Consider the following 57,671-nt stretch of genomic DNA (forward strand, 5'->3'; position numbering starts at 1 on the left):
GACAGATAATAGTCATATAAGCTGGCCGCCGAGTGGTCATGTATCTCCACCCCGGAGTCCTTTTTTACCGTCAGGTGATGACGATACATCGCCGCCATTTAGTAACACTCCTACCCCGGTAGATGAAAGTGAGTCATACGGACCGCCGCCTGTTCCTCCTTCCCCGGTGGATAGCAGTTATTTATTTCCGCCAACGGGCAGCCCGTTATTTTCCACGTTCGGGAGTCCGCTATTACGAGGAGGCTGGGCGCCAATCACGCCGTTTAATATTGGTTCCTCCTCCGCAAATCATAGGCATCTAAGCCGGCCGGCGGGTAGTCACGTACCCTCGCCATTGGATGCTTTATTCCCGGCGGGGAGCGGCCCTGTATCGCCTCCATTTAGTAGCGCTTCCACACTGGTAGATGACAGTGAGCCAAACGGACCGCGCCCTGTTCCTTCCTTGCCGCTGCATTATCCATCGCAGCCGGTGGGCGGTGGTTCATTTCCGCCGGCGCCTGTCTCTCTATACCCGCTGGGGAACAGCCATTACCTTCCCCCATTGCCTATCTCTTCCTTCCCGATAGCGGGCAGTCCTTTTTTACCACCAGCGCCCACCAGTACAACCACAACCACAACAACGACCAGTACCTCATCCACCATAGTAGGCGATCCCTCAATACCTGCTACACCAGTAACAGCAGCTCCTGATGCTGCGGATGCGCAAGCGGGTATCCAGGGACCAGGCCTGCCGGCAAAGAGGGCAAGGCTGCTATTCGCCGCTATACAGAGCAGGTACAACCCAACGGAGCTAATAGAAAAGAAAGCGTTATTAGAATTCGGGGCAACCGTTGACGGAATCAACGACAAGACGGTGAAAGACGCTATATTGGCATTGCGTAAAGCAGGACTGCTGTTTCCTCCTTTTCCAGGTCCCACATTAGGCGCCGTGCAAAACTTCAGCCTGAATAGCCAGCACATCGAAGTGAGAAGGGGTAAGCGGGGTAAAGCCCCGGCCAATAAGTCGTTGACCGACTATATCGACCGGCTTGCCGGGGAGTTGGGTATCAGCGGTGGTAACAAACATGACACGGTGCAGAACACCCTGATCCATCTGATCAATTCTGATCCGGCCGATAAAGACCTGATCCAGCACCGTGCGGAACTTATCCGTCTTTTCCAGGATAAATCTGCCGCCCAATATTATACGGATTCATTCGTACGGGCAGGCAGTGAGCATGAGCAACTGATTACCAGGTTAACGGCAGAAACTGTGCTGCGTGATCTGCAACATCCGGAAACGCTCCCCCGGGATCGGTCAGGTAGAACAGTCACCCATCTGGATTTGCAGCGGGCCACCAATGTGCCCACCCAATGGGTGGTACTAAAGTCTACCACCTCGCACGATGACCAGGGAGGTAGGGTTAGCCAAAACCATCATCCTACCAGTAAAAAACTGATCTCGTATGCAGACACCCAGGACAGTCAGAAATTGCACAGCTCCCAGGGCAGTGGCGATGGCAGCTCGCCCCATTACCACGAAGAGCTGGGAAGAAGGATACAACGGCGGCAAAGCCTGCTGGCATTGAACACCGATTTGGCAACAGTTAATCATGAGCGCCTGGCAGGCAGAGATGATATTTTGAGCATACCCGCCTCCAAACGTGTAAGACAAACCTATCAGCAAACAGACGGTACTACTTTACGCTTCGACGTGGAAGCCGAGTTGCACACCATTGCCCGTAACGTTGAAGTACGGAAAAAGAAGTTGTTGCATCTGACAAGGCAGGTACATGAGTCCATCTCAGATACGCCATTTCCCTACCAGGATACGCTGCCCCCAAGGGCTGATTCGCCTACATTAATGGCGGCACTGCCAGGAACGCCTCAACACTACAGCCAGTTTGGAGACGAAGAAGAGGAAGAAGAAGGAAAAGGGAAAGAAAAAGAAAAAGACGATGAGGGGGAGCGGGATTAGTTTAACGCGTAAAAGCCTGCCATACTAAAAATATTTCAGGCTTTTTTATTATATCAGCTACCTTCGCAACCATAATTATACTTTTATCTATGAAACGAAGAAACATCCTGTCAGTTGGCCTCATGTTATCCCTTTCAGCCTGTAACATGACTACCCCAGAGGAGTATTTTGATAGAACTGTTTTGAATGCGAACTTAATTAGCCATTTTGGCGGCAAGGAAATTTATGACATGCTTCAGGGAGATCCCCAATCCTACGATGAAAAAAGCAAAAAAATGGTCCCCTCTTCCTATGTAGATCAGGTAAAATGGAGGATCGGATCTACGGAGAAAGCATACAAGGATATTCTGGAGATGAAGGAAACGGAGGAGACAAAGGCTATGCTCGAAGCTTCCAAAGATCTATTCAGCTTCGCGGTTGATAAGGAAAAGAACGGGTATCTTTCCATTGCGGCGATGAAGGATGCACACGCCCCGGATGATTCGATCAAGCAGGCAGTCAGTAATTTCGATCAGCAATACCAGGATACGTTTGGTCAGAAGTATGATAAGCTAATGGAATTGGGCAAGGCGTATGCCGATAAAAATCATCTCAAGGTTGGATTCACTAAATTTTAGTAATGGTTGCCGGGCGGCATTTTAATTGAAAGCTTCTTACAAGAAAGGCTGTCTTATTGCTGAGACGGTCTTTTTTTGCCAACTTCGTCGTACCTTTCCGCCAATGATCTTCCATGAATTTCCTGATCTTAGCTGGCTGAAAAACCAGATTGCACAAGGGTTCAGTAACCGGATGGGATGGGATAACCTGCCGCTGGATACCGAAGGCTTTCCCAGTGTGATCATCCACACAAAGGTCAGGGAATGTTTCCGTCCCGATATACAGGGGCCATTCTCCTTTTTTCTGAACCTGCGCGGAAACAGTCTTTGCAGTGTAGACCGGCAGACAACCCGCATTGATGAGGATAACTATTTTGTCAGTAACCGCTCCCAACTATATACCCTCCAGGTCGAAGAACATTCCAATGACACAGAAACTTTTAACATCCATTTCGGGGAGTTCTTTAGCGGATCTGTGCTTAATTCCCTGGTAACGCCTGCGGACAGCATCCTGGATGCCGGCACAGCAAAACAATTGTCTCCGGTTGCCTTCTTTAACCAGCTACACCGCCGGGATGCCAGCTTCAATGCCCTGATCCGGGCTATACTGATCTCAGACAAAGAAATGGGCCCCAGCAAACTCCGGTTTGAAGAACAGCTGGCCTCCCTCCTGTCGTATCATTTGCAGCAACACCGCCACATTGCCGGCATTGTAAACAATCTGCCGCCTGTCAGGAAGGCTACGCGCGTGGAGATCTACAAACGCCTTTCCCGGGCAATGGACGTGCTCCGTGCCGGCTTTTGCGAAGAAATAAGCCTGGACCAGCTGGCGGCGGAAGCCTGCCTGTCCAAATATCATTTCTTACGGTTGTTCCGTACAGCGTATGAGCTATCCCCCTATCAATATATCCAGCACCTGCGGATCGAAAGAGCCAGGGCTTTGCTCGCCAACTCCGTGCTCCCCATAACGGATATTGCCACATTGCTGGGATTTGACAATGGCCAGTCCTTCAGCCGGCTTTTCTATCAGCGGATGGGGCTTTATCCTACCCAATACCGGCACCAGTCAAAATAGCAATTTTGGTTATGCCGCTTTTGCGCGGAACGTCTGAACTTTGTGTCCTTATACGATGCAACTATGTCAAGATCCGTTTTTCGCACAAGTCTAGTCCTGCTGGCAGCCTGGCTGCTAATAATAAGCATATTGGCAATACGCGGCTTTTATGCTGATTTTTCCCATCTGCCTCCACGGCTGGTCTTCGCCCTGTTGCCGCCTTTACCGGTGGTGCTGCTCTTCGCCCGTTCGCAGGCTGGCAAACAGTTTTTACAGCGTATTCAGCCCCAATGGCTGATCTACTTACAAGCGTTCCGTATCCTCGTTGAAATAGCGTTATGGTCACTCGTGCGCAATGGCTCCCTGCCTGTGCAGATGAGTTTTGAAGGCCGCAATTTCGATATCCTCTCCGGCCTGCTGGCCTTCCCTGTAGGTTATTATTGTTTTGTAAAAAAGAGCTGGCCGCCGGTAATTGCACAGGTATACAATATAATGGGCCTTCTGCTGCTGGTAAATATTGTCGTTATTTCCGCTTTATCTATGCCAACTCCGCTGCGTGTGTTTCATAACCAGCCCGACAGTTCCCTGGTAACCACGTTCCCTTTTATCTACCTGCCAGGCCTGCTGGTGCCCCTGGCCTATACCCTCCATATTCTTTCCCTGCAGCAATTGAGACTGTATGGCCGTTCCATTGCAGGTCAGTCTGCATTAACATCTAAATAAACAGATCATGCACATCATTTCAGCAAACGAGTGGTTCCGGCTGGGCAGCCGCCTGCCTTACGATCCGGTAGCTAAAAGCATAACCGATACAGATAAAGCAATACGCTTAAACAGTTTGTTTGCATTCAATAAATATCTTATCCATTCAAAGCACGATCCAAATGAGGCCATTTCCTTCCTCCCTGGGTTTCCATCCGGTTCTTATGATTGGTCTAAAATAGATGCTTTGATAGCCCAACAACGTCCGCTTAACCGGCTGTATGTTGAGTATATAGGGCAGGGAGAATCAGACAAACCTGAAGACTACCCCTATTCAACGTTCGAAAGGGCAGACCTGGTAGAAGCGCTGTGGAAACATCATCATATTGACACTACTGCTGTGGTAACATTTGACTATTCTTCTTTAGTGGCCATGGAGCTCCTCCGGAGGCAGCAGGAAAAGATAGAAAAAGGTATACAACCCTCCACGATTATTACCAAAGTATTATTTATCAATGGCGGGTATTTTACGGATGGACACTCTCATCCCATATTCACCACCCCGCTGCTTAAAACCGGCCTGGGAAAAAGAGGCACTATAAAAGCGCAAACATCCAACCCCACATTCAATAGAATGATAAAGGGTATGTGGTCTAAAAAATACCAGGTCACCGAAGCCGAATTGGCCGAAGTACGGGAGGCTATCAGGAGAAGGAACGGAACCTTATTCCTCCACTATGCCGCCGGCTTTGTAGATGAGCATAAAGCGAATGGAGAGCGGTTAAACCTGCTCTTCATCGTTGAAAAAATGCACCGTAACGTTTCCTTTCATATTATAGGCAGCGATAAAGACCAGTTTGAGCCCAGACAGGTAAAACTGGCAAAAGAAAGAATAAGCAAATATGGCGTGGACATACAGATACTATCCGGCGGGCATATGATCACAATGGAGCAGCCACAGTTAATAGCGGATAAGATCCTATCGATATCATAATGCCACTTATTTTGACGTATGATGCAAATATTTCAATAGCTCCCGCGGGCGGTCAGCTATCACAATCTTAAGGATCCAATAGTGTACTATTCAGATTTATTGCTATTTTGTTACCCGCCTAATAGTACCCTGTTATGAAAAAACTACTCTCCGTTGCCATCCTGATCTTTGTTACCATAAGCGCTTTTGCCGATAGCGGCAGGCTGCTCGCTGGCGCCAGCAAGATCAACATCACCCCAAAAACAGATCAGCCTATCCACGATTCTGTTTATGCCCGTAGCCTGGTGCTGGATATGAACGGGCAGCGGCTCGCCTTTGTGGCGCTGGACCTGCCCATTTTCACTACAGACAAACTGGAAGAACGCTGCAAACAGCAATATAATATCGCCAGGGTCATATTCAGCTCATCGCATAATCATTCGGCGCCGATGGTAGATAACAAGATCACCTTTGCGGTAAGTAGTCCGTTTCAGCCTTTTTATGAAGAGCAGATCATGCAACTTATCGGGGATGCCGTATCGCACCTGTTCCCGGCTAAAATAGCAGCCGGCAAACGCAGTTTCCCGCAACTGGGCTTTAACCGTTTGATCGTACGGGAGAATGGCCATGCTAAAGAATCATGGATAGCGGATGACCACTATCGTGTAGAGAATCCGGAACGTATTCCCTTTGGGCCGGTAGACCCGGAGGTAGGGGTGCTCCGGATCACCGATCTGCAGGATAACACCCGCGCACTGATCATGAACTATGCCATGCATGCGGATGTGGTATGCTTTAACTACGCGGTATCCGCAGATTACCCCGGCGTAGCTGCCCGTAAGGTGGAAGCCGCTTTCGACAATAAGGTCACCTGCCTGTTCATAAATGGCGGAGGCGGTAATATTGAATCCCTGATGATCAGCCCGCGCCGCTCTGGGCCCAATGATCCCGTACAAACCAATTACGAGCCCATGGAACGTACCGGTGAGTTGCTTGCCTGGGAAGTATTGAAACTGGCAAAGAGTATCCCTATGCCAGCCAGCGATCAGACAGACATCAAATATAAAATAGACTCCCTGCAATTCGTGGGCAGGTACGATCCCAAACGGGCGTTCAATGTGCACCTCATCACCATGATCATCAATAACCATATTTCCATAGCCGTTTGTCCCGGCGAAATGTTCGTACAATTTCAGCTCGACTGGAAAGAGAAAATGAAGCTGGCCTCTGCGGATGGCTTTTTGTTTGGCTATTCATGGAGCGGCGGCAAATGGCCGGGTTATATTGCAGACGTGCGCTCCGCTGCATTAGGCGGCTATGGCGCCGATGGTGGTAACGTGATACAGATAGGCGCTGGGGAAACGATCATGGTAAAACACCTGCAGAATTACTACAAACTTACAGGCCTTATGAGCGAGCAGGCAAAGTGATGCAATATCCCGTTTTTACCCTACATTTATAACTAAATCGGACCACGTTACTTGAATCCCAACACCTTGAATAATGAGGGGATATTACTGGAGCTGCTTGCCAACGGCAGTGAAGAAGCCTATACAACTGTATACCGGCATTATAGCTGGCATGTCTATGAAGCAGCCATGGTATACATGAAAGAGCCCGGCCTTGCCAGGGAGATCGTACAGGAGGTATTCCTGAAGGTCTGGATAAAACGGGCGCAGTTCAACAAAGTGGAATGCCTGAAAGACTACTTATTCATATTGTCCCGTAACTGCATCTTTGACCATTTCCGGAAAAAAGCGGTAGCTATTGCCGCGCAGGCGCAACTCTTACAGCGGCAGCCGTTAATGGTCAATGATACAGACTACCGCGTGCAGGAGCAGCAATACAGCCAGCTGTTGTACGATGCGGTAGCGGCCATGCCGCCCCAGCGCCGCCGTATTTATATGCTGGCCAAAGAAGAAGGGCTCTCCTATGCCCAGATAGCTACCCGTATGCATATTTCCAGGTTCACGGTAAAAAACCAGATGGCGCAGGCATTACAGTTTATCCGTATTTATATCGACCGTCATTACAATCTGCTGTTACCCCTGGCAGCCATCGAATGTTTCTTTTGCCGTTAACCTGGAAAAAAATTTCCATCCGGATAGTCCTCCCCTTTTTCCCGCACGTCTTTATCCTGAACGCAATACCATGACAGACCAGGAATTTCTGATCTTACTCGACAAGTATAAGCGCAATGAGCTTGGCCAGGAGGGCATACATGTCCTGATGCAGGAGATCGCACAGGGCAAGCGCGATTCCCTGGTGCAGGAGGATATTCTCCGGACCATGGAAGGTTTTGACGATGAGCAGCGCACATTAACGCCCGGAGCTGAAGATCAGATCCTTTCAGGACTGCTGGGCACTATCCGTCCGCCGGCCCGCAGAACATTCCTTGTCCACTATGGCTGGCATGCCGCTGCCGCTGTGTTGCTGCTGATACTGACCGGTGGCGCGTTCCGCGCCTGGCAATCGCATAAGAAACCGGCTGCACTGGTGGCGGCCAGCACCGTCCGCCAGCCCGATGCCGCGCCCGGAGGTAATAAAGCCTTGCTGACATTGGCAGACGGCGCTATAATAGCGCTGGACAGTACCCATACCGGCGCTTTGACATCACAGGGCAATGTTAGTGTATTCGCCCGCTCCGGACAGCTGGTGTACAACGAAACCACCAGACAGCCGGCTGCCGGCATCTCTTATAACACATTACGTACCCCCAAAAGGCGGACAATATCAGCTCATATTGCCGGATGGCACCAAAGTATGGCTCAATGCGGCTTCTTCATTGCGCTTCCCAACGCGGTTCACCGGTGCAACCCGTAACGTTGAGCTTACCGGTGAGGCATATTTTGAAGTGGCAAAAAATGCGGCCGCCCCGCTCCATGTGAAAGTGGAGGGTATGGACATCACCGTACTTGGCACCAGCTTTAACATTATGGCCTATACAGACGAAGACGCTATCAGGACCACCCTGCTGGACGGCGCTATAAAAGTGGCCAGCGGACAAGCGCAACGCATACTAAAGCCCGGGCAACAATCCTCCCTGGACCCCGGAGGCGCCATCAAACTGATCACCGATCCCGACATAGAACTGGCCATTGCCTGGAAGAATGGCTTCACCTCCTTTAGAAGCGCAAATATCAGGACCATTATGAGGCAGGTGATGCGTTGCTATAATATAGACGTGGAATATGAAGGAAATATCCCTGAGCGCGTATTTACCGGGGATATCCCAAGGGACGCCCATCTCTCTGAACTGTTGCAATTGCTTGAAGTAAGTAAAGTACGTTTTAAGATGAAAGACACTAAACTTGTTGTAATGCCGTAGCATTCTGTTATACTATTTATCGTAAACCAAAATCTCATCGCTATGACTAAAGGTCCATAGGCGGTAAAGCTATGCCCCACGGGTACCGCCGGCTTATGCCTTATCAACCGTAAAGAACCTTTATTTATTAAACTTAAAACAACGTTAATGTATGAAATTTAATTTCTACAAAACGTCCGCTTGCCTCCCGAACATTTCCCAAAACATGCCGTCCCCTTTGGGAAAAGGCGCCCGCCAGACGCTCAGAAGACGGATCACTATTACTGTACTGCTGCTCCTGATCACCTGTTTACAGATCAGCGCCAAAACCTTCTACCAGCAGATCACTTTATCACAAAAACGCTCGCCCATTATAAAAGTATTCGAGGAGATCAAAAAGCAGACCGGCTACCGCTTCTGGTATGAAGACAAACTGATAGCCCAAAGCAAACCAGTGGACATTGCGGTACAGAATGCCACGCTGGAACAAGTACTCGATCTCCTGTTCAAAGATCAGCCCTTCAGTTATGAGATCATCGGCAAAGTGATCGCTATAAAGGAAAAACCAGCAAAGGCCGGCAATATAGATCTACCGCCTCCGCCTGACCAGGATAAACGGATCTCCGGCATCGTAAGGGATAGCCTTGGCACACCGCTGCCAGGCGTATCCTATTCCATAAAGGGCACCAAAACGGGCGGTGCTACGGATGCCAGCGGCCGTTTCAGCATAACAGTGCCCGGCAACAACACCATCCTTGTTTTCAGCTCCATTGGCTTTGAGACCAGGGAAATAAGCGCAGGCAGCGGCGACTTCCTGAACATAACACTCTCCGCCGCCTCCACCGGGCTAAGCGATGTGGTAGTCACAGCGCTGGGCGTTAAGCGCGACAGGGCCTCCCTGGGTTATGCCATCAGTACCATTAAAGGAGAAGAGCTCACAAAGGCAGGCGCAACCATGAACCCGTTCCTGGCGCTGTATGGCAAGGCATCCGGCGTAGGCGTGAACGCAGGCGCCGCAGGCCCGCAAGGCGGTATCAGGATCAACATCAGGGGTGCGGCCAGTATGAACCCGGACCAGAACACACGGCCGCTGTTTGTAGTAGATGGCGTGATCATCAGTGACAGGAAAACATCTATCGGAGGAACAGTAGGCGCAGGTTTTGACTATGGCGCCGGTATCAATGATATCAATTCCGTGGATATTGAGTCCATCGAAATACTAAAAGGCGCGAAGGCAACCGTGCTGTATGGCAGCGATGCTGCTAACGGCGTAGTGCTGATCACCACCAAAAGTGGCCGTAATACAAGAGGGTTCGGCATGACCGGCGCTTATCAATATACGATCGAACAACCCGCCAATTACCTGAAACTGCAGAACACCTATGGCCTGGGACAAACAATCTATGACACTGCCTACGCGACCGTGAACGGCCGGCAGACCAGGGTAGTACCCAATTTCCGCTATAACTTCGGGCCAAAGTTCGATGGCGCAGATATGATGATGTATGATAGCAGTATCGTGAAGAACAATGCATACCCCAATAATTACAGGGACCTTTTCCAGACCGGATACTCTTCCAATGCCAACGTTGCTATTTCCGGCAGTAATGAAAAAGGCTCGCTCAGGGCATCCTATACCAACTACCGTTACCAGGATATTATCAGTACCAACTCCTGGCAAAAACGGAACACCTTCAGCTTTAACGGAAGCATTAAAGCCTCTGACCTGGCCACCTTTGAAGTGGTGTCCAATATTTACAATATTACCTCCCAGAACCGCAGAGGTATGAATTCCTAGTCCATAGCATGGGGATTTCCGCGGGATTACTCATTTGACAAGGTCTGGTCCTTATACACAGATGAATTGGGCTATAAGCGGGATCTGAGCAACATGGGCGTTCCCCAGGCCGTAAATGAGCTGGGCGCGTACATGTGGGAACTGGAGAAAAACCGCTATCAGGATGATAAGGTACACATGATCACCTCCGTAAAAGCCACCCTGAACTTCACCAAGAACATCTTCCTGGTAGGACAGGCCGGATTGGATTATGACAATACCACTTACAAGAATGAGAAAAGTGTGGACAGGGTCCTGCCCACTATTGCAGGCGGAAGTTTCAGCGTAGCAAAAGAGAATGCGACCGTACAAACCTACCAGGCCTTGCTGAACTATGACAAGGGCTTCCTGGGCGATAACCTGCACCTGTTTGCATTTGCCGGCGGTATTTACCGGTTGCGCACGTCAGAATACCTGGGCAGCACCACCGTGGGCGGCCTCACCTATCCGGACTGGTACTCCTTTGCCAACGAAGTAGGCCCACCCTCTGCGGATAACCTGTACCTGCTCCGGAACTACAACAGGGGCAGCGATGTGTTGTATAGCGCGGTAGCATCCGCCACAATATCCTGGAAAAATGAGCTGTACCTGGACCTGCAGGCAAGGAAGGACTGGAACTCCACCCTGCCGCCAGAGAATAACACTTATTTCTACCCGGGTACTTCTATTACCTGGAATTACACGGAGCGTTTTCACATCCCTAAAATGAACAGGGGACAGTTAAGGCTGGCCTGGGCAGATGTTGGTAACGGTACTACCCGTTATTTTGCAAACAACCTGTATACTTTTACCCGGTTGCCCGGCACGGACGCCGTTTCTGTGCAGCCTCCCGCCAACATTCTGCCTGGCTCGCTGAAACCGGAGCGCAAAAGGGAATTTGAAGTGGGCATTAACAATAGCTTCTTCCGGAATAACAGGGTGGTACTGGATGTTTCCTTCTACAGGAATAACATCTACAACCAGATCATGAACCTGGCCATCTCTCCTTCATCCAGCTCCAATGCGCTCAAGATCAATGCCGGTAACGTAAGGAACTGGGGCGTTGAACTGGCTATCACGGGCACGCCCATACTAACGAAAAACCTGCGCTTGGATATTACGGTGAACGGCGCACGGCAGGGCTCCAAAGTGGTAAAACTGTATCCGGGCATTACACAGAATTTCCTGTATAACCTCATCAACGGTTCAGCGGCCGCTGTACGCGCGGATCAGGGAAGACCTTACGGAGAGATCGTGATGACGGACTACCAGCGTGATGATGCAGGAAACCGGCTGGTGAACGAAAACGGCCTCTATGGCCTGAACTCTCAGCGTTATATTGAAGTGGCCAACATCATGCCCAAATTGTATGGAGGGATATTGTCGGACCTACACTATAAGTCTTTTGACCTGCGTATAGGCCTGGATTATAAATCCGGCGGCACCGTATTCTCCTATACCAATAACCGCATGTTCGGTTTAGGGCAGCTGGAGAGTACGCTGAAATACCGCGACGAAGAACACGGCGGGCTTGCCTATTATATCGACGCCAATAACAAGAAGGTGGCCTGGCAGCATAACCAGGCAGCGCCCGCAGGCGCCGTTGGCGGGAAAGTATATCATGACGGCGTGGTACTGGACGGCGTTAAGATGGATGATACCGGCAAATATGTAAAGAACGATATCATCGCGTCTGCCTCCGATTATTACCTGTCTTATGTAAATGACCTGGCCAGCTCTTTCCCACCGGATGGCCTGTTTAAGAACAATTATGTTAAAGTGCGGGAAATTGCCCTGGCCTATACACTGCCACAATCAGTTGCCCAGAGATTGCGGCTGCAGAAGCTGACAGTGAACCTGGCAGGCCGTAACCTGTTCTACATTTATAAATCCATACCCAATATTGACGTGGAATCCACACTGGGTGCAGATGTTTATGTGGAAAACACGGTATATCCCGGCCAGCGCACCTATTCCCTGGGCCTGACAGTAGCTTTCTAACGCATAAAACAGAGAGAAAATGAAAAAACTACTTTTATATATCATCATAGCCGCAACAGGCATAAGCGCCTGTAAAAAAGACCTCGAGGATAGATATTATAACCAGGACCAGTTAAGAGGCGGCACATCAGATATCGTTCCTGGCCTGTTCACACAGTTGATCACCACCAATAAGATCTTTGTACAGGATTATGGAGAATGGTTCTACCTCTTGTCTGGCGGCACCAGCATCACCGGTTATGAGCAGGTGACCAACCGCTACATATCCTACCGGTATGACTGGTTCTCCACCTATAACGATCTTACTTCAGGGAATGGTTTTGATGATTACCCCATTACCAGCCAGGCCTATTTTGAAAGCAGCTATACGCGCCTGAAAAACTGGGAAACCATCAAGGGAGAACTGGATAAACGCAGCGGACAGGACAAACAAGATGCGGAGCTCTATTTTAAACTGGCTACATTGGTAAAACTATACCAGTCTGCCAAACTGGTGGACCTCTTCAATTCCATTCCGTACTTCAACGCTTTTGAAGGCGGCAGCGGCAGCACAGACCATTATTTCCCCGCTTATGATAATCCCAAGGAGATCTATACATCCATTATAGCAGACCTGGGTGAGCTTGTCAATACGCTGGGAGCAGCCTATGACCAGACCTCCGAGCTGGGTAAATCAACATTCCGCACGCAGGATGTGGCTTTCAAAGGTGATATCAACAAATGGATAGCATTTGCCAATGCTACCCGCCTGAAGCTGCTGGTAAGGATCTCCGGTGTGGACGAAGCCTATGCCAAGCCGCTGATCACTGAAACCCTGACAAAGCCGTTACCTACGCAGGACCTCACCTGGCAGTTATGGTATAAGATAGACCCTACCGGTGGCGGCTTCTGGTTACGCGGGTTGTATGAGACCACCTACGCGGCCTTCATTCCCAACATTATCATGAAAAGGATGAACTACGGCGACCTTACCTATAACGAAGGTATTGACGATCCGCGGCTGCCTGTACTGGCCCTCCCAACCAAATACAATGATTACAGGGGCATTTCTTACAATATAGACGCGCAGACGCCTATATACGATGGCGGCGACACCTACTATCCTTATGCGGATGACATCACTTCCTCCCTCGGGCAAAATGCCAAATCCATGTACAATCATGCCACCTTTCAACAGAATGCCAACATGCCGGTATACATGTTCTCGCTCGCAGAGCTGGACCTGCTGCTGGCGGAGATTGCGCAGAAAGGCCTGGCTGCCACTGGCAAAACAGCTGGCGAGCATATAAAGGACGCGGTAGTGCATTCTGTTGATTTCTGGTACATGATCAACCAGCTAAGCGTATATGAAAGGGGAACAGCCGATTCGGTATTGTATCCAGCTAAACCTGCGGCAAACGTGATATCCGCCTGGGGTGACAAGATCAGCGCAAAATTCAATACAGCTGCAGACCTGGACGGTAAGATGGAGATACTCATGCAGCAAAAGTATATTCACCTGAACCTGTTACACCCATATGAACTATGGGCAGAGCTGAGAAGGACCCGGCATCCCAAACTGGAACCATTCACCTGGCGGGGATCCGTATGGAAGCCCATGCCGGAGCGGGTACGCTACCCTACTGCTGAACAAAGCGCCAACCCGGACAATTTCCAGAAAGTGGCGGACCAGAATAACCTGACCACCCCCATCTTCTGGGTGCCAACGGCCTTGCGCAGTGTAGTACCTTACTGGAATGACTATAACTACGAATAGGATCTGAGAACAGCCCATGCGCCCCGTTACTGTTTAGCAGTACGGGGCTTTTTTATTTATGCAATGTCCCTCCCGCCAATTTATACAGATTTATGTCATCAATATACATCCCTTCCCTTCCCATAAACCCTGACCTTTGTATCACTAAATTCAGCGAACAATGAAAGCACTCATTTTAAATAGCTACAACTCCCCTCTCCAATTGCAAGAGGTGGAAAAACCAGTCCCCGCCTCGGGACAGGTCCTGATCAAAGTAAGATCCGGCGGCCTGAATCCCCTGGATCTCAAGATCATGTCTGGCCAGGCGGGGCACGCCCAAACAAAACTGCCGGCCATTCCGGGCATAGACGTAAGCGGGATCGCCGAAGCTGTTGGCAAAGATGTAAGCACATTCAAACCGGGTGATGAAGTATATGGCATGATTGGCGGCGTTGGCGATAACCAGGGCTCACTGGCGGACTATGTAGCTGCAGATGCGCGATTACTGGCTTTGAAACCTAAAAATCTCTCTTTTCATGAAGCCGCAGCTTTACCGCTGATCTTTATTACCGCCTGGGAAGCCATGGTAGACCGGGCTAACGTACACGAAGGCCAGAAAGTATTGGTACACGGCGGCGCCGGCGGCGTGGGCCATATTGCCGTACAAATAGCCAGAGCGCGCGGCGCAGAGGTATTTGCGACTGTCAATAAGCGTCATTTTGAGCTGATAACAGGTTATGGCGCTGTACCTATTGATTATTCCGCCACCTCTGTTGAGGCCTACATGGATCGATATACTGATGGTGAAGGCTTTGATGTGATCCTGGACAATGTAGGCGGTAAAACCCTGGATGATGCTTTCGCGGCGGTAAAACGGTATACCGGTCATGTCGTGAGTATCCTGGGCTGGGGTTCCCACAGCCTGGCGCCCCTCTCATTCCGCGGCGCTACCTATTCGGGTGTTTTCACGCTTTACCCATTGCTTTCAGGAAATGGCCGGTCACATCATGGCGAAATATTGCGGCAGGCAACAGCGCTAATTGAAGCAGGAATGGTGAAACCAACCGTGTCCCCATCCTCCTATAACCTTGAAACTGTTATGGATGCCTACCGGGAGGTAGCAGCAGGCAGCGCCGGAAAAGTGGTGGTTGACATAAGTTAACCCCGCGGCCCCTGAAAAGCCACACCTTCTTTTACAGGTTTTTATCCTTTTTATACAGGAAACCAGCATTCCAATAACGCATTTTTGCACCGTAATTAAATCAATATGAAAGCAATAATCATCAATGAATTCGGCTCACCTGCAGTCCTTCAGCTTACAGATACGCCTATACCAGTACCTGGCGAAAACGAAGTCCTGGTTAAAGCGAAAGCGATCAGCATAAACCCTGTAGATGTAAAGACCAGGTCAGGCGCCGGCATGGCAGGGAGATTAAAACAAATGATGCCTGTCATACTGGGCTGGGATATTTCCGGCACCGTAGCTGCCAGCAATGACATCCGCTTCAAGGTTGGAGACGATGTATTTGGCATGGTCAATTTCCCCGGGCATGGCAAAGCCTATGCAGAATATGTTACTGCTCCGGCGGATCATTTTACGCTGAAGCCATCAACCATCAGCCATGAAGAAGCAGCGGCCGCCACCCTGGCCGCGTTAACCGCCTGGCAGGTATTGGTGCAGCATACAACTATCCGTAAGGGAGACCGCGTGCTTATACACGCCGCTGCCGGAGGCGTAGGCCATTATGCCGTTCAATTGGCTAAACACCTGGGCGCTTATGTTGTAGGCACCTCTTCTGCCGCCAACAGAGACTTTGTAAAAAGCCTGGGCGCGGATGAGCATATCGATTACCGGAGCGTAAAATTTGAGGAGGCTACGAACAATATTGATTTTGTCTTTGATACCATAGGCGGTGACAATATAGCCCGCTCGCTGACCATTATAAAACCAGGAGGCGCCCTGATCAGCATACCTACTGGTATTAAACCGGACATCGCAGCGCTGGCCAGTTCTAAGAACATCGATTGCCGCTTCGAGCTGGTTTATTCAAGTGGTAAAGACATGGAGCAGATTGCAGGCTTGCTTGAGCAGGGTATACTCAAATCCCATGTGTCCGCTGTGCTGGATCTTAATGAAATGGCAAAAGCGCATGAAATGATGGAAACCGGCCGCACCGTTGGCAAAATAGTGCTGGCTGTCCGGTAAATTTTTTGTGACAATAAAACGCAGACAGCGCCGGGCGGCTATTCCTCCGGAATTAATTAGCCACAGGCATAGCTACAGCCCGGTGCTGCTTTCTAAACGCAGTAGGACTAAGCCCTTTATATTTCTTGAACAAACGGTTAAGATGACTTTCATCAGTAAACCCAAGCTCATTTACAATTTCATTGATCCTCATATCACTATGCTGTAACCGCGTTTCCACCAGCTTGAGTTTATAATTGATGATATATTGCTGAATGCTTTCTCCGGTATGTTTCTTGAAATACCGGCTAAGATATCCATCAGCAATGCCAAAATGATCCGCTACGATCTCCGCCCTCAATTTGTCGGGGTCATAAATATTCTCCTGTATATAGTTGAGGATGTTAATGACCGTATTGCCGGTGTTCTCTGACACCTGATCAGGCATATTCATGCCAATATTCCGTGCAACGATCGTGATAATGGTATTAACGATCTGCGTGATGATCTCATGATGGTACAATTGCTTATTTGCAAGCTCTCCCAGGATAGACGTCACCATTGCCTTTACCAGCACTTTATCAGGGGCATTACATAAAATGCACCCCGGCTGATGACTGGCATTATGAAGGATATATTCCAGTTTCCTGGTCCACTCAAAATCACGGGTATCACCCTTCCCTTGTGATCTCACATAGATATCATTAAACCGGATAAATAAAAACTCCGTTGTGCGCTCAATGTCGAAAGAATGACAATCGTCCGGCGTGATGAGGAACAGCTGTCCCTCCTGGTAGTTGAATTTATTATCATTAATACATTGAATACCGGTTCCGCTTATCACATACACCAGCTCAAAGAAATTATGTTTATGCGCCGATTTGGGGCATACATCAAGCTGCTTATAAGCAATCTCAAAAGGCTGATAAAGACTCTCCTTATGCATAGTACTGTAAAACTACGAATAAGCCGGAATATCTGATTGCCTTACCCTGGGTTTGTCAAATTAGCTAAACAGGTTATTCCTTCATCTTTTTATCATACTCCTGCTGCAGATCGCGCAACGCCACATTGTAGCCATCTTTATCCATAAAAACGCGGGGATTGTATGCATCACCTGGTGTATGCTTATCGTGCAGGTTGAACTGACCGGCATGGGAGGCCAGCCAGATATCGAAGGAAAGGCGCTTCATGGCCGCCAGCGTATAGGCGTAATCCCTGCTTATACCCGGATAGGTTTTCAGGTCTGCAAATCGTTTGCTGGTAACAATAGAAGGCATATTAGCGATAAGGACCTTATACGTACGCTGCCCGTCTTTAACCGTAAACAAAAAACTGCAGGATCCTTTTGTGTGACCGGGATGGTGCAACATGACCAGCTTCATATCACCTAACCGGATGGTATCGCCGTTATGTAGTATACGATCAGCTTTTACGGGCACAAACATATTGCCATTGCCTCCCATGGAGTAGTCTGAATTGCCGCCGTCTGCCAAAACAGCCACATCCCCTTCATCCGCCATGAATTGCGCACCTGTTGCCTTCTTCATCGCGGCCATAGCGCCCACATGATCATAGTGCGCTTGTGTGGTTAACAATATTCTGGTATCGGACGGCTTAAAACCAAGCGTCCTGATATTGCCCGTTATTTGTGACAGGGAAGCGGCGGTTCCTGTGTTGATGAGTATATTTCCCCTGTCTGTTGTGATAAGATAACATGCCAGCTCGTATGTGCCCACATAGTATAGGTTTCCCGCAATCCGGAATGGCTGATACGGTTGGGTCCATTCAGCATCTGAGATCCTGGGCTCCCTGACATCCTGGGCATTTGATACGATAGATGATAATAAAAAAAGAGTGGCTAACAGTATAGTTCCTGACGCGCCAATAAACATAGTAAGTATTCTGTTCCGGAGAGATGTAGGTCTATTATCAAGATAGGCCTGAAATGACATACGGTAAAGTTTTATCCTTTAAAGGTATCGAGAACAGGCGATTATTCAAATAAGCCCCTGCTTCATAATTACGGAAGGCTCCCACATGATAAGCCGGCGGGCAGGTCTTTTGGGTGATAAGAATCAAATACCGCTTGCAGAACAACAAAAAAAACAGCATATTTAACCCACTAAACCCGGCTGCAGCGGGTTAATGACACGCTTTAAACCAACGTACCGAAATGAAAACAAGGCTACATTTCACGTTTTTCCTGATCCCGCTTTTGCTCTGTTCTTTCATAATAAAAGACAAACAAAAGATCAATATCGTATTCATAGGCGACAGCATTACTGCTGGCGTACGCCATCCTGAAGAAATATCTCCCGGCAGATATGCAGGCGAATACCTGCAGCAACAAGCCGTTTTTGCCAGGGTACAGGTGGCTAACCAGGGGGTAAGCGGTTTCACCACCCTCAATTTCCTACCCGGGCAGCCTGCTTTTGCCAATGTTAAAGCGGCTGCAGATGCTTTTTACGCGGACAAACAAGCCGCTCTTATTTTTTCCATCATGCTGGGCACGAACGATAGCGCCGTTAAAGGCCCCACTGGTGCGCCGGTGGCCCCTGCCGCATACCGGGCCAATCTAAAGGCCATTGCAGATGCACTTTTTGCGGCTTATCCGGGTTGTAAGGTGATGATCAATTACCCGATATGGTATAGCGAAAACACGCACAACACCTCTACCTATATGAAGGAAGGACAGTTGCGGATATTACAATATAAAAAGCAGATCGATACCCTCGTGGCGCTCTACAAACAGGACAAATCCAGGCGTTTGTTTATGGGCGATAAAGCGGCATACGATTATTTTAAACAGCATTCCACTACAGATTTTAAACCGGAGAACGGCCCCTATGGGGTTTTCTACCTGCATCCTAATGAAAAAGGCGATAGAGTCCTGGGCGCCTTCTGGGCAAAGGCCATTTTAAAGATCGCACAATAAACATAGCTCCCCACTACCTCGTTGCCAGTTCTTTCTTACAGGCGCTTTAACGGCGTCTATTACCTTGTTTTGTCCGGCACTTTACAGGCACTGGCTACGGGAAATAAGCCCAGGCCCACCCTGCAATTTTTATCAAGCTTCCAAAAAATAAATTTGATTTTTCGAAACTAACCCTATATTTGTCAAATAGAATAGAATAGGATAGCCAATCAAAAGTCGCAGACCAACCTGAAGACCAGCGGCAAGTACCGCGCAGGGGGACTGTTTTATGGGGGAAAACAAACGCTCGACCGTACGATGTATTACGTTATGGAAGATTGTCAACTAGAATTATACCTATCATTAAAAAAGAATCTTTTACAAACAACCTTATGCTTCACGTTATGCATGCAAGAATTGCTACCAAAATGCGATGGCTGCTGCTGGCCGTCATAGCCATGCTGACCAGTGCTGCGCCCATTTTTGCCCAGGGCGGCGGCAGGATCTCCGGAAACGTTACGGATATGAAAGGAGAAGCGCTTCCCGGCGTGTCAGTAAAGCTGACCGGTACTAAAACCGGCACTATTACGGACGCTAAAGGCGCTTTTACGCTGAGCACAGACGGCCAGAACGGCGCGCTGGAGTTCAGCTTTTTAGGCTTTGAAACGCAGACAGTTCCTTTCAAATCCAGCGCTTCGCTGAACATTAAGATGCAACAGGCCACCTCCACTGTGGATGAAGTAGTGGTAGTAGGCGCCAGCATCAAAAAGACGGATCTTACCGGGGCCATTTCCACGGTAGACTCCAAGAAACTGCTGGAAAGACCGGTTACCAACATTAACCAGGCCTTACAGGGTAATGCTGCCGGCGTATCTGTTACCAGCCCTACCCGTCCCAGCGATGATGCTACCATCAGGATACGTGGTATTAACACTATCAACGCAGGCTCCTCCCCCATTTATGTAGTGGATGGCGTGATAATGGAAAATAACCAGGGCGGCTTTAATTCAGTGAACGTAAACGACGTGGCCTCCATCCAGGTGTTGAAAGACGCCTCCGCTACTGCGTTATATGGTTCCCGCGGCGCCAACGGCGTAGTGGTGATCACTACCAAAAAAGGCCAGCGCCGCGGTGGCGATGGTCTGGTGACCTATGACAGCTGGGTAGGCAGTTCCAGTTTTACCCGCATTCCCAAAAGGATGAACGCACAGCAGTTGTTTGACCTGCGTACGGACGCTTATGCTAACGGCTACCTGAAAGATAATCCAAACGCTAACCGCCAGGATTATATCGATAATACCCTGCTGAAAAGCAATATTGCGTTCTCTGACCAGGAATTTGCCACGCACAACAAGAACCAGAGCTTTGACTGGCTGGACCAGGTATCGCAAACCGGCGTACAGCAAAACCATGCGGTGAGCTTCTCCGGCGGTTCTGACCGTGGCGTATTTTACCTGAGCCTTGGTTATGCAGGCACAAAAGGGGTAATAGACAACACCAAACAAAACAAATATACCGGCCGCTTTAATGCGGAATACAATATCAAGAAGTGGTTAAAAGTAGGTACCAACACCGGCTTTACCCGTACCAACGACGACATCCCTTCTGATGATGTGTATAATAAAGCACTTAACGCCAATCCCCTGCTGGATTTTACACCGTATATGGATCCGGCTACCCGGTACACCCCGGACTACCTGACCGTTTACTACCGCTCTCACGGGGAACAAAATAACAATGACTACAATCCATTTAACTCCATGGCTGTACAACGCGACCGCCGCCGTAACCGCGTTACCTCATCCAACTATATAGACATTGAGCCCATAAAAGGGTTGAACTTCCGTTCCACCTATTCAATGGATTATGGTGCACAGGATTATTTTGAGTTCACGCCGCATAACATACAGGAAGCGATCCGCCACTACAACGGCGATGCCCGCGCTAAACATGCAAGATGGAGCGATACTTACTGGCAATGGGATAATACGGTTACCTATACCAAAACTATCGCCAACGACCACAAGTTCACCGCACTGTTAGGTACCAGCCAAAGCAAACGTCAGGCAGATACCACCTCTGCACAGGGCGACCGTTTTCCTGGTGACGCTTTCTCCTACCATGATCTTGGAGGCGCTGCCGCCGTGGATAAATCCGTGCTAGGGTCAAACTTCTATGGCTACAGCCTGATGTCCTTCATTGGCCGCGTGAACTATGCTTACAAAGACAGGTACATGGTAACCGCCACCGCACGTTACGATGGATCTTCCCGTTTTGCAGCAGGCAACCGCTGGGGCGTATTCCCCTCCATATCTGCCGCCTGGAATGTGACCAGGGAACGTTTCATGGAGGACGTGCATATCTTTGACCAGTTAAAACTGCGTGTTGGTTATGGTGTGGTAGGCAACCAGGACATCGACAACTACGCCTATCAAACCCTCTACGGCTCAAGGGTAGACAATGGCAACGCCCTCATTGTTAATGATGGCCGCCGTGGCAATCCCAACATCACCTGGGAAAAACAAAAACAAGCTAACCTTGGCCTGGATATGGGCTTCTTTAAATCCAGGTTAACAGCTACAGTAGACCTCTTCGATATTAATAACGATAACCTGCTGTTAAACCGTTCCCTGGCTTTGACCACCGGTTACAAACAACAATGGGAAAATATTGGTACCGTAAATAACAAGGGTATAGAAATTTCCGTAACCGGCGATATTATTCAAAAGAAGAACTTTAACTGGTCTGTATCCGGCAATATATCCTTCGATAAGAATAAAGTGACCAAGTTGTATGGTGACGCCACCGAGATCTACAATGTTTATGAGAACGTGATACAGCGTGATGGCAATATCTTCCTGGGCAAATCCCTGCATACGATTTACACTTATGTATCCGGCGGTATTGCACAGGAATCCAACCGCAGGGAATGGGAAAACGTTAACTTCAACGGTAAGACCGTAAACCCGGGCGATCTCTTTGCTAAGGATATCTCCGGTCCCAATGGCCAACCCGATGGTGTGGTAGATACGTATGACCGCACGGTGGTAGCCAAAATGGATCCCAAGTTCTATGGCGGTTTCTCCACCAACCTTAACTATAAGGGTGTTGGACTGAATGCAATGTTCACCTACTCCTATGGCGCTAAAAAGATCAGCAACTACTATGAAGGCCTGATCAACAGCGTTGGTGAAAGCATGGCTTCCACAGACCTGCTGGACCGTTGGACGCCGGAACATACCAACACGAATGTTCCCCGTGTGATCGCCAATACCAGCTACAACCGTTTCAATCCGTCAGACCTGGATTACGCGATCCAGAATGCATCTTTCCTGCGCCTGTCAGCCCTTACGCTGTCTTACACGCTGCCGGAGCAACTGGTGAGCGCCTGGAAGCTGAATAACCTGCGCTTGTATGTAACTGGTTCCAACCTGTTCTGTATTACCAAATACAAGGGCATGGATCCTGAGACCGGCGACTACAACTATCCTCCGGTAAAAATGTATGTATTTGGACTGAATGTAGGTTTCTAAACTTCAACTGCTAATAACTATGATACGCACGATAAAATTTGCAGTAGTAGCCGGATGTATAATATTATCCGCTTCCTGCAGTAAGTTCCTGGACGAACCAAGTGTAACAAAACTTGATCAGGATCAGGTATTCTCTGACCCGGAACTGATAGAAACGAGCCTTAAAGGCATTTACTCTAACTGGAAGGCTGTCCGTACAGATGAACAGGGCCTGATCATGATGATGGGCACGGATGAAACACAACAGGGCGCATTTCAGATGAAGAGCGATCCCAGTAAAGGTGGCCTGGACCGTTTTGATGGCAACCTGAACTCCACCCAGAACCATATCACCAACCAGTGGAATATCCGCTGGCCTATAGTAACGGAAGCGGCCAAGATCGTAAGAGGCATGAGCGCCACCACCGTTACACCGGGCTCCCGCGAAGCTAAGTTGCTGGGCGAAGCATCCTTTATCCGTGGTTTCGTGGATTTTCAACTGGCCATGTACTGGGGCGAGATTCCCATCGCAGATCCGGCCCGTGCAGACCAACTGGGTAGCGGCCGCCAGCCGCTGAAGGATGTATGGACATTCATCATTGAAGACCTGCAACGCGCTGCTGATAACTGTCCCAAGACCAACGATCCGGGCCGTGCTACTTCCGGCGCTGCCTGGGCAATGTTAGGCAAGGCTTATATGTCCGCACCCGTAGCTACCGGCCTGCGTGATTTCCAGAAAGCCGCCACCTGCTTTGAAAAAATGATGGGCGATTATACCCTGGTGCCTTACCAGGACCTCTGGGACTATAATAAACCCAATACCAAAGAGGCCATCCTGGAATTCCAGTTCAGCAATGTATATCCGAATAACAACAAAATACAGTTCCAGATAGGATCCCGCGCCGTACAAGCAATTGGTGGCGACGGCTGTTACTATTCCGGTTATGATAAGATCGTACCTACCCAATACGCCTACTCTACCGTTGAGAATGGCGGCGTATGGGAAGCCGGTGACCTGCGCAAGGACCAAGCCATCCGCTATGATTTCACCTATTATGGCCAGGTGCCTACCCTGGATCCCATCCTTTGGGAGGACCTGGGCAATGATTATGACGAGCTGCTGCCGCACGTGAAAAAATATGAGGACTTCCGCACAGACAAGCACACGGATAATAAGATCAATAACATGTGGAACTCTGGTAAGAATATACCGGTGCTCCGCCTGGGCGATATCAAACTTTGCTATGCTGAATGTCTCAATGAATTAAACCGCGTAGGTGCTGCCGTGAACGTAGTAAATGAAGTGCGCACCCGTGCCTGGGGTGGCACACTGCCGGCTGACAAAGCATGGGTAGCTATGTCGCAGGACGCTTTCCGTACCGCCATCATGGATGAGCGCATACGCGAGCTGTTTGCAGAAGACTGGCGCCGTATAGACCTGATCCGTACCGGCAAATATGTAGAGCTGGTAAAAGCCCGTAACAAATGGGCCAAACAAAACGGCTCTATACAGCAATTCAACACGCTCTTCCCCATCCCCGACACGGAGATCAAACAGAATCCGGACATCAACCCTGAGGATCAAAACCCTGGCTATCACTAGCCGGTACTTAAAATAAACAGGTCCGCTGTGTTACCGCAGCGGACCTATTTTTATAATTACTATGATGAAGAGAGTAAGATTTGTCCCGCATCTTATGATAGCGGTAGCTATGCTTTTGTTCCTGCACGTAGCGCACGCAGCTACGCCGGGCGACTGGAAAATTGTATATGACAAGACCGGAAAGACCCTGCACCTCACCAGGCCGTCAGGTAATGTGGACCTGCAATTGTTTGCCTCCTATAAATGGAACGGGCAATTGATCACCACAAAGGATTATGCCGGCGGTACGCTGGCGGTAAAATCCGTTACCGACGCCTTTGGCAAAGGCAAGCTGTTACAGGTCACCTACCGGGATGAAAAGCTGCCTACCCTGGTGCAGTCATTCTATCAATACCCGGGAAAAGATTACCTGCTCACCGATTTCACGCTTACCGCGTCTTCCGGCAGCATCGCCTCCAATTATATGGCCCCGGTTAATATTGTAGATATGACGCCTGCGCTGGGCAAAGGAGACAATCGTGCCCTCTTTGTGCCTTTTGATAACGATAAATGGATACGCTTTCAATCCCATCCACTGGATTTTAATACGCTCACCAGCTACGAAACCACCGCTGTTTTTGATGGCAGTACCCGTAAGGGGCTGGTCGTAGGCTCTGTGGAGCATGACTTTTGGAAGTCTGCCGTGATCATGAACAAGGCTGATAATGGGAACGGATACGCACTCACCTGCTACGGCGGTGCGGCAGATTCCACCACCCGTGATCTGCTGCCCCATGGCGCCCGTGAAGGACATCTTATTAAATCGCCGAAGGTAATGCTGGGCGTATTCAGCGACTGGCGTACTGGTATGGACGCCTATGGCGTAGCCAATGCCACCATCGCACCACGCAGGCCCTGGAAAAAAGCCAAGCCTATGGGCTGGAACAGCTGGGGCGTATTAGAGTTCAAGATCAACTACGAGAAAGCGCTGGAAGTCTCTGATTTCTTCAAAGAAAACCTGCAGCCGGCACATTTTGTAAATGGCGACGGTGAACTGGTAATTGGCCTGGACTCTGGCTGGGATAAATTTACCGAAGAGCAACTGAAGGAGTTTGTACGGCATTGCAAGGCTAACGGACAAATGGCCGGTATTTACTGGACGCCGTTCACTGACTGGGGCAAACATCCCGACAGGACCATCAAAGAAGCGCCAGATTATAAATTTAAGGACGTGTACCTGTACGCCAACGGCCAGCCACAAGACCTGGACGGCGCGTATGCGATAGACCCCACCCACCCTGCCATTGAACAGCGTATGCAAAAAGTGTCCGCACTTTTTCACCGCTGTGGTTTCCAGTATGTAAAAGTGGACTTTATGGCGCATGGCGCTATTAATGCAGATAAATGGTACAATCCCCAGGTAAAGTCCGGCATAGCCGCTTATAACTATGGTATGCAGCTGCTGGACAAGTACTTTGGCGATATGTACATCAACCTCTCCATTGCGCCTATTTTCCCCGCACAATATGCCCAGTCCCGCCGCATTGCCTGCGATGCCTGGAATAAGATAAAAGATACCGAATACACCTTAAATGCTGTTTCCTATGGCTGGTGGATCACCAACATCTACCAGTTCAATGATGCGGACCATGTAGTGCTGCAAAAGGCAACGGAAGGTGAAAACCGCGCCCGTGTAACATCCGCAGCAATCACCGGCCTGTTTATCACCGGTGATGATTTTAGTAAAGAAGGCAGTGAAGAAGGCAAGGCAAAAGCAAAACAGTTCCTGACCAATGCCGAGGTAAATGCCGCTGCCATGGGCCGCAGCTACCGCCCGGTAGAAGGAACAGGCGAGCATTCTGAAGACCAGTTTGTGCTTACGGATACGCATGGCAATACCTACTATGCCGTTTTCAACTACACAGAGAATGAACGCAGCCTGCCGCTGAACCTGGAAAGACTGGGACTTGATCCGGCCAGGCATTACCGCGTGCGCGACCTTTGGTCCCATACCGATGTAGATGCTACGCAGACCATCAGCATACCGGCCAAAGATGTCCGTTTCTTACAAATCAGCAGTAAATAAGCAGACCTATAAATTGTACTCATGAGGAAAAAGATCGTATCCATTTTAGTTTTCCTGGTTGTTATAGCCCATACGGCAGTCAGATCAGAAACTATCCGTATATCCACCAACGAAACGGAGCTTGTTCTGCAAACAGCACAGAACGGGCGCCTGTTTCAGCTTTACCTGGGACCCCGCCTGAAGGACCAGGGCGACTACGCCTTGTTGACCAGCTCCATGAAATCCCATAGTAACGAGCAAGCATGGGAAGCCTACCCGGTATCCGGTACAGAAACGTTTTTTGAACCGGCCTTCGCCATTCAGCATAACGACGGCAATATAGCAACGGTGCTCCAATATGTTTCACATACCGTAAAACAGACCGGTGATGTTACCGAAACGGCCATCACCTTGAAAGACGCGCTGTACCCGATACAGGTAAAACTGTACTACCAGGCCTTTGCAAAAGATAATATCATCAAATCCTGGACAGAGATCAGCCACAACGAAAAGCGGGCAGTGAACATCAGCCGCTACGCTTCGTCTATGTTATACTGGAAACGCGCGCAGTATTTCCTTACGGAATTCAGCGGCGACTGGGCCAGGGAAGTGAATATGAGCACTGCTCCCCTGAACTTTGGCAAAAAGATCATCGACTCCAAACTGGGCTCCAGGGCAGACCTGCATGTATCTCCTTTCTTTACGGTAGGATTGGGTGATACGCCGCATGAAAACGAAGGACAGGTGCTGATGGGGACCCTGGCCTGGACGGGCAATTTCCGCTTTACGTTTGAAGTAGATAACGAACATAACCTGCGGGTGATCTCCGGTATCAACCCGGAAGCATCTGATTATGCGCTGGATCCGGGTAAGGTGTTCACCACACCGGCCTTTATCTTTACCCTGAGCAACCAGGGCACCGGCAAAGGCAGCCGCGATCTGCAACGCTGGGCGCGTGATTTCCAGTTAAAAGATGGCCACGGCGACCGCCTTACCCTGCTGAACAACTGGGAATCTACCGGTTTTGATTTTAACGAGCCTAAGCTGGACTCCCTGATGGAAGAAGCAAAATACCTGGGCGTAGACATGTTCCTGCTGGATGATGGCTGGTTTGGCAACAAATATCCCCGCCATAGCGATACCCAGGGACTGGGTGACTGGCAGGTGACCAGCAGCAAACTACCCAATGGCGTGCCCGCACTGGTAAAAGCAGCTACGCAGGCAGGCGTAAAGTTTGGCATCTGGATAGAGCCTGAGATGGTGAATCCGAAAAGTGAGCTGTTCGAAAAACATCCGGACTGGGTGATCATGCTGCCCAACAGGGAGCGTTACTACTACCGCAATCAGCTTGTGCTGGACCTCAGCAACCCGGCGGTGCAGGAGCACGTCTTTAACGTAGTGGATCACCTGATGACGGAAAATCCGCAACTGGCCTATATGAAATGGGATTGCAACAGTCCCATCACCAATATCTATTCCCCTTATCTTAAAGACCGGCAGAACAACCTGTATGTGGATTATGTACGGGGTTTATACAAGGTGCTGGACCGCATCAAGGCAAAATATCCTAACCTGCCCATGATGTTATGTTCCGGTGGTGGCGGCCGTACAGACTATGAAGGCCTGCGTTACTTTACAGAGTTCTGGCCCAGTGATAATACAGACCCGGTAGAGCGCCTGTTCATTCAATGGGGATATTCCCAGTTCTTTCCTGCCAAAGCGGTAGCCGCGCACGTGACCAGCTGGAACCATGACGCCAGCATCAAGTTCCGCGTGGATGCAGCTATGCCCTACAGGCTGGGTTTTGATATCAACGTGAAGGAACTACGCCCGAAAGAGCAGACCTTCTGCCAATCTGCCGTGGCTACCTACAACCGCATAAAGAACATCAGCTATAACGGGGATCAATACCGTTTGCTGTCACCTTATGAAGGCAACCATACGGCACTTATGTATGTAAGCGAAACACAAAAGCAGGCCGTTTTGTATGCCTATGATATCTATCCCCGTTATGCGGAAATCCTTTATCCCCTGCAGTGCCAGGGCCTGGACCCCGCAAAGAAATACCGGGTGCGGGAGATCAATCTGATGCCTGGCGACAAACCAGCGGAAGCATTTAACGATAAGGTCTATTCCGGCGATTACCTGATGCAAGTGGGGCTGGATGTGTTCACCGCTACCAAATTACACAGTCGTATACTGGAACTGAATGCCGTTGAATAGCGGGTTTAAATACATGTGATGGATACTATCTTTGAAAAAATACGGGAGCTGGACGAGATGCCTTCTTATTCCAAGCACGAGCGGCTGGTAGAAGGTATCATCAACGCTATCAATGAAAAGATCATCGGTGTAGGCGATGCCCTCCCGTCTGTGAATGTGATGATCTCCGGGCTGGGATATGCCCGGGAAACGGTGGTAAAAGGCTACCGTGAGCTACAGAGCCGTGGCCTTATTGAATCCAAGAACCGCTTAGGGTATTTTGTGGCGGATGATAATACAAGGCAGTCGCTCAAAGTGGCGTTGCTCATGTACACCATTGATACCTTCCAGGAACAGTTCTACCGCAATTTCCGCAATGAGCTGGGCGCTAATGTGCACCTGGATGTATTCTTCCATCACGGCAACATTGAGGTATTTGAGACCATGCTTTCGCTGATGAGGAACCGCTATGGCATGTATGTGATATCGCCTATCCACCATCCGCGCACCAAAGCGCTCCTGAATGCCATTCCGCGGCATAAGCTGCTGATGGTTGACCGCTACGAACCGCTGGACGGGGAGTTCAATTATGTGGTGCAGGAGTTTGAACGCTCTTCCTACACCGTATTTGAACAGCTGCTGCATGAGATCAAAAAGTTTGATCAGATGGTCTTTTTCCACAATCCTGATTCCCTGTTCCCGCCGGAGATCGTGCGCTCTTTTCAGCAATTCACGCAAAAACACGGTATCAAAGGCAAGGTGCTGCGCGAGTATGCGCGCGGCTCCGTGAAAAAGGGTGTGGTATACTATGTAAATGAGAACGCTGAATTGTGGGATCTTTTAACAGACTGTAATACCCAGCAGATAATACCTGGTAAAGATATCGGCATCCTGTCCCATAATGACGAACCGGTTAAAAAGATCGTAGGCAATGGCATTACCACTTATTCCGTTAGCTTCTCTGAAATGGGCAAACGTGCCGCCAGGGCGGTGCTATCGAGAGAACTGGTACATGAAGTACTGCCCACGGAACTGATCAGGCGCAGCTCCCTTTAACAATACTATCATAAAATATTAGGCTACAGGCTCCGGGTAATGAACCCGGAGCCTGTAACGTTTTAACAAAGTAAATCCGGACGTTTCAACAAAACAGCCAATACCATTTACGCGCTAATTTGCACCTGTATCAAACAGCAAAAAATGAACCATCCAAATACAGGGAAAACAGTATTAGTAACCGGCGGAACGGGCTTCGTGGGTATTCACTGCATATTACAACTGTTGCAGCAAGGTTACCAGGTAAGGACCACCATCCGTTCGCTGAGCAAAAAAGATGAGGTGATCAGCATGCTGAAAACAGGCGGCCTCACGTCCATTGAAAACCTCTCCTTTACGGTAGCAGACCTTACGCAGGACGCCAACTGGGAAGTGGCCACACAGGGCTGTACCTATGTGCTGCACATAGCATCGCCCATCCATCTGCATTTGCCCAAACATGAAGACGATATGATACGCCCGGCGGTAGACGGAACGCTGCGGGTATTAAAAGCAGCCAGGAATGCCGGGGTACAACGGGTGGTGATGACCTCCAATTTTGGCGCGGTGGGCTACAGCCATACAGACAGAACCACGCTCATCACGGAAGAAAGCTGGACCAACCCGAATGAAAAAGGACTATCTGCCTATAATAAATCAAAAGTATTGGCGGAGGAGGCTGCCTGGGATTTTATTAAAAAAGAAGGCGGCGCCATGGAGCTGACGGTGATCAACCCAATGGGCATATTTGGCCCCTCCTTAAGCCCGGTACTATCCAGTGGGTTTGGCTTGCTGCAAAAGGTAATGGACGGTACTATGAAGGCCCTGCCTGATATTACCCTGGGTATTGTGGATGTACGGGATGTTGCGGAGCTCCACCTGCGGGCCATGACGGCGCCGGAGGCCAAAGGACAGCGTTTCCTGGCACTGGCGGGAGGCACTATGTCTTTGCTCGAGATAGCCCGCCTGCTGAAAGAAAAGCTGCCTGATGCCACGCAAAACACCTCCACTAAAAAGTTACCGCGCTGGGTAGTACGTATAGCCGCACTATTCAATCCACAGGCAAAAGCCATGTTGCCGCTTATTGGTATCTACCGCAACGCCAGTAACGAAAAAGCAAAGCGTGTGCTGGGCTGGCGCCCCCGCAGCAATGAGGAGGCGGTACTAGCCTCAGCGGAAAGCCTGGTGAAATGGGGAGCGGTAAAATCCGTAAGTTTACCTACGGAAAATGAGGGTAGATAACCAATAATCCACTGCGATGGAGCACACAGCCATGAAAGCGAATGCCATTACCACCTGTTATGTGGGACCAGAGATCTCACCGGAGCAATTTATCCCGGAACATTTCTTCCTGTACCTGGCAAAAGGCAAAATTGAGGGCTATGATGGTCACCGGAAATATGTGATGAAAGCAGGTGATTACGTGCTGGCCTGCAAGAATCAGCTGGCCCGCTACAATAAACATACAGATAAAGGCGCGTTTGAAAAAGTAGTAGTGGTCTTTGACCAGGCATTCCTGAAAGGTTATATGGAACGGTATAAGATCGTTCCGCCTGCCCCATCGCCCAAAGCGCCCTTTATCCCTTTGCAAAAAAACGAACTGGTCCCTCATTTTATACAGTCGTTAACGCCTTATTACAACAATGAAAACAACCGGATCGGCGATCCTTTTCTGAATGTAAAACGGGAGGAGCTGCTCATGATCCTGTTGCAGCACAACTCGGAGCTGGCCGGCATATTATTCGACTTCAGGGAGCCGGAGAAGCTGGACCTGGAGGCGTACATGAACCGGAACTATAAGTTTAATGTACACCTGGAACGTTTTGCTTACCTCACCGGCCGCAGCCTGTCTGTTTTCAAAAGGGATTTTGCAGCCATATTTTCGGATACCCCTAATCGCTGGCTCACGCAAAGGCGGTTGCAGGAAGCCTATTTCCTGCTGGATAAAAAAGGGGCAAAACCTTCAGAGATCTACCTGGACCTGGGCTTTGAAAACCTGTCGCATTTTTCATTTGCATTTAAGAAAAAGTATGGCATAGCGCCAACGGAGCTTTCTGACCGGAAAAAACAGGCCCTCCCGCTCAAGAAGGCATAACGCTTAGATCCTTCTTGTACCAGGCCCCAGTTGGATATACCGGATATCGAATTTGCCGTACACCGCATTGTAAGTGACTTTGCCATTTTGGTAGGAAACATTACCAAAACCATCCTGAGTAGACAGGAAGGTGGTGAAATCGCCAATCCTCGGCTCTATATAAAGCGTTTTCTCCACGGCGTCATAACGCACGCCGGTAAGCGCCTGTAAAAGCCCATAGCTGGACATAGCCCTGGCATACCAATGCCCGCACTCATATTCATTAAAAGGGTTACGCACCTTACCATCGTACCTGTTGCGGCAGGCCTTTACTAGGTCCAGCCCCTTCTTTACCTCGCCCATAAAGATCAGGTGGGATGCCACCTGGTATTCAATTCCTGTCCATACTTCATTGCTATATACAAACGGCAGGGACAGTTTGCCACCTTGCGGCCAGGAGCAAAGCAATAAGCCGGCTTCTTTACCCAGCGCATAAGTAGGACGCTGTGGATTGGCATGGGCGGAAAGGTCTTCCCGGAAATTATACTTGTGTACAGCCCGCAGATGGCTGGTGGCTTTTTCCTCATCGATGATATCATTCAACCCGCATACCCTGGCTATCCAGGCGCCCAGGATACCATCAGATAAACAACCCGTACCATACTGGTATTTGGGGCCTTCCTGCTGCAGGAGTTCGAGCGCTTCCGGCGAATACCTGGTTTGAAATGATTGCGCCTTGGTTGGGTCTGGCGACTGCAGGCCCGTCCACTGGATCTTCTGTATAAAATATTCTCCGTTGAATAACTCGTTTTCCAGGTAGCTCCTCCCCTTTGCATACAGCGGTTCATAGTCTGCTGTTCTTTCTCCCAAGGCTTTTGCCATGGCAATAAAAGCGGTGAGCGCGCCCAGGTAAAAACTGGTGCACATGCCGGTAGCGCCCCAGAATTCTATATCATAAGTATTATGATGCGGTTCTTTAATAACGCCTTCATGGGTAGGGTCCCAGGTCTTGATACAATAATCCATACTCTTCTTCACCGCCAGGAACTTAGCGCGCAGCCAGGCCGTATCCCCGCTGATGCGCCAGTCGCGGTACATTTTCATGATACCGCCCATCTGTCCATCGGCAGCCGCATGGAATGTGTGCCGCGCTTTAGTGATAGGCATATTGGCGCGGAATACCTGGTGGCCCGCTTCATTTTGATTTTCGTTAAACTCCGTGTCACGTAGGCTTCTTTCCAGCGCAGGGAACAGGTGGGGCAGTGCCTGGGCATAGTTCCATACATGGGTGCAGGAGCCGTGACAGCTGCCCCAGCTATCGCCACAACCTTCCCAGGCCCAGAAACGGCCGTCATACTGCCGCATAACAGTGGCGGATTTTAAGATGGTTAGATTGGCGGCCACCGCTTCCAGTACTTCGGGCGGCAGTGTGGAGTTATAAAAAGCATCGCTAAATAACATTGATTTCTGCCGCAGGTCTTCATAATCTTTTCTCCAAAAGTCAGCCACATCGCCAATATGCTTAAACCGCGCGGCATACCAGGGCCGGTAAAAACGGGCCGGTGTTGTGTCGCTTTCGTCCTGCGGCTCAAATTCCCCTATCCGTAAATTGGAGTGCGGTACATACCATGCCATCATCAGGCGCACCGTTTTCTTTTCCCCGGCGTTCAGGCGCAGCGGCACGTATAACGACGCGCCCGGAGCACTTTCACTTATTTCGCTATGCGTCCTGATCTTCCCTGCGCTAACGGTGTTCCATACCATAGAAAGCGGATCAAACCAATCGCCCCTGAACCAGCAATGATCAACCTCCGTGGAGGGATCGTCTGTAAAGATGGCAAAGTACCCATCTTTATGCGGCGAACCCTGGGCGCCGCCGGTGTTTAACACAAATCCATCAGCCATACCGGTGATACTATTGCGCGCCCCTTCCTGTTGCATAAAATTGCGGGCATGATAAGAGAACACGGCTTCTATAGGCTTACCGGAGCGGTTTTCGAAACTATACTCCAATCCCGCCACGGGTAAACCGGAGTTATCCGCATCTGTTGGTATAAAGGGGTTCCAGGCCTTCAGGCTGGCTACGATGGGCAATGCTTTATCTTCCATCTGCAGCTCACAGAAAGGAAACCGGGCCTCAAACCTGGCTGTCTCAAATCTCGGCAGCCCCCAGGTAGCGCCTCCGCGGCCCCCCAGACCAGCGTCATGTTGCCCAAACTTTTTCCACTCCGGCACCGGGCCTTCTATCACCCTGGCAACGCCGCCATCTTTCATACTTATGGCGGCAAACATAGCGGGTTCATGAAAAACATCCGGCACATGCCGTATAGACATGTGTGAGATACTTCCTGTGCCTTCTACGCAAAACATGCCGGTACCAATACCGCCCAGCGGAAAAGCGATCCTGTTATTGTATTCATGGAGATAAGCGCTATTGTATGCGCGGGCATTAAGTGGGGATTTATCAGCTCTTTCTGCAGTTTCTCCAGATTCAGCCGGACTGGCTGCCTGTAATGTCAACGGGCCCAACCCTACTCCAATACCACTCAACGTAAGCTGTTTTAAAAACGTGCGGCGTTGCGAAGATCTGTCCTGCATAGGCAATGCTTTTGGTTTCTTTCTCTTAAAATAGCCATAATACGCGAAAAATCCATGTGCTTCCCCAGCAAGAAACGGGTTGGGGGCCTTTTTGAACGGCGGTAATTTTGTATCTTAAATCACCATTTATGCAAACGCAACACATTTCATTTGAGCATCTTACAGCTGCCAACTCCGGCCACCTGGTGCGGAAAGATGTTTTGAAGCAGCGCATTAAAAACACGCAACTGGATACCGCGGCTACTTCTTTTAGCGTAGCGGAATGGACAACGGAAGATAACGTGGCCGCCATCGCATGGAGTTTCAGCTATACTATATTTGGAGAAGCGCTGTTAGCATCTACCAGCAAAGGGGTTTGTTTTATAGGCTTTACCAATGATGACCGTGCAAACACGCTGGCCGGTTTTCAGCGCAGGTTTCCAGACAATCCAATGGTGGAAGCCAGTTCTCCCCTACAGGAAGATGCCTTACGGCTGATGAATGATCCTGCCCTGCGGCTTTTGTTACACCTGCATCTGAAAGGCACCGCTTTCCAGCTGGAGATCTGGCATAAGCTGCTGCGCATTCCCTTTGGCGGCCTTACCACTTATATGGCGCTCACAGGGAACCGGCAGGATGCAAGGGCCATAGGCTCCGCCGTAGGCGCTAACCCGGTTGCCTACCTGGTGCCTTGCCACCGGGTGATCCGCACGGATGGAAGTTTCCATGGTTATCACTGGGGAACCGCACTAAAAAGGAAGCTGCTGGTGTATGAAGTGCCAGACACACAACCCGTACTTTTCTGATAAACTACAAACGATGCTGCAAAACAGGATTGATCCCTGGGGAAACATTATATACACGCCTGCGCGTGGCGCATGGATGGGCAACCGCGGCATCCTGCACGATGAGCGTAAGACCATTCTCCGCCCCTTCCTGTTAAAGGCCTGGATCACGTGTAAGCTATCCTTTAATGGCAGGAAGCGGCAGGTAATGATGCCGCATCGTTATACAGAGCTCTTTTTCCTGGATGAAGCAACGGCATTTGCTGCAGGCCACCGGCCTTGTTTTGAGTGCCGCAGGCAGGATCACAACCGGTTTAAAGCCCATTGGTTAAAAGGCAACCCGGAATATGGATTCAATGATCGTACCTCCATCCAGGAAGTAGACAAGCTATTGCATACGGAGCGGATAGGGCGTGACAGGTCGAAGATCACGTTTACAACAGCCGCGGATGAGCTGCCGGATGGCGCTATGATCCTGCTCAACGGCAACGCCCAACTGGTATATGGTCAATCCCTCCATCAATGGACGCCTTTTGGATATGAAAAAACGGCCCATCTGCCGGCCGGCAGTCATGTCACCGTGCTAACTCCCAGATCCGTTATAAACGCCTTTAAAGCCGGTTATATTCCCCAGATGGCTATCATCCCCTGAGCGCAAGAAACGGGTTGCCCACCGCAACAGACTATAGTAAATTTGTATACTGGCGTACAGCAAAATAAACCAGCGAAATATGCAAACGCAACAGGAACTCGATTATAACAGGATCGCGGAAGCCATTGAGTTTTTCCGGGATAATTTCAAATCGCAGCCTAAGCTGGAAGATGTGGCGCAACATGTGCACCTGAGCCCATTCCATTTTCAGCGGATGTTCCAGCGCTGGGCAGGCGTAACGCCTAAACAGTTCCTGCAATACCTGAGCGTGGAACATGCCAAGGATATACTAAAAAGCACCGGCGCCAGCCTGTTTGATACCGCTTTTGAAACCGGTCTTTCCGGCACGGGCAGGCTGCATGATCTGTTCATAAAGGTGGAAGGCATGACCCCTGGCGAATATAAAAACGGCGGCCTGGCCCTGCATATCAACTACTCCTTTGCAGATACGCCTTTTGGCAAAGCCATTGTGGCCTCTACCAACAAAGGCATCTGTCATATGGCTTTTGTGGATGAGGGAGAAGAAAAGGCGCTGGCACAGCTAAAAAGCCAGTTCCCTAATGCGTCCTATAGTCAGCTGGTGGATGCTATCCAGCAAAATGCCCTATTCATCTTTACCCAGGACTGGAACCGGCTGGATGAGATAAAGCTGCATCTTAAGGGAACTGATTTCCAGATCAAAGTATGGGAAGCCTTATTAAAAGTGCCCGCCGGCGGCTTAACTACCTATGGCAAGCTGGCCCAGGACGCGGGGTTTGCAGGCGCTTCCAGGGCGGTGGGCACTACCGTGGGTAATAACCCGGTAGCCTTTCTTATACCCTGTCACCGGGTTATCAAATCCAGCGGAGAGATTGGGCAATATCACTGGGGCAGCGTACGTAAAAACGCCATCATTGGGTGGGAGGCCGCCCTCCGGAATGGCGATCCATCAGAACAGGATAACTAAATGCTTGTCAGCCGCAGGTAGCCGGCGCTTTGTTTAACTGGCCTAAATTGTTACTTTGCGACTGGATATTATTCAACCATAAACCTAAAAACCTGTGAAAAAGATCATTCTGTTCATACTCATCATTGGCGCGGCCCAACTGGTACAGGCCCAAACCAATAAACGCGACGCCAAGCAACGCAAACAGGGCCCCTGGGTTGAACAGGTAGCGCCCCTGCGCGGCGAGCCTGGTTATACCTGGGAAGGCGCTTATAAAAATGACCGTAAAGAAGGCGTTTGGAAAAAATCTAACGAGATCGGCGATCTTATTGCCGAAGAAACCTTCCATAACGGCGTACTGGACGGCCCCTGCAAATACTACTATCCCAATGGCAAACTCAGCGCGGCAGGTAGTATGCTGGCAATGGATATTGAAGGCGAGGTAGACACAGTAACGGTCATTGATCCTGTTACACAGGAAGAATCCCGCGTGGAAGTAGTACGCAAAGGTAATTCCGTAAAACATGGCGAATGGCGCATGTGGGATGAAGATGGGAGCATGATAAAGGAGTTTTACAGCCGCGGAGAGATCACTACGGAAGAAAAAGCCAATCAGCGGAAGGCTACGGCGTCACCACTGCCGCATGAACAACAGGCCGCCACCAAAAAAGGAAAGCACTAAACCAATACAGGCTATGAGCGGGATATTTTTGCGCAACGGGTATCCCTTACCCGGTTGACTGAAATCTCCCCCTTATAGCTCCTAAGCCCCCCTCTTGTTAAAGCCCCTCATCAGCCACCCCAGCTGGTAATTTTTTTTGAACCTTATTTGCCCATCTATTGTTATTACTCTGCTATTACCTGTCATCACCTCAAGAAAACCATTTTTCTCATCACACATGATACACCTATCCTCACCGCCACCCATCTCATTCCGTATATTTTTCACTCTATTCAATCACCTACAAATTTTTGATTATGAAAAGGATTGTCTTGATCGGCAACAAATCCTGGGAAGTTGAACCTATCCTGAATGCCCTGCTGAACAGCAGGATGCGTCCGCAGACGCTCCCTGACCCAACTGTATTAAATTATCCCTGGACCTATCGGGCTGGTACGGCCCAACCGCGCGCCGTCTGGGACTCTTTCCAGCAGGTCACGATAGAGCTTTGGTGCATACAGGATATTATGGATAGCCAGTGGAACGCCTCCAGCTCCCAGGGCAAACATGAATGCCTGCCCAAGATCCTGCGTTACCGGCAGGAAGCGCCAGACCTGGTAGTGGCGCTGGGAACCGCCGCGCTGGGACTTGACAATGGCAATAATAACGGCTGCGTTAGCATGGGCAGCAATATCTTTATCCATAATTTCCATCCCAATGGAGAGAATCCTGAAAGCAAATGGGACGATCCCGCCCATTTTGAGAAAGTGCTGCCCTCCAGCATTCCGGCAGACTTTTTCGCACTCCTGGATACCACTACGGTGCAGGCGATAGAGGCCCGGTTGTTGAAGCCATACCTTAACCCCTCTGCCAATATCCAGGTAATGTCTGATAAGGATAATATCGGCGTAAGCGTAGTGAACATTACCAACTATGCTGATTATGCCACCTCTGACCAGACCGGGTTAAAAGTGCTGGCCGCTACCGGCAACAAATTGCCCGTAGGCTCTGTAGAAACCACCCATGGCGTGATACGCCTGTTATGCGATGCGCCTTTTGTATTTATCTCCGGCATTACGGACAGGGTGGGACATTTTGATGACGATGTAGATGGCAAGGATGCAAAAGGCAATGTAAAAACAGAAGCGCAGAATTTTACCGCCGCCTTTAACATCGGTATTTGCCTGGGAAACCTGATCCCGAAGATGGCCACCTTTATAACCGCCAGACATGTTAAACCAATAAAAACCGCCGTAGGCGCATAATAATAGCCGTACAATTAAAACAGGCCGGGCCCATATGCTCCGGCCTGTTTTTTTGGATAAAACGGTAAATAGCAATCAAAAAAGCCTGGTACCATGGATACGGACAGGGCAGGAGTCGAACCTGCAATTACTACACAATCATTGCCAGTGTGCTCGTCAGGTTAGCTGCCTGTGCGGGTAGAAATGCAGGAAAATCACCGCCTCACTGGTAAATTGGATCTGCATTAGCTATATAGTGCGTTGCCTTTTCGCCACCTGTTCGTATCTGGTTAGGACATGGTAACTAAATCATTGAGTGTAGATGATGTGGAGGTTTCACAGTAATGGTTATTTGTGTTTTTGAGATATTGTTTTCTATAGGAATGCCAACATATAACACCCTCAGCAGGCAAAATAGTTCACTTGAACCGGGAATATTTTTGTCTGAAAAACAGGCCAGTGGGGCAAATGGCACTCTTTTAGTAGTACTGGGAATAGGTCAGTCCTGCAAGGAATACACTAATCGTGGAGCGGCTACAATAGATGCATGAGGAATATAAAATTTTGGCCACCCGTTTTGTCATTAAAAGTTTGTAATTTAATAGCAACCCCCTTTTTATATGTCAGCAACAATAGCAATATCTGAACAACAATCGATGCAATGCCTGGTAGCTGCAGTACAGGAAATGTCGCTTGCCCGCAGCCTGGATTCGGTGATGCGCATTGTGCGCACGGCCGCCCGCCGCCTTACCGGCGCTGATGGCGCTACCTTTGTACTGCGCGACCACAACATGTGCTATTATGCGGACGAAGACGCCATTGCCCCGCTGTGGAAAGGCCAGCGTTTCCCGATGAGCATCTGCATCAGCGGCTGGAGCATGTTAAACCGGAGACCCGCCATTATAGAGGATATATACCAGGATAGCCGGATACCTGTTGACGCCTACCGCCCCACCTTTGTTAAAAGCCTGTTGATGGTGCCGGTCAGGAGTATGGACCCTATTGCCGCCATTGGCAATTACTGGGCGCATAAACATATCCCTTCTGAAGAAGAGATCAGCCTGCTGCAATCCCTGGCGGATATCACCGCCGTTAACATGGAGAACATACAGGTCTACAACGAGCTGGAACTACGGGTAAAGGAACGTACACAGGAGCTCATCGACTCCCTGGAGCGGGAAAAGAAGATGAACGCCGTCAAAAGCAGGATGGTATCCATGGCTTCCCATGAGCTCAAAACCCCGCTCACCACCATCCTCTCCAGTACCGACCTGCTAGAGTACCAGATAGGCGAAGATACAGAAGGCAAAAAAGCCAAACATATAGACCGGATCAAATCCAGCGCAAAACGCCTGACGGCCATGCTGAATGATTTCCTGGCCGCGGACCAGCTGGAGCAGGGAAAAGCAGAAACCTATCACGAAACATTTGATCTGGCCGCCTTCGCTGCAGAGATCACCGATGAGATAAGCGGCACGCTTAAAAGAGGCCAGAAACTGCGCCATATGCACGAAGGTGCCACAGAGATAGTGCAGGACAGAAAGATATTACGCCATATTCTACTGAACCTGCTTTCCAATGCCAGCAAATATTCAGGAGAGCATCAGCCCATAGACCTGCATACCGTGGTAACGCCCAGCCAGGTGACCATCAGCGTGAGGGATTATGGGATAGGTATTCCTTTGGAGGATCAGCAACGGATCTTCAGCGATTATTTCCGCGCCAGTAATGTATATGGCATACAAGGCACCGGCCTGGGGCTCAATATTGTAAAGTATTATACGGAGCTGCTGGGGGGCACGATCAGCTTTTACAGTACGCCCGGAGAGGGTACGAGTTTTAAATTGAGCTTTATGTTTGCTTAGCCACCACCGTAATTCTTTTCCCCGACAGTTACATCCCGGGACCGCATTACACTATATTTGCGGCATGTTAAAGCTTCCCATTACAGTACGTATACCCTCGGATGATGAGCTGGATTACCGGCCGGATATTGAAGAGATCCTTCAGAAAAGACGGCATGCCAAGATCCAGGAGGGTTATGTGCTTGAAATGAACGAAAACAAGCGTTTACCTTTCCGGTTCCAGGCGGCTGTCAACATTGATAATCCCCGTTTATGGAACTTGTTGCTGGCCCTGGCCGCCACCCTGCCGCAAAAAGTTAGCTGCGTATATGGGCTGCATGAAGAGGAAGCGGAAACAACCGCCCTGTTGCAAAAAGATTTTGTACTGGCGCAGCTGGAAAAATACCGCGAAGAGCTTACACAAGAATGCCGGCTGGAGTTTGGCCTGCTATTCCAAACAAAGGATCTACTGCTTGAACTGAGCGTAACGGAAAGCAAATATATCCGCTACTGGGGTGCGGAGCTGGAGCGTTTCCGGCTGCTGATGCAATCCTTTCACCTACCCCTTGTACCCGGACTGGCCTTCGTTGACGAATACCCCAAGATCGTAACGCCGTTAAGGGACCTGCGGCCAGCCGCCAAAGCGCCGGAAACCGTTATACATTACCTGGATCAGGCTTTCCAGGTAGACAGGCGGGCCTCAGACATGTATTACGATCAATAAGTTTTACAATCTTTTCTGCTGAATAGCGAAACTTTCCGCTATTTTTATTCCATCCATCAACCCTTATAACATTATATGTTATGAATAGGCCCGCGAACTTCTACGTCCTTTCTCTACTGTTGCTAATACTGTTTGCCTGTAATAACCCTGGCGCCAAAACACCTGCTACCCCGGCCGCTGAGCCGGTAAAAATTGATAACCAGGGGGTAAACATCGATTATACGGATAGTAGGACCGGGGATACTACCCTGCTCTTCCTCCATGGCTGGGGCATTAATCAAACCTACTGGAGCAACCAGGTAACAGCCTTTACACCCAGGTACCGGGTAGTAACCCTTGATCTGCCAGGCTTTGGCAAATCCGGTCAAAACAGGCAAAGCTGGACAATAGAAGATTATGGCAAAGACGTTACCGCGGTGCTTACCAAACTGGACCTGCGGAATGTGATCCTCATCGGGCATTCAATGAGCGGGGCTATTATAGTGGAAACGGCGTTAAACAACCCCACCCGGGTGATTGGCCTTATTGGCGTGGATAATTTTAAGAACATCGCTTATGTTGAAACGCCTGCGGACAAGGGAGAGGCAGATAAGTTCTACAACGCCGCCAGGGCCCATTACAAAGCCGTTGTTACGGAATACGGTAATCAGGCGCTGTTTGCGCCTTCAACGGATAGCCTTATCCGGCAAAGGGTGATAGCGGATATCAGCAATTCCGATTCTGTTATTGCCATGGAGGCCCTGGAAAAAGGGGACCGGTATCCGCTCCATGAAAAAGTGAAGGACCTGAAAAAGACCATTTATATGATCAACAGTGATGTTACGCCAACAGATACGGCGGCATTCAGGAAAGATAGCATCCGTTATTATCTGCTCAACATAGGCGCCACCGGGCATTATCCTATGGTGGAGAAGCCGGCGGAATTTAATACGCTGCTGCAGCATGCTATTGATAGGATAGGTCAATAGCCCCCCGCTGCACCCTCTGAAAAATAAATTACCTTTGTGGCCTCATGAAGTTCGAACAATACCGCATTGCGGAAGAAATTAAAAGAAGCCTGGAGGAATCGGGTTTTAAACGCCCTACCGATATACAATATAAGGCTATCCCGTCTATCCTTAGGGGGGACGATGTTTTGGCCATTGCACAAACCGGCACCGGTAAAACAGCCGCTTTTGCCATTCCCGTACTGCAGTTGCTGCACCAGCAACACCGTTCCCGCACTAAAGGCGAGGTAAAATGCCTTGTAATGGTGCCCACCCGGGAACTGGCCATCCAGATCTCAGATGTATTTAAACAGTTAGGTAAATATACCCGCGTGGATATTATGGGGCTTTTTGGCGGCGTAGAGCAGGAAGCGCAGATCAAAAAGCTGGATAAAGGCGTAGATGTGCTGATCGCTACCCCCGGCCGTATGTTCGACCTCATCAGCCAGGGACACCTGGACCTGAGCCATGTGCAGACCCTTATCCTGGATGAGGCGGACCATATGCTGGACCTGGGCTTTATCCGGGATATCCGCGATGTGATCCGCCATCTGCCCCGTCATCACCAGACGCTGTTCTTTTCCGCTACCATTGACGAGGAGATCAAGGACCTGGCCTATTCCATTGTCCGCAACCCCATCCGTATCCAGATATCGCCGGATGATCCGGTGTCAAAGAACGTAAGCCATGCCGTGGCCTTTGTGGAAATGGATGATAAACGTTTTTTCCTGGAAAGGCTGGTAAGGGAGTTCCCTGAAAATAAGATCCTGGTATTTGTGCGCACCAAGGTGCGGGCAGAAAGGGTGGCGGCCGCCATGGCGCGGGTAGAGATCAAAACCCTCAGTATGCACGGCGCCAAGGAACAGGATGACCGCCTGTCTGTTATGAACGAGTTTAAAAAAGGCGATATAAAAATACTGATCACCACAGATGTGAATGCGCGGGGTATCGATATCCCCAATGTAGATTACGTGGTGAACTACGACCTGCCGGACGAGCCGGAGAACTATGTGCACCGCGTAGGCCGTACCGGCCGCGGCGTGCAGAAAGGACAAGCCGTTTCCTTCTGCAGCCAGGAAGAAAAACCGGTATTGGAACAGATCCAGGCTTACCTGGGAAAAGAGATCTCGGTAATGAAAATAGACAAAGGCGACTACAGCCAAACCATTGCTTTTTCAGAAGAAACACCCAATGATAACTGGCAGCTGCTGCTGGACCAGCATGAAAAAAATATGAAGGAAAAGAAGCGTAAGAAAAAATAGGCAGCTACACATCCAGCGTTCCTTCCACAGAATCGTCCAGTGTTTTGCCCGTAACAGCGCCAACAATCTGCTTCGCAAACGCAACAATCTGTCCGTGTTTGGTATCCCAGTAATAACCGCTGGAGGGTACCACCCGGATCACGGTGATCCGGGGGTCATCTATCCCTTCCGTGAACCATGTTTTTATAAGGGGATTCCAGAGCTCCTTTATCTTTTCTTTATCCTGGCTAATGGAGGCCTGTCCGTAGATGGACATAAAATCAGAGTGATCACTGCCTTTGAACAACAGCTGCACGGCGGGGTCTGCCGCTATATCGCTGTTCTTCTCACTGTCTATTGCACTCAGGAACCAGCAGTTACCCATATCATCCACCTGAAGTATGGCCATGGGGCGGGTATTGAACTGCTCGCCTGTAGTGATGCGGGTACAGAAGAAACAGTTATCTGCTTTTTCTGCCAGTAGTCTTAATTTATCGAGGGCTGCGCCGCCCTGCAGGTTGTCCCGGTTGTCTTCGGGCTGCTGCCGGTTGATGCTATCCATGGGAAATGTTTACAATACCGCCTGAAAAATCATGCCAGCAGGGCATCATAAATTTTATATCTTAGACAGGAACCCTTATTCAATATCGCCCTCATGAAAAAGAACTGTTTATTGCTCCTGGTCCTCTTATTACATTCCTTCACCGTTTTATCACAGCAGGTTGATACGACCGGCGGTTATCACCTGGTATGGGCGGATGAGTTTGATAGCGAAGGAGCGCCGGATAGCGCACATTGGCGGCATGAAAATGGATTTGTGCGTAATCATGAACTGCAATGGTACCAGCCGCAGAACGCTTATTGCCGGAACGGGCTATTGCAGATAACCGCCAAACGGGAACATTTCCCCAATCCCGGTTATGCCGCGCAAAGCGATAACTGGAAAAACAACCGTGCTTTTGTTGATTATACATCTTCCAGCATTAATACCCGCGGCAGGCATGCCTGGTTATACGGCCGTTTTGTGATGCGTGCCCGTATAGATACGGGCCCTGGTTTGTGGCCCGCCTTCTGGACACTGGGAGTGAGCAGGCCCTGGCCTTCCAATGGGGAGATCGATATTATGGAATACTACCGCGGCATGCTGCTGGCCAATATTGCCTGCGGTACCGCTACGCCTTCCAAAGCAAAATGGTTTGATACCAAAACACCGCTAGACAGCCTGGGCGCTGGATGGAGCGCACAGTTCCATACCTGGCGTATGGACTGGGACCAACAATCTATCCGGCTGTATGTAGATGACCGGCTGCTGAACCAGGTATCGCTGGATCAGCTGGTAAACCAGGATGGCAGCCAGTTCAATCCTTTCACGCAACCGCATTATATATTACTGAACCTGGCAGTGGGCGGCGATAATGGCGGAGATCCCGCCACTACCACCTTTCCCAAGCAGTATGAGATAGATTATGTAAGGGTGTATCAAAAACAGTGACCACTACAGCATTTACTGCTTTTTTGGCCAGGTATTATTTTCCGCCTTACTGTCCGGCAACACAAAGTCCGGGTCATAGGTCACGGAGGAAATAGTTTCTGTAGACGGATACTTAAATGTCCAGCTGTTATTACGCTGCCAGATCTCTACCGGTAATTTGATCCGTTCTGTTTTGCCGCTCGTTGTCTTTATTTCCAGTATAACAGGCATGGCCATACGCGCCAGGTTGCTGATAGTGATCAACGCGCCATGGGCAGGATCGTTGTCCACGTATGTTACTGTATCCACTGCTACATCCAGCGTCCAGGTATGGGTGAACCATCCTCTCCAGAACCACTCCAGGTTTTCGCCGGCAGCATTTTCCATGGTACGGAAAAAATCATCCGGTGTGGGATGTTTGAATGCCCAGCGTTTAATGTAGGTCTTAAAAGCAAAGTCAAACCGCTCAGGGCCCAGCACTTGTTCACGCAGCAGTTTAAGGCCCCAGGCGGGCTTGTTATACAACAGGGCGCCTATATCGCCTTCCGGCATGTTACCAGGGCTGCTGGTGATGGGACCATACCGTGTATAAGCGGAGCCGTTAGAAGAAGCATTACGCTGCTGCTTCATCTGTTTAATAGCGGCCGTATCTTCCGCCTTCTGCTGGTTGTTGATAAAAGTATTAAAGCCTTCGTCCATCCAACCGTACAGGCGCTCGTTAGAGCCTACGATCATAGGGAACCAGGTATGTCCAAACTCATGGTCTAATATAAAGCCAAGATTGGCAAAAGGCACTTTTCTGCCGGCGCAGAAAACAATACCGGGATACTCCATTCCCATGGGCGTACCGCCAACATTCACAGCAGCGGGATAAGGATACGGGTACCACCTGGAAGAATAATACTCCACGGATCTTTTTATCATGGCGGTGGATTTGTCCCAGGCGATCTCCAGCCCTTCTTCCGCATAAGCGGAAACAGCCATTGCCTTTTTGCCGCCGGGCAGGTTAAGCCTGGCCGCATCCAGTATAAAGGAGGAAGAGGCGCCCCAGGAGGCATCGCGGGAATTTTTGATACGGAAATGCCAGGTAAGCTCCTTTTTGCCGGCGGGGCGGGAAGCGGGATCTGTTACTTCTTCCGCCGTACGGATCATCACTGTCTCGTCGCTTTTAGCTGCCTGCGCCCAGCGCTGCTGCTGTTGCGGCGTAAACACTTCCTGGGGATTCAGCAGTTCGCCGGAGCATACCACCATGTCCTTTGCGGGCGCAGTGATATGTATGTCAAAATCCCCGTACTCCAGGTAAAACTCTGCCGGTCCGGAATAGGGAACGGTATTCCAGCCATATACATCATCAAACACGCACATGCGGGGGTACCACTGTGCTATGGTAAATACCTTGCCGTTTTTGGCAGGCATAATGCCCATGCGGTCAGACCCATAATCCGGCGATATAAAGGAGTACACGATCTTCAGCTTCACCACGCCGCCTTTGGGCGCTACGGCTTTGTCCAGGAATACCTGCATACGGGTATCATTGATCAGGAACTGCAGGTTCTGCGGCGCTGCACCCGGCGTGCTGCCTATCAGCTGCACTGACTTAATCTTATAGCCGGCGTCAAAATGCTGCTCATGCCCGGCGTTACGGCTGCCGGTAACGGGTACAATAGCGCTGCCGCGGGAATCGTCCCGGAACAGGTTCTGATCCAGCTGCATCCATAGGAAATCCAGCTTAAAAGGGCTGTTGTTGGTATAAGTAAGGATCTCCGTACCGGTGATCTCGTTAGTCTCTTCATGCAACGCAGCGTCCAGTTGATAGTCTGCGCGGTTCTGCCAGTAATCCGGCCCCGGTTCTCCGTTAGCGGCGCGGTAGGTGTTGCCGTTGTTCGTGTAGAAAAAGTTAGCGAACGTCTCCTTATAATCGTATTTCTCAGGAGGGTTCAGGATGTCCAGCAGCTCCATCAGGTTTAACTGCGGGGCAGCGGCGGCCTTATGTGGCGTGGTATCCGGCTTAGCGGGCGTTTGTGCGCCTGCTGTAATGCCCCCGGCCAGTAAAGCTATTAAAGCGCCGGTCTTTTTGATGTTCTTCATTGTTTGCTTTTGCTTTTATGCTTAGATCTTGTTGCTATGTTTATGCGTATAGGAGATCCGTTCCACGGATCATGGATGCAACATTACAGCAGGTCAATGGGTAAGATGATCTTATGGCAGCTTAGCTACCAGTTTTTCCGGCATCCATTTCAGCGCGGTATAGATGAGTTTCCATTTAAAACCGGGTACGATGGTAAAGGCCGTTCCGGCATTCACCACGGCCCTGGCAATAAAGGCGGGCTCCAGCATCAGGGACTCCGGCAGGTCTAAACCTGCCGTCATTTTGCTGCGGATGTAGCCGGCCACGATCACATTTACGGTGATCCGGCGGCTAAAAAGATATTGCCGCAGCCCAGCCAGGTATTGTGTAAAAGCGGCTTTAGTACTGCCGTAGATGAAATTGCTCTTGCGCCCCCTTACGCCTGACAGGGAAGACAGGCCTATGATCCGCTCCAGCCGGTCATTGTCTTTATCCATGGCAATGATGTTAAGGATGGATACGGCGCCGGCATAGTGCACCTGCATCATCCGGAAGCTGCCTTCAAAATCCAGCAGGGCTGCTTCATTGTTCTTCAGATATCCTGCTGCATACACGACAATATGCGGTTTTTCCGGCAGTGCCGTGTAAAAGCCGGCGTGGCTGCTACAGTCAGCGGCGTCAAAATAACAGACGGTCACCCGGTCTTTTTCCGGTACCTGCGCCTGTACAAAGGCATGCAGCTCCCCGGTGCTGCGGGAGGCGGCGATCACGCGGTAGCCTTTGGCAAGGTATTGCAGTATGGCCGCTTTGGCCACATCGGAATTAGCGCCCAGCACCAGGACGGTTTTGCTTTGCATGCAACAGGTTTAGAAGGGTAAAGATATTATTGCCGGCTCATTGTTTTTGCACAAAATCGCGCAGGTACCCGCATTCCTGTAATCTTTCCTTATAAAAGGCGGTATTACTATAGTCTTTTACCAGCTGGGGGAAATAAGGGTTCTTATAGATAGCCGGGCTCCACCACTCCTCCTTATCCGCCAGGGTTATATGTTTTTGGGCGCAGCGGGCCGCCATATACAGCGCTTTTGCCTTAAACTCCGGATCGGTAGCGGCATCTGCGGCCTTTTTATAATATTCCTCCGCACCGTAGCAGCCAAAATATTCCCGCAGGAAAGGCGTACGCTCATGTTCCGGGCCATACCACCAGGTACTGGGGCGGTAGCTGGCTGAAAACTGGTAGGAATGGCCATAATAAGAGATGCTGAATAAACCTGTGGCGTATTGATAATACACCTGCGGTGAAGCCTTGCCTTTTTTTATCTGTTTTTCCATGTCTGCCATGCGGGTGGCATATTCCAGCTCGCTCATACCGTTACGGATAGAGTCCCGGTCTTCATATCCAAAATCTTCCAGCTGCTCCTGGAACACAGTTTCGGAGATCCGTGTGCTGCCGCTGCGTTTGAACCAGGTAACAGCATTATCAAAATCATGCTCGCGTACATAGTTGATGGCAATAGCCTCTCCTATCTGGCGCTCTGTCATGCGCAAATGGTTGCAGAGATATTGTTCAAAAGGCGTTTTACCCTTACGCTTATAAAAGTCTGATAAGGCCAGCAGCTGAGCACTTTGCATGCTGTCTTCAATAAAGCCTTGAGCGCTTTGTATGTACCAGCTGTTATAGCCACCGGTTACGCTATCCCGCTTGGCCAGTATGAGGGCCTTACGCACTATATCGCCTTGCTGGCCATAACGGGGCGCTATCAGCTGATCCAGCAGGTCGCGGTAAGCGCGTTGGTAAAAAGCGCTGTTTATCCACTTATTATTGCTGGGTGCATCCCAATAACTCCAGCGGTCCTCTTCGGTTTTGGGCAGCTTGGTATCCAGCCATTTAAAAGAGGCCAGTAACTGCTGCTCATAGGCTTTGTCTATACGCGGCTGCTCATTGATATTCAGCAGCAGCTGTATCATCTGCCATTGGTCCTGCTGGTCGGGCTGGGTTATGTGTGGTTTTGCAGCGGCAAGACGGGCATGGGCGCCGGCAAAGTCTTTTTGCATAAAGGAAAGATAGGCGGAAGTGATCTGCCATAGCGCAGGGTCCTTTACCTTGCCCAATGCGGCAATACTGTCCGTAAGCGTTTGCATGGACTTTACCACCGCTGTATGCAGGCCGGTGCCGGTAGACCAATAGTTAGGCTGTCCGGTAATATTAATGGTTGTTTGCAGGTAACCCTCTTCTATTTTATTCACCTCCCGTGCCAGCAGCACTTCCAGCATGGGCGAAGCAGGATCCAGCCGGTATACCTCCCGGATGCCGCTTTCATCCGCCTCTACTGTTCTGGCGGCATACATGGCGGCAACGGTGGCCTTTTCTGTATTATCCTTGCACTGGCGTAATACCGCGAGCTTATCAACCCCGGTCCAGCCGGTGTTCACATAAGTCAGGGTACGCTGTGAGGGCGCACCTTCAAATACACGGGAAAACCAGTAGGCGCTTTCAGGGCGGTTACCGGTACGTAACAGGGCGCCTGCTTTCAGGGCCAGCGCCTTGTAATGGATAAGGGACGAGGACTGGATTGGTGCGGCCAGTGAATCATAATAATGGATAGCCGTTTCAAAGTTTTTGCTGTAATGCGCCATACGGACAGCCTGGAAAGCAAAACGTTCCCTGATATGCGGGTCCTTGCAGGCATTATATAACTGCAACCCGTTACGGGCCAGGCGCATTTTAACAGCAGAATCGGGCGCCGGCATGGACCATACCTCTTCATTGGCACTGTGGTCCTCACATTGTTTGGCATACATGAGGTAACCCAATGTTTCCAGGTCCTTACTGCTGATGAAATACCGGGTAAGGGTATTATTGTTTACGCTGTCCGGGGCCTGCATGGCAGCCCCTTTATCAATGTATTTATACAAAGCCGCCATCTGTGAGCGGTCGTACGTGTAAATGAAGGTACGGATGTCAGCCTCCGTTACCTTGCCGCCCTTACCGGAAAAGAAGCTTTCCCATTCCCGGAGGTTGGCGGCTTCTTCCGGCTCATCCAACCCATAAAATATGGAAATGGGGGCATAGTAGAACGCCGCAAACCCTTTGTCGCTGCTAATGTTAGGGTTATAAAAGCTCGTGAAATAATCATAAGGGTCCGGCTCCGGGCCGCAGGAGAATACGTACACCGTTTCTGCAAAAAAGCAGGCCAGCAGGCTAACGAAGAATATTGTAAGTTTTTTCCAGTTCAGATAGCGCATATTTGGAAAGGATATTTTCATCTAAGTGATAGAATATTACAACCGGGTCACGGTCCTGGCAGCGGGCAGACAGGTAATGGGCGGTTTCTTCCAGCAGCGCCGGCGTACAATTCTCATAACGTACCTCATCTCCCATATGCAGCGCATAACCATTCATCACGGTATCTTTTATTACGGTATAGAGCTGCCCGCTCTTATGCCGGAAAACCTGGCGGCTATGGAAGCTGTTCTCATCCAGGTTGCGCAGCAGGCCGGCGTAATTATGCTGCCGGAATAATACGCTCCAGCTGAACAGCGGTAAAGCCAGGTCTAAAGATAACGGATACTGCTTTATCCTGTTATTACCGGTATAGGCCTTCATATCCTCCATATTCAGGATGGAGTTATGCTCCCCGTACTGGCGCAGGTTACCCATATTATAACACATCAGCAGCCCCTTATCCGCCGGCGGCACCCCGCTGCTGGCCAGGAACTTGAGCTGGTGTAAACGGATGGTAACGGAAAGCTGCCGGCCGTGGAGAAAAGGCTGCTGCCGGAACGCCTGCAGGAAAGCAAAATACGGCTGCCGGCTATTGCGGGTCCAGTCACAGTCTATCTGTACCTCCGGCGCCTGTTGCGGGCTCATTTGGGAGAGCAACCTGGCTACCTGTGCTGCCAGGGTATCAGGTTGCACCTGCGGCCACACATCGTTCATAATAAATACGGTAGGGATGATCTCCATGCCGGCAGGAAAGGCGCTACGCTGATCCAGCCGGGCAATGGGTATCGCGGTATGTTTATCGCCCGCGAGGGCTACATCAAATAATTTAACGTACAGCCGGTGGGTGTGCAGGGCTTCCAGGGTATGCAGCACCGTAGTATCCGGCGCATAGCGCTGTTTCCAGTAATAAAAGCCCCGGGTAATGGTGCGGGGCGGCCTGGTGCAGGACAGACAACCTATTAAAAGGCATATGGGTAACCACCGGTTCATTCTCCGCAAAATTGCGGCAATTATTTTAATTTTGCACATATATGCAGACCTATTCCATCCCTAATTGGCTGAAGATCACCATGGCTATCGTTGGCATCCCTATGGTGGCCTCATTTCTGGCAATAGTAGTGGCCCCTGCCTTTACTGATACATTTAATAAAGTATATTTTTTGGTTGGACCGGCAGCCCTGGCTATGGCTGGCCTTTGCACTTTTGCCCTGCTGCAGCTCAACGAACAGCTCAGCATTGATGACTATAGCATAAAATACAACTCCCGCTTTATTAACAGGGAGCTGCTGTTAACAGATATAGCCGGTTACCGCTATTACAAGAATTGTCTTATGCTGGAACCGCTACCGGAACGTGGTAAGCGGATACAGATAACCCGGCATATGAGCCGCTTTAACCGGATAGAAGAATGGGTGCTTAACCGGTATCCTGATCTGGATAAAGCGGAAGCCCAGGCGATCTTTGACAACCGTGGTGCAAAAGATAGCAGGGAAACGGTGGCAAAAAAGGCCAGGCAGGCCAAACTGGAAATATATAGTCTTAATGGCCTCATAATGGCACTAATTGCAGTGTCGCTTATATTCCCCACGCTAAAGCCAGCTGCCTATTATGTGTTGATGGTATGCCCATTGCCGGCCATCTTTCTCCTGTACCGCTATGGGCCGCTGGTAAAACTGGGCGAAAAAACTGAGAGCCCAATGATATCCATGGATCTTCCCCTTTTGCTTAGCGGAGGCTCCATGATCATCCAGGCGTTGTATGTTAACATCCTTCGCTACGACAGGATATGGCCGCCCGCCATTGCTATTGCCACCGTATTGGGGGCCCTGCTCATTGCTGTACGCTGGCGCTTCTTAAAAAGGGGGGTACACTATGTGGCCATGGTTACCCTGTTGATCACCTTCTTTGGGCACGGCTATGCCACCATTGTGTTCCTGAACCAGCTTACGGATAAAAAAGCGCCCGTCCCGTATAAAGCCCGTATACAAAGAATGTGGGCTTCGCAGGGTAAAACCACCACTTACCACCTGGAATTAGCACCCTGGGGGCCGCAACACGATGTGGATGATGTTACCACCTCCGAAGATTTTTATGATAGTGTACAGGTCAATGATACGATCGCTATTTCCCTGCATCCGGGCGGGCTGGAGATCCCCTATTTAGACGTGGGGTATTACTCAAAGTAAACCTGGGAAAATCCATCTGAAATTTATAGCTTACACTCGTTTTCTAAGCCGTAAAACCGCAGTATCATGGATACGCCAGGTAAACCGTACCAGCCCATCAATTGTGATTATTATGACCGTCTGGAAGCCTGGGCCACCATGCGGACCATTTCCACGATCGTGTTCTATGACGAAAAAGGCAACCAGCAGGAAGTATCTGCCCGCATTGAAGACGTGTATGCGCTCAATAAGGTGGAATATATGCGCATGGATAACGGTCTGGTGATCCGGCTGGACAGCCTTATAGCTGTGAATAACGTTCCCCTTCCCAACCATTGCTAGGAGTGTCCTTTCCGCTCATACCATCCCTGTATAATTTTTGCGTTACAATATCTATCTTCGCGCCCCGAGTACATACCTTATTTGAACATGTGAACATAAACTGCTAATAAACAACTATTCTATGAAGAGTTTACTTTTCTCTATGCCCTTGCTGTTATCCGGCTTGTTTTTCTCCATGCATAATGGTGAGCCGGCGGTAACCAAAGCAACTGCTCCTACCCATACCCTTAGCGGGCCCGCCTCACCGGCAGCCATCAACCTCGCCATGTTTGCGCGGGGAATCTATCCGGGCGATGACACGCTTTACCAAAGCCTGAAGGAGTCTGGTTTTACCACCATCGTCCTGTCCAGCTTTTACATCCGTTCCAATGGGGATGTGCTTTCCGGCGATGACAGCAAAAACCCCATTATCCATGATGGCAAATTCGTGGGTGATAAAACCTGGCTTAAACGGGTAGCTGACCTGAAAAAAGGCACTACTTCCATTACCCGTATTGAGATCCTGATGGAAGGCAGATGGTACAACCAGCCGCCTAATACCTATGATTTCATCCAGAACTGGGCAGCTCCTACAGAAACCTATCCCGGCATTGTCACCGGCACCAGTAAAAACAGCACCCTCTATAATATAGCCAAGATCATGAAAGACGAGATAGGTGTGGACGCGGTATGTATAGATGATGAATCCGTATACGACGCCAGGTCTATTGTGGTCCTGGGTGAGATGTTAAATAACATGAACGTGCACATGACCCTTTGCCCGTATACAAAAGCCAAATACTGGAAGAGTATCCTTGCCGGATCTCAGCCAGGCCTGATAGACGCCATCTATCTGCAGTGTTACGACGGCGGTACCGGCAATGAGCCTGGTCCCTGGAAAGACAGCCTGTCCACTACCCTGCCGGTTTACCCGATCATGATGTGCCGCGGCGCTTTCAGCAGCTGCGACACCGTGAAGAACAGTAAATCTCCTGGTGAGATCAGGGCGGAGATGGTCCGTTATAAAAAGGCTTATCCTGGTATGACAGGTGGCGCTATCTGGCAACTGGCCGACGTAAGGCATTATGTGCACAAGAATTGCGCGGTAGAATTGCCCAGCTCCGGTACTGCAACTTCTATACTGCAATACCTGGATCAGCTTAAGAACAGTTTGCAAGGGCCGCTGCAGCAGTAATAGCTGTTAAGGCAGCTATCATTTAAATAGCAAGGCGTGCATATCAGGCTCTGATATGCACGCCTTTTTTATACCGCGCGCTGCCTGCTATTAAACGCAGGGCAATAAAAAAGCCCCTCCTGAACAGGAGCGGCCTTATCACTAACTATATCTAAATCCTATTTAATTCCTAATTTCTTTTTGGCAGCTCCTAACAGATCATCACAATTAGCCGCCACCACTATATCCTTTGAGTTATCCAGTACACAGGCATATCCGCCCTCTGTAACCAGGTCCGCTACCGCTTTCTTTGCCTTGGCTATAATAGGCGCTGTCAATACCTGTTCACGGTTGGACAGTTGCTGCTCCATATGCGTTCTGTATTGTTCCAGGCTGACCTGCGCGGTCTCCAACTCTTTATGTTTGATCTCTTTCATACTGGCACTCATCGTTGGTTCGTTCTTGTTAAACTCCACCATTTTCTTCTGGAGCTCTGTAAGCAGCGTTTGCCCATCCGCATTCAGCGATTTCTCGAACCGTTGCAGCGAATCATAGGCCAGCTTGGCTTCCGGCATGCTCAGGATCAGCTCCTGCATATTAATATAAGCGATCTTTGCCTGCGCATGGCTGCGGGTAGCGGTTAAAACGGTGAGGGAAAAGAAGAGCAATACAATTGTACATTTCTTACGCATATCGTGAGCTTTAAGTGTGAGCCTGTAAATTGTACAATCATATTTAAATAAAAAGTTAAGGGATTTATAAAGGAAAGTTAAGTGCGTTCAGGAGATCCGGTACAGGCTAAAACAGCCATAATCTGTCCGCACGCCCAGGAGGTCTTTCACAAAACGTATCTCCGCGTTTTTCACGCAATGGTCCAGCTTCATTTCATATAACAGCGCCGCTGTTTGCAGATTATATACATAGGACCGGCCGCTGCGCTGTTCCAGCACCAGCAGCGTTTCCTCCTCATTAATGGCAAAGTCCAGTATGTCTTTGGAATAACCGGGCGGTATAAAAGCGCCTGCTTTTATTTCCTGCAGCGTATCCAGGCTATAGAAGCGTATGCCCCAGCTGCCGTAGGTTTCCCGTATGATCAGCGTGCGGTCGTTCTCGATGAACTGCATGTCCGCTACGGTATTAAAATCGCCGCTGATCCTGCTGATGGGCTGCAGGGTAACCGCATCCAACAGCTCGATCTCGCCCTGGGTATTATGGAAGGCTATTGTATTACCATCCTTTGATATGGCGCCGGCAAAAGGGATGCTCCCGTTGACCATAATAGCCTCGATCGTCCGCTGCCGGATGGTATTACCGGGCAGGTCCCAAACATACAATTGGGGATCAACCGCGTAAACGATACGTTGTTTTGAAGCGGCAATAAAACTGGCCGGTTTATCCGCTGCGGGGGTAAGGCGTGTAAATGTTTTGGTATCCAGGTTATACTGGTAGATATAATGGTCTACGTCCATCACTAAGGAGCGCAAGGTTTCGTTGTAGACAATGTTCCAGGGTAATGATTCCGGTAGCTCAATGGTATCCAGCAGCTCACCGGTTGGTAGCAGCTGCACCAGGAAATCCTTGCTTTCCGTTTGCGTGTATGAGCCGTGTTTATATACATAAATGCCATTAGGCGTATCCTGGAACGATAAGGCGCCCGTGTAGCCAAGGCCGGGGCAATAGTGCAGGCAGGGCTGCCCGATGGCGGCATTATCATCACGGAACAGGTGCCCTTTTTTGAGCAGTTCCCATTCTTTCTTCTCGAACTGCTGACCAGCTTCTGCGGCGGTAGCAAATTGTTTTTCTGTTTGCCGGGTCTTACCGGGTTTGCCTGTCTCTGTGATCAAACGGTCATTGTCCCAGGTGATCCTGCTGATCTTGCCGCTCGCAGGGTCCGTTAAAAGATGTGTCTTGTACATGATGGCGGTAGGGTGAGGTGGATAAATGTACAAAAGCGCGGCTACATTCAAAAGCAGTTTCCTGCGGGCAAGGTATCACCGTTGCCGCAGTTGGTCTTGCGTCAAAGCCGCTGATGGTTGGCATCCTTCTGGCAATGACATTTCCTGCAGGCCCCTTTTAAAGGACCGGCGCTACAATCGTTGAACCTACAGCATCAATGGTAAAAAGGCTGTGGGAGGTTGCCTCTCACGGGTTTTAAGGCCTTTCTTTAGATGTCTACGTTGGGGAACTTGGTTTGTATCAACACTACAAACTCATTAAAATCCGCGCTTTCAAGGCGCGTCTCATCCATGTGATTGTCCTCCTCCATCACATCATTCCCATGAAATGCATAGGAATGCATCTTAAATACACCTTCATTAAAACTTAACTCCAATGTGTAACGGTACTCGTCGCCTTTTTGATAGTAGCGTGTGATTGGTTTTCCGTTTTTAAGGGTGATAAATACTTTAGTTAAACTCATGCTAGTGGTTACGTGAAGTTTATTATTTGCAACCGGGGTGCCAAACTAGAAAAATATATTTAGATAATTATATATTTTTGTGGCCGGCAACGTAAATCCATACCGTGAAGTTAAGCTATTGGCAATTAATAGCCGTCATTCTTGTTATCCTATGACGCCATTCCGGTAAAATTTATTCCTGTACCGTCCTATGAATATCGTACAAAAGCGCCTGCGGCGGCTGAGCAGACTAACAAAAGCACTGCTGGCGGCGGGTTTACTACTCATCATTTATGGTTACCTGTGCAGGTCCCTGCGGCTTTATTTTTTCTGGGAAAGCCGGGCTATTGGCTGGGACTTTTTTTGCATGGGAATCATCATGCTGCTCACTGATCTTATCAGGGTTAAATCCGTTCTGCAAAAACATACCCTACCGGAAAAAATAGGCATCGGCATTATCAGTTTTATATTACTGGCGCAGGCCATTTTCCTGGTGCTGTTGCCTTTTACGGACGCTTATATCACAGCCAGGGATTACCTGCCTGAGAGCCCGGAACTGTGTGAGGAAGTGGGCGATATCAGCTCCTTTTCGCTGATGCCGGCAGGCGGGATCCAGCAAACCGCGGATTCCAGCGGGCAATACGGCAATGCCGCCATCAGCCTGATCGTAAAGGGTGAAAAGAAATTTGCGGACATTACCATTTTTGTAGCTAAATACCCGGACAGTACGGCATGGAAGGTAGAGGGAATAGATTAAATTTGCGGCATTATGCTCCAGTCTGTCACTACCTTACAACAAATCCTGTTTGACCTGAGCGGCATACTGCCTGCGGATGCCCAACCGCTTTTTTCCGTAACCCGTCCGGCGCAGCTGGCCGCCAATGCGGTATACATTCCGGAGGGAGACCGGAGTAAGAAACTGGCCTTTATTGAAAAGGGCATTATCCGCGCGTACCGTGTAAAGGACAATGGCGATGAAGCCACTCTATTCCTCCGCTGGGAAGGCCAGTTTGCCGCCTCCCATGATACCATTATACATAGCCGCCCTTCCCGTTTTATTTACCGGGCGCTGGAAGATACCAGCCTGCTGGAGATAGACTACGATGTGCTGGAAACGGTGTTAAAAGCCCATACGGAATACGAGCCATTGCGCAATTTCTTCCTCATGAAAATGCTGGCAGAATCGCTGGACCTGATAGAGACCTTTGTAACGCTTTCGCCGGAGGAACGGTACCGCCGGCTGGTAAAGGATAAGTTTGATATTGTGAACCGGGTGCCGGACAAATACATTGCCTCCATGCTGGGCATTACGCCGGTATCCTTAAGCCGGATCCGAAAACGTATACATGCCCGTGGCCAGCATTAATTAACCTTTGTTAACCGCTACTGCCTGCCCCTGCCCTATTTTTGTCATTATCATCCAAACACTACGGATATGGAACAAAAATTAGCGCCTGTTTTCTGGTTATTAGGCAAATCCGCCCTTCGTTATTTTG

General features: G+C 49.8%; 49 protein-coding genes (2 of these 49 only partly in view). 38 read left to right on the forward strand and 11 right to left on the reverse strand.

What is annotated here, in order from left to right:
• The 14 genes from F0L74_RS10475 to F0L74_RS10535 all read left to right on the forward strand — a co-directional run.
• Nucleotides 1–1,957, forward strand: partial view of a hypothetical protein gene (locus F0L74_RS10475; protein WP_149837816.1) — the 3' portion only. The gene continues 608 nt to the left of window position 1, outside the view; the window shows 1,957 of its 2,565 coding nt (coding positions 609–2,565); its start codon lies off the left edge, out of view; the stop codon is at nucleotides 1,955–1,957.
• Between the two features lie 89 nt (nucleotides 1,958–2,046).
• Nucleotides 2,047–2,574, forward strand: coding sequence for a hypothetical protein (locus F0L74_RS10480; RefSeq protein ID WP_149837817.1), 528 nt, complete (start codon nucleotides 2,047–2,049; stop codon nucleotides 2,572–2,574).
• Nucleotides 2,575–2,677: 103 nt separating this feature from the next.
• Complete coding sequence (locus F0L74_RS10485; protein WP_149837818.1) at nucleotides 2,678–3,628, forward strand: helix-turn-helix domain-containing protein; 951 nt, start codon at nucleotides 2,678–2,680, stop codon at nucleotides 3,626–3,628.
• Between the two features lie 129 nt (nucleotides 3,629–3,757).
• On the forward strand, nucleotides 3,758–4,330 hold the full coding sequence (locus F0L74_RS10490) for a DUF8737 domain-containing protein (RefSeq protein ID WP_149837819.1): 573 nt from the start codon (nucleotides 3,758–3,760) through the stop codon (nucleotides 4,328–4,330).
• A 7-nt stretch (nucleotides 4,331–4,337) separates the two neighbouring features.
• Entirely contained in the window at nucleotides 4,338–5,303 is a 966-nt protein-coding gene (locus tag F0L74_RS10495; protein WP_149837820.1) for an alpha/beta fold hydrolase, read from the forward strand.
• Between the two features lie 134 nt (nucleotides 5,304–5,437).
• Entirely contained in the window at nucleotides 5,438–6,712 is a 1,275-nt protein-coding gene (locus F0L74_RS10500; RefSeq protein WP_149837821.1) for a neutral/alkaline non-lysosomal ceramidase N-terminal domain-containing protein, read from the forward strand.
• Nucleotides 6,713–6,763: 51 nt separating this feature from the next.
• Entirely contained in the window at nucleotides 6,764–7,363 is a 600-nt protein-coding gene (locus F0L74_RS10505) for an RNA polymerase sigma factor (protein WP_188315948.1), read from the forward strand.
• A 70-nt stretch (nucleotides 7,364–7,433) separates the two neighbouring features.
• A complete protein-coding gene (locus F0L74_RS33240) occupies nucleotides 7,434–8,105 on the forward strand; it encodes a hypothetical protein (protein ID WP_188315949.1) in 672 nt (223 codons plus the stop codon).
• Nucleotides 8,026–8,610 carry a FecR family protein gene (locus tag F0L74_RS10510; protein ID WP_188315950.1) on the forward strand — a complete coding sequence of 195 codons (585 nt, stop codon included), beginning with the start codon at nucleotides 8,026–8,028 and terminating at the stop codon, nucleotides 8,608–8,610. Before F0L74_RS33240 ends, F0L74_RS10510 begins: the two co-directional genes overlap by 80 nt.
• Before the next feature lie 205 nt (nucleotides 8,611–8,815).
• Complete coding sequence (locus F0L74_RS10515; RefSeq protein WP_188315951.1) at nucleotides 8,816–10,387, forward strand: SusC/RagA family TonB-linked outer membrane protein; 1,572 nt, start codon at nucleotides 8,816–8,818, stop codon at nucleotides 10,385–10,387.
• A 66-nt stretch (nucleotides 10,388–10,453) separates the two neighbouring features.
• Entirely contained in the window at nucleotides 10,454–12,406 is a 1,953-nt protein-coding gene (locus tag F0L74_RS10520; RefSeq protein WP_149837825.1) for a SusC/RagA family TonB-linked outer membrane protein, read from the forward strand.
• Nucleotides 12,407–12,425: 19 nt separating this feature from the next.
• Nucleotides 12,426–14,162: a SusD/RagB family nutrient-binding outer membrane lipoprotein gene (locus tag F0L74_RS10525; RefSeq protein WP_149837826.1), complete on the forward strand. Its 1,737-nt coding sequence runs from the start codon at nucleotides 12,426–12,428 to the stop codon at nucleotides 14,160–14,162.
• Between the two features lie 160 nt (nucleotides 14,163–14,322).
• Nucleotides 14,323–15,303, forward strand: coding sequence for a zinc-dependent alcohol dehydrogenase family protein (locus tag F0L74_RS10530; protein WP_149837827.1), 981 nt, complete (start codon nucleotides 14,323–14,325; stop codon nucleotides 15,301–15,303).
• Nucleotides 15,304–15,408: 105 nt separating this feature from the next.
• On the forward strand, nucleotides 15,409–16,347 hold the full coding sequence (locus F0L74_RS10535; protein WP_149837828.1) for an NADP-dependent oxidoreductase: 939 nt from the start codon (nucleotides 15,409–15,411) through the stop codon (nucleotides 16,345–16,347).
• Nucleotides 16,348–16,399: 52 nt separating this feature from the next.
• Here the strand turns inward: F0L74_RS10535 and F0L74_RS10540 are convergent, their stop codons facing one another.
• Together F0L74_RS10540 and bla are read right to left on the reverse strand one after the other, a co-directional pair.
• On the reverse strand, nucleotides 16,400–17,272 hold the full coding sequence (locus F0L74_RS10540) for an AraC family transcriptional regulator (protein WP_149837829.1): 873 nt from the start codon (nucleotides 17,270–17,272) through the stop codon (nucleotides 16,400–16,402).
• A gap of 73 nt (nucleotides 17,273–17,345) precedes the next feature.
• Nucleotides 17,346–18,221 (reverse strand): subclass B3 metallo-beta-lactamase, encoded by an 876-nt coding sequence (gene bla, locus F0L74_RS10545; protein ID WP_149837830.1) that lies wholly within the window; start codon nucleotides 18,219–18,221, stop codon nucleotides 17,346–17,348.
• A gap of 281 nt (nucleotides 18,222–18,502) precedes the next feature.
• On the opposite strand from bla, the gene F0L74_RS10550 reads away from it, so the two are divergent.
• The 8 genes from F0L74_RS10550 (at nucleotide 18,503) to F0L74_RS10585 (ending at nucleotide 31,734) form a co-directional block, all read left to right on the forward strand.
• Nucleotides 18,503–19,264: an SGNH/GDSL hydrolase family protein gene (locus F0L74_RS10550; protein ID WP_149837831.1), complete on the forward strand. Its 762-nt coding sequence runs from the start codon at nucleotides 18,503–18,505 to the stop codon at nucleotides 19,262–19,264.
• 383 nt (nucleotides 19,265–19,647) lie between these two features.
• On the forward strand, nucleotides 19,648–22,776 hold the full coding sequence (locus tag F0L74_RS10555) for a SusC/RagA family TonB-linked outer membrane protein (RefSeq protein ID WP_213086939.1): 3,129 nt from the start codon (nucleotides 19,648–19,650) through the stop codon (nucleotides 22,774–22,776).
• Nucleotides 22,777–22,795: 19 nt separating this feature from the next.
• Entirely contained in the window at nucleotides 22,796–24,358 is a 1,563-nt protein-coding gene (locus F0L74_RS10560; protein ID WP_149837832.1) for a RagB/SusD family nutrient uptake outer membrane protein, read from the forward strand.
• A gap of 61 nt (nucleotides 24,359–24,419) precedes the next feature.
• Nucleotides 24,420–26,423 (forward strand): alpha-galactosidase, encoded by a 2,004-nt coding sequence (locus tag F0L74_RS10565; RefSeq protein ID WP_246197673.1) that lies wholly within the window; start codon nucleotides 24,420–24,422, stop codon nucleotides 26,421–26,423.
• A 21-nt stretch (nucleotides 26,424–26,444) separates the two neighbouring features.
• On the forward strand, nucleotides 26,445–28,625 hold the full coding sequence (locus tag F0L74_RS10570) for an alpha-galactosidase (RefSeq protein WP_149837833.1): 2,181 nt from the start codon (nucleotides 26,445–26,447) through the stop codon (nucleotides 28,623–28,625).
• Between the two features lie 18 nt (nucleotides 28,626–28,643).
• Nucleotides 28,644–29,660, forward strand: coding sequence for a GntR family transcriptional regulator (locus F0L74_RS10575; RefSeq protein ID WP_149837834.1), 1,017 nt, complete (start codon nucleotides 28,644–28,646; stop codon nucleotides 29,658–29,660).
• 144 nt (nucleotides 29,661–29,804) lie between these two features.
• Nucleotides 29,805–30,881, forward strand: coding sequence for an SDR family oxidoreductase (locus F0L74_RS10580; protein WP_149837835.1), 1,077 nt, complete (start codon nucleotides 29,805–29,807; stop codon nucleotides 30,879–30,881).
• Between the two features lie 16 nt (nucleotides 30,882–30,897).
• On the forward strand, nucleotides 30,898–31,734 hold the full coding sequence (locus F0L74_RS10585) for a helix-turn-helix domain-containing protein (protein WP_246197674.1): 837 nt from the start codon (nucleotides 30,898–30,900) through the stop codon (nucleotides 31,732–31,734).
• A 3-nt stretch (nucleotides 31,735–31,737) separates the two neighbouring features.
• On the opposite strand, the gene F0L74_RS10590 is transcribed toward F0L74_RS10585, so the two are convergent.
• Nucleotides 31,738–34,311 carry a GH116 family glycosyl hydrolase gene (locus F0L74_RS10590; RefSeq protein ID WP_149837836.1) on the reverse strand — a complete coding sequence of 858 codons (2,574 nt, stop codon included), beginning with the start codon at nucleotides 34,309–34,311 and terminating at the stop codon, nucleotides 31,738–31,740.
• A gap of 128 nt (nucleotides 34,312–34,439) precedes the next feature.
• Between F0L74_RS10590 and F0L74_RS10595 the strand changes: the two genes are divergently transcribed.
• The 9 genes from F0L74_RS10595 (at nucleotide 34,440) to F0L74_RS10635 (ending at nucleotide 43,373) form a co-directional block, all read left to right on the forward strand.
• Nucleotides 34,440–35,096, forward strand: a complete 657-nt coding sequence (locus F0L74_RS10595) for a methylated-DNA--[protein]-cysteine S-methyltransferase (RefSeq protein ID WP_149837837.1) — start codon at nucleotides 34,440–34,442, stop codon at nucleotides 35,094–35,096.
• 13 nt (nucleotides 35,097–35,109) lie between these two features.
• Nucleotides 35,110–35,727, forward strand: a complete 618-nt coding sequence (locus F0L74_RS10600; protein WP_149837838.1) for a hypothetical protein — start codon at nucleotides 35,110–35,112, stop codon at nucleotides 35,725–35,727.
• A 79-nt stretch (nucleotides 35,728–35,806) separates the two neighbouring features.
• Complete coding sequence (locus F0L74_RS10605; protein ID WP_149837839.1) at nucleotides 35,807–36,673, forward strand: methylated-DNA--[protein]-cysteine S-methyltransferase; 867 nt, start codon at nucleotides 35,807–35,809, stop codon at nucleotides 36,671–36,673.
• Nucleotides 36,674–36,767: 94 nt separating this feature from the next.
• Nucleotides 36,768–37,334 carry a toxin-antitoxin system YwqK family antitoxin gene (locus F0L74_RS10610; protein WP_149837840.1) on the forward strand — a complete coding sequence of 189 codons (567 nt, stop codon included), beginning with the start codon at nucleotides 36,768–36,770 and terminating at the stop codon, nucleotides 37,332–37,334.
• A 296-nt stretch (nucleotides 37,335–37,630) separates the two neighbouring features.
• Nucleotides 37,631–38,578, forward strand: a complete 948-nt coding sequence (locus tag F0L74_RS10615) for a hypothetical protein (RefSeq protein WP_149837841.1) — start codon at nucleotides 37,631–37,633, stop codon at nucleotides 38,576–38,578.
• A gap of 599 nt (nucleotides 38,579–39,177) precedes the next feature.
• Nucleotides 39,178–40,422: a GAF domain-containing sensor histidine kinase gene (locus F0L74_RS10620; RefSeq protein ID WP_149837842.1), complete on the forward strand. Its 1,245-nt coding sequence runs from the start codon at nucleotides 39,178–39,180 to the stop codon at nucleotides 40,420–40,422.
• A 64-nt stretch (nucleotides 40,423–40,486) separates the two neighbouring features.
• Nucleotides 40,487–41,125: a hypothetical protein gene (locus F0L74_RS10625; protein WP_149837843.1), complete on the forward strand. Its 639-nt coding sequence runs from the start codon at nucleotides 40,487–40,489 to the stop codon at nucleotides 41,123–41,125.
• 80 nt (nucleotides 41,126–41,205) lie between these two features.
• Nucleotides 41,206–42,093: an alpha/beta fold hydrolase gene (locus F0L74_RS10630; RefSeq protein WP_149837844.1), complete on the forward strand. Its 888-nt coding sequence runs from the start codon at nucleotides 41,206–41,208 to the stop codon at nucleotides 42,091–42,093.
• Between the two features lie 44 nt (nucleotides 42,094–42,137).
• Nucleotides 42,138–43,373, forward strand: a complete 1,236-nt coding sequence (locus tag F0L74_RS10635; protein WP_149837845.1) for a DEAD/DEAH box helicase — start codon at nucleotides 42,138–42,140, stop codon at nucleotides 43,371–43,373.
• Nucleotides 43,374–43,377: 4 nt separating this feature from the next.
• Here F0L74_RS10635 and F0L74_RS10640 read toward each other — a convergent pair whose 3' ends face one another.
• Nucleotides 43,378–43,914, reverse strand: a complete 537-nt coding sequence (locus tag F0L74_RS10640; protein WP_149837846.1) for a pyridoxamine 5'-phosphate oxidase family protein — start codon at nucleotides 43,912–43,914, stop codon at nucleotides 43,378–43,380.
• A 93-nt stretch (nucleotides 43,915–44,007) separates the two neighbouring features.
• Between F0L74_RS10640 and F0L74_RS10645 the strand changes: the two genes are divergently transcribed.
• Nucleotides 44,008–44,844 carry a glycoside hydrolase family 16 protein gene (locus F0L74_RS10645; protein ID WP_149837847.1) on the forward strand — a complete coding sequence of 279 codons (837 nt, stop codon included), beginning with the start codon at nucleotides 44,008–44,010 and terminating at the stop codon, nucleotides 44,842–44,844.
• A 12-nt stretch (nucleotides 44,845–44,856) separates the two neighbouring features.
• Here the strand turns inward: F0L74_RS10645 and F0L74_RS10650 are convergent, their stop codons facing one another.
• From F0L74_RS10650 to F0L74_RS10665, 4 genes are all read right to left on the reverse strand, one after another.
• Nucleotides 44,857–46,911 carry a M1 family metallopeptidase gene (locus F0L74_RS10650; protein ID WP_149837848.1) on the reverse strand — a complete coding sequence of 685 codons (2,055 nt, stop codon included), beginning with the start codon at nucleotides 46,909–46,911 and terminating at the stop codon, nucleotides 44,857–44,859.
• 111 nt (nucleotides 46,912–47,022) lie between these two features.
• Nucleotides 47,023–47,748 (reverse strand): SDR family NAD(P)-dependent oxidoreductase, encoded by a 726-nt coding sequence (locus F0L74_RS10655; RefSeq protein WP_149837849.1) that lies wholly within the window; start codon nucleotides 47,746–47,748, stop codon nucleotides 47,023–47,025.
• Between the two features lie 37 nt (nucleotides 47,749–47,785).
• Nucleotides 47,786–50,137, reverse strand: a complete 2,352-nt coding sequence (locus F0L74_RS10660) for a hypothetical protein (RefSeq protein ID WP_149837850.1) — start codon at nucleotides 50,135–50,137, stop codon at nucleotides 47,786–47,788.
• On the reverse strand, nucleotides 50,094–51,107 hold the full coding sequence (locus F0L74_RS10665) for a hypothetical protein (protein ID WP_149837851.1): 1,014 nt from the start codon (nucleotides 51,105–51,107) through the stop codon (nucleotides 50,094–50,096). Before F0L74_RS10665 ends, F0L74_RS10660 begins: the two co-directional genes overlap by 44 nt.
• Before the next feature lie 41 nt (nucleotides 51,108–51,148).
• Here F0L74_RS10665 and F0L74_RS10670 point away from each other — a divergent pair, with 41 nt between their 5' ends.
• From F0L74_RS10670 to F0L74_RS10680, 3 genes are all read left to right on the forward strand, one after another.
• Nucleotides 51,149–52,303 carry a hypothetical protein gene (locus F0L74_RS10670; RefSeq protein ID WP_149837852.1) on the forward strand — a complete coding sequence of 385 codons (1,155 nt, stop codon included), beginning with the start codon at nucleotides 51,149–51,151 and terminating at the stop codon, nucleotides 52,301–52,303.
• A gap of 66 nt (nucleotides 52,304–52,369) precedes the next feature.
• Entirely contained in the window at nucleotides 52,370–52,624 is a 255-nt protein-coding gene (locus tag F0L74_RS10675) for a hypothetical protein (protein ID WP_149837853.1), read from the forward strand.
• A gap of 121 nt (nucleotides 52,625–52,745) precedes the next feature.
• Nucleotides 52,746–53,798 (forward strand): hypothetical protein, encoded by a 1,053-nt coding sequence (locus F0L74_RS10680; RefSeq protein ID WP_149837854.1) that lies wholly within the window; start codon nucleotides 52,746–52,748, stop codon nucleotides 53,796–53,798.
• Between the two features lie 158 nt (nucleotides 53,799–53,956).
• On the opposite strand, the gene F0L74_RS10685 is transcribed toward F0L74_RS10680, so the two are convergent.
• The 3 genes from F0L74_RS10685 to F0L74_RS10695 form a co-directional block, all read right to left on the reverse strand.
• Complete coding sequence (locus tag F0L74_RS10685; protein WP_149837855.1) at nucleotides 53,957–54,469, reverse strand: OmpH/Skp family outer membrane protein; 513 nt, start codon at nucleotides 54,467–54,469, stop codon at nucleotides 53,957–53,959.
• Between the two features lie 87 nt (nucleotides 54,470–54,556).
• Nucleotides 54,557–55,693, reverse strand: coding sequence for a hypothetical protein (locus F0L74_RS10690; RefSeq protein ID WP_149837856.1), 1,137 nt, complete (start codon nucleotides 55,691–55,693; stop codon nucleotides 54,557–54,559).
• Nucleotides 55,694–55,941: 248 nt separating this feature from the next.
• Nucleotides 55,942–56,196, reverse strand: coding sequence for a hypothetical protein (locus F0L74_RS10695; RefSeq protein WP_149837857.1), 255 nt, complete (start codon nucleotides 56,194–56,196; stop codon nucleotides 55,942–55,944).
• 190 nt (nucleotides 56,197–56,386) lie between these two features.
• Between F0L74_RS10695 and F0L74_RS10700 the strand changes: the two genes are divergently transcribed.
• From F0L74_RS10700 to F0L74_RS10710, 3 genes are all read left to right on the forward strand, one after another.
• Nucleotides 56,387–56,932: a hypothetical protein gene (locus F0L74_RS10700; protein ID WP_149837858.1), complete on the forward strand. Its 546-nt coding sequence runs from the start codon at nucleotides 56,387–56,389 to the stop codon at nucleotides 56,930–56,932.
• A 12-nt stretch (nucleotides 56,933–56,944) separates the two neighbouring features.
• A complete protein-coding gene (locus F0L74_RS10705) occupies nucleotides 56,945–57,541 on the forward strand; it encodes a Crp/Fnr family transcriptional regulator (RefSeq protein WP_149837859.1) in 597 nt (198 codons plus the stop codon).
• A gap of 69 nt (nucleotides 57,542–57,610) precedes the next feature.
• On the forward strand, nucleotides 57,611–57,671 hold the 5' portion of the coding sequence (locus F0L74_RS10710; protein WP_149837860.1) for a sterol desaturase family protein. Its footprint extends 749 nt past the window's final position; 61 of the gene's 810 nt are visible here — the first part of the coding sequence; the start codon lies at nucleotides 57,611–57,613; the stop codon falls past the right edge of the window.

The organism is Chitinophaga agrisoli (assembly GCF_008386695.1).
GTDB classification, from domain to species: Bacteria; Bacteroidota; Bacteroidia; order Chitinophagales; family Chitinophagaceae; genus Chitinophaga; species Chitinophaga agrisoli.

Excerpts from the sequence above, each read along its gene's own strand:
- F0L74_RS10480 (WP_149837817.1), top strand. The coding sequence starts at position 2,047 with ATGAAACGAAGAAACATCCTGTCAGTTGGCCTCATGTTATCCCTTTCA.
- F0L74_RS10485 (WP_149837818.1), top strand. The coding sequence starts at position 2,678 with ATGATCTTCCATGAATTTCCTGATCTTAGCTGGCTGAAAAACCAGATT.
- F0L74_RS10495 (WP_149837820.1), top strand. The coding sequence starts at position 4,338 with ATGCACATCATTTCAGCAAACGAGTGGTTCCGGCTGGGCAGCCGCCTG.
- F0L74_RS10500 (WP_149837821.1), top strand. The coding sequence starts at position 5,438 with ATGAAAAAACTACTCTCCGTTGCCATCCTGATCTTTGTTACCATAAGC.
- F0L74_RS33240 (WP_188315949.1), top strand. The coding sequence starts at position 7,434 with ATGACAGACCAGGAATTTCTGATCTTACTCGACAAGTATAAGCGCAAT.
- F0L74_RS10515 (WP_188315951.1), top strand. The coding sequence starts at position 8,816 with ATGCCGTCCCCTTTGGGAAAAGGCGCCCGCCAGACGCTCAGAAGACGG.
- F0L74_RS10525 (WP_149837826.1), top strand. The coding sequence starts at position 12,426 with ATGAAAAAACTACTTTTATATATCATCATAGCCGCAACAGGCATAAGC.
- F0L74_RS10530 (WP_149837827.1), top strand. The coding sequence starts at position 14,323 with ATGAAAGCACTCATTTTAAATAGCTACAACTCCCCTCTCCAATTGCAA.
- F0L74_RS10535 (WP_149837828.1), top strand. The coding sequence starts at position 15,409 with ATGAAAGCAATAATCATCAATGAATTCGGCTCACCTGCAGTCCTTCAG.
- F0L74_RS10540 (WP_149837829.1), bottom strand. The coding sequence starts at position 17,272 with ATGCATAAGGAGAGTCTTTATCAGCCTTTTGAGATTGCTTATAAGCAG.
- bla (WP_149837830.1), bottom strand. The coding sequence starts at position 18,221 with ATGTTTATTGGCGCGTCAGGAACTATACTGTTAGCCACTCTTTTTTTA.
- F0L74_RS10550 (WP_149837831.1), top strand. The coding sequence starts at position 18,503 with ATGAAAACAAGGCTACATTTCACGTTTTTCCTGATCCCGCTTTTGCTC.
- F0L74_RS10555 (WP_213086939.1), top strand. The coding sequence starts at position 19,648 with ATGCATGCAAGAATTGCTACCAAAATGCGATGGCTGCTGCTGGCCGTC.
- F0L74_RS10560 (WP_149837832.1), top strand. The coding sequence starts at position 22,796 with ATGATACGCACGATAAAATTTGCAGTAGTAGCCGGATGTATAATATTA.
- F0L74_RS10565 (WP_246197673.1), top strand. The coding sequence starts at position 24,420 with ATGATGAAGAGAGTAAGATTTGTCCCGCATCTTATGATAGCGGTAGCT.
- F0L74_RS10570 (WP_149837833.1), top strand. The coding sequence starts at position 26,445 with ATGAGGAAAAAGATCGTATCCATTTTAGTTTTCCTGGTTGTTATAGCC.
- F0L74_RS10575 (WP_149837834.1), top strand. The coding sequence starts at position 28,644 with ATGGATACTATCTTTGAAAAAATACGGGAGCTGGACGAGATGCCTTCT.
- F0L74_RS10580 (WP_149837835.1), top strand. The coding sequence starts at position 29,805 with ATGAACCATCCAAATACAGGGAAAACAGTATTAGTAACCGGCGGAACG.
- F0L74_RS10585 (WP_246197674.1), top strand. The coding sequence starts at position 30,898 with ATGGAGCACACAGCCATGAAAGCGAATGCCATTACCACCTGTTATGTG.
- F0L74_RS10590 (WP_149837836.1), bottom strand. The coding sequence starts at position 34,311 with ATGCAGGACAGATCTTCGCAACGCCGCACGTTTTTAAAACAGCTTACG.
- F0L74_RS10595 (WP_149837837.1), top strand. The coding sequence starts at position 34,440 with ATGCAAACGCAACACATTTCATTTGAGCATCTTACAGCTGCCAACTCC.
- F0L74_RS10600 (WP_149837838.1), top strand. The coding sequence starts at position 35,110 with ATGCTGCAAAACAGGATTGATCCCTGGGGAAACATTATATACACGCCT.
- F0L74_RS10605 (WP_149837839.1), top strand. The coding sequence starts at position 35,807 with ATGCAAACGCAACAGGAACTCGATTATAACAGGATCGCGGAAGCCATT.
- F0L74_RS10615 (WP_149837841.1), top strand. The coding sequence starts at position 37,631 with ATGAAAAGGATTGTCTTGATCGGCAACAAATCCTGGGAAGTTGAACCT.
- F0L74_RS10620 (WP_149837842.1), top strand. The coding sequence starts at position 39,178 with ATGTCAGCAACAATAGCAATATCTGAACAACAATCGATGCAATGCCTG.
- F0L74_RS10625 (WP_149837843.1), top strand. The coding sequence starts at position 40,487 with ATGTTAAAGCTTCCCATTACAGTACGTATACCCTCGGATGATGAGCTG.
- F0L74_RS10630 (WP_149837844.1), top strand. The coding sequence starts at position 41,206 with ATGAATAGGCCCGCGAACTTCTACGTCCTTTCTCTACTGTTGCTAATA.
- F0L74_RS10635 (WP_149837845.1), top strand. The coding sequence starts at position 42,138 with ATGAAGTTCGAACAATACCGCATTGCGGAAGAAATTAAAAGAAGCCTG.
- F0L74_RS10640 (WP_149837846.1), bottom strand. The coding sequence starts at position 43,914 with ATGGATAGCATCAACCGGCAGCAGCCCGAAGACAACCGGGACAACCTG.
- F0L74_RS10645 (WP_149837847.1), top strand. The coding sequence starts at position 44,008 with ATGAAAAAGAACTGTTTATTGCTCCTGGTCCTCTTATTACATTCCTTC.
- F0L74_RS10650 (WP_149837848.1), bottom strand. The coding sequence starts at position 46,911 with ATGAAGAACATCAAAAAGACCGGCGCTTTAATAGCTTTACTGGCCGGG.
- F0L74_RS10655 (WP_149837849.1), bottom strand. The coding sequence starts at position 47,748 with ATGCAAAGCAAAACCGTCCTGGTGCTGGGCGCTAATTCCGATGTGGCC.
- F0L74_RS10660 (WP_149837850.1), bottom strand. The coding sequence starts at position 50,137 with ATGCGCTATCTGAACTGGAAAAAACTTACAATATTCTTCGTTAGCCTG.
- F0L74_RS10665 (WP_149837851.1), bottom strand. The coding sequence starts at position 51,107 with ATGAACCGGTGGTTACCCATATGCCTTTTAATAGGTTGTCTGTCCTGC.
- F0L74_RS10670 (WP_149837852.1), top strand. The coding sequence starts at position 51,149 with ATGCAGACCTATTCCATCCCTAATTGGCTGAAGATCACCATGGCTATC.
- F0L74_RS10675 (WP_149837853.1), top strand. The coding sequence starts at position 52,370 with ATGGATACGCCAGGTAAACCGTACCAGCCCATCAATTGTGATTATTAT.
- F0L74_RS10680 (WP_149837854.1), top strand. The coding sequence starts at position 52,746 with ATGAAGAGTTTACTTTTCTCTATGCCCTTGCTGTTATCCGGCTTGTTT.
- F0L74_RS10685 (WP_149837855.1), bottom strand. The coding sequence starts at position 54,469 with ATGCGTAAGAAATGTACAATTGTATTGCTCTTCTTTTCCCTCACCGTT.
- F0L74_RS10690 (WP_149837856.1), bottom strand. The coding sequence starts at position 55,693 with ATGTACAAGACACATCTTTTAACGGACCCTGCGAGCGGCAAGATCAGC.
- F0L74_RS10695 (WP_149837857.1), bottom strand. The coding sequence starts at position 56,196 with ATGAGTTTAACTAAAGTATTTATCACCCTTAAAAACGGAAAACCAATC.
- F0L74_RS10700 (WP_149837858.1), top strand. The coding sequence starts at position 56,387 with ATGAATATCGTACAAAAGCGCCTGCGGCGGCTGAGCAGACTAACAAAA.
- F0L74_RS10705 (WP_149837859.1), top strand. The coding sequence starts at position 56,945 with ATGCTCCAGTCTGTCACTACCTTACAACAAATCCTGTTTGACCTGAGC.